We start from the raw sequence: 57,671 nt of genomic DNA on the forward strand, positions 1-57,671 counted from the left end.
CTATAAGTGAAGCTTTCAGCAAATATGTATACAGCAAAGAATTAGAATTTTATTTAGATGTTGTTGCAGAAGCAGAGGAAATGATAGTATAAAAAATTTTATTATAAATAATAAACTGAAAAAACCTATAATTAAGTGTAGTATTTAATTAATGTAAAAACTATACACTATAAAATAAAAAGGTAGGTAATGTTTTATCGGTTATTTACGGAGTATAAAGATATAAAAGACCACTTGATTTTATAAAAAAGCAAGCGGTCTTTTTTATTATATTATAAACAGAGTTCTTGGTTTCAGAAGGAGTTTTTACTCCCATTGAAGCTTATTAACAGAATTCTTAGGAGTTTTACTCCTTAGAAGTCGTTATCCTTTAGGGGAAATCGTTATCCAGGGACGTAACCGCTCTTTATTCCCACTTTGAAGAAGATGGGAGTATTAGAGCGGGTAGTCATCGGATAAAAGTTGTAATTTACTTAAAATCTTATATTTATTTCATTTTCTTCTTTTATAAGACCTTTTCTGTAAGCAACTAATAGCATTTCTAAATCATGTATCTGCTTTTTTATTTCATTACCACTATCTGTATCTAATACTCTTTTTCGAGAGGATACATGTTCTAATATTATAGTAGATGAAAGTATATCATTTCCTTCAACTATAGCTTTGTGTATAGAACTAAAAGGCTCATGAGAGGTTAGAAGTAATCCATAGGAATTATATATTAATGTATATCCTGCAATGCCTGTCTGTGGCTGATAAGCCTTACAAAAGCCACCATCTATAACTAATAGTTTACCATTAGCTTTTATAGGATTTTCACCTTCTTTAGTTTTTACAGGAATATGTCCATTTATTATATGCGAATTATCAGCATCTAGTTCAAATTCTTCAAATATCATTGTGCACATTTTTTCATCATTTCTATATTTGTAATAAGGATTTTTTTCTTCTTTATGTGTATTCTTATCATCTAAGAAATATCTTTCAAAGGTGGTCATCTTTTTCTTACCAAATAAAGGAGAATTAGGACCACACCATAAATACCACATCATGTCCATACCATATAGTTTTGATTCTGGATCTTTCTTAAAAAAATAAGCTTCTCTTGCTAAACGATCTAGTTTGTCTAGAAGGGATTTACCCTTTAAGGTTTCGTTGCATAGAGTTACTTCTTTTAAGGAGCCATCCTCATTTAAAGGTATACAACCATGATATAGTAAATTAGAGTTGTACTTTAAGTAAAGACTTCCATTACTATATAAAAATTTTATATGTCTTTGTAACTTTTCACTATTAATAAATGAATTTGTAAGTTTTTCTACTAAATCTTTTTCTCGTTCATTTAATTCATAAGGATTTTCTTTATCTAATGTAGGGAAGTTAGTATCAATTAATTTATAAATTTTCTCGTTTAGGTTCAAAGTGTCTTCTTTTATATTTATTTTATCTAATAATAATCTTTCTTCCATTTTAAATTCAGGTCTTCTTTTGATTATTTGACCTTCCAATTTAAATTGAATTATTGATATAGCCTTATGCATTTTTGATAAAAGTTTAATATCTGTTTCATTTAAATTTTTATCTATAGTTCTAGGTTTAAAATTTTCACAATTATCTTCTTTATAAAAATCCATAGCAAAAGTAGCTAATGGTAATAAATTTATACCATATCCATCCTCTAATGTGGATAAATTAGCATAACGAAGAGATATTCTTATTACATTGGCAATACAAGCTTCACATCCCGCAGCAGCACCCATCCATACAATGTCATGATTACCCCATTGTATGTCTATAGAATGATGCTTACTTAAAGCTTCAATTATAATTTCAGCTCCAGGACCTCTATCATAGATATCTCCTATTATATGAAGTTTATCTACTACTAATCTTTGAATAACATTTGATATAGCAATTATAAATTCAGAAGCTCTATCAATGTCTATAATTGTTTCAATTATACTGTTGTAATATTCTTGTTTATCTACTCTATCACCTTGTTCATTTAATAATTCTTCAATAATATAAGCAAAATCAGAAGGTAGAGATTTTCTAACTTTAGATCTAGTATATTTAGAAGAAACTATTTGGCATAGTCTTATTAATCTATATAAAGTTATTTTGTACCAATCTTCTAAGTTTTTTTCAGATTTTTTTATTAAATCTAATTTTTGTTCAGGATAGTATATTAGTGTAGCTAAATTTTTTTTGTCACATTCCCTTAAAGAAGTTCCAAAGACATCATCTATTTTTCTTTTAATAACTCCTGATGCATTTTTTAGCATATGAGTAAAAGATTCATACTCTCCGTGAACATCACTTATAAAATGTTCTGTTCCCTTAGGGAGGTTTAATATTGCTTGAAGATTTATAATTTCTGAACTAGCACTTGAAATACTAGGGTACTGTTTGGACAATAATTTTAAATATCTTAAATTATCTTTTATTATATGTAAGTTGTTCTCATCATATAAAGTCATAGTTCTTCTCCTTTTTTATTAATATATAATTAAATATAATATATTACTAATTATATAAATATGCTATATATACAATAATGTGTACATTAAATTGCTGAAAATGTATTAAATAGTATATACTTTATAATATAAGAAAACATATATTTATACAAGTCATGAAAATATTCAATATAAAGTTAAAATACAGTTTAATAATGAAAATCTTTTCATTATAATAATTATATATAGTTTTTAAACAAAAATCATCAAATTTTAATTAATAAATTATAAATAGGAGGTTTGTATGAATAAATTAAGTAATTTTATAAAGTCTACGGGAAATCTTTTAGGAAATAGTATTGAAGATATATGTGAAAATACAGGTGAAGTTTTATATAAAAATTTAAAAAAAAATAATCATAATAGTATGGCTAAAGGGGCAAAAGTCAGCGGAAGATTATTAGGAAAGGTAGGATCATTAACAACTAAGTCTATTTTAAATATAGCTGGAATAACCTTAGATGGCGGAGTGAAATTTAGTAAGTTTACTGGAAAGGTTATAAAGCAGAAGGCAGTGAAAAGAGAAGTGAGAATATATGGGGAATCAAAGGAATTTTACAAAGGTAAATTTGTAGAGGCAGATTATAAGGTTATAGATAAAAAATAAATTTATTTAGTATCTAAAACCTGAAAAATTTAAGGGAATGTGTTATAATTATTTATAAATAATGAATATTATGTAATAATAAAACAGCATTTAAAATACATATAATTAATATAAAGATTTATTTTTTAAAAGTAGTGTAATATTTATTTTTAACAATTAATATATAAATTTTAAATATAATATTAAAGAGGGGGATATTAATGTTTGAATGGAAAGAATGTTATAGTTGTAACATAAGTAAAATTGATAATCAGCATAAAAGATTATTTGAATTAGCAGATGAAATTTATACTATAGTTTCCGTAAATGATGGATATGATCATTTTGATGAAATTATGGAAACTATAAGGACCTTAAAAGAATATACAGTATATCATTTTTCTTATGAAGAAGATGTTATGAGAAAATATGAGTATAATGATTTAGAGAATCATAAAATAGAGCATGAAGCTTTTATAAAAAAAATTAGTTCTATAAATGAAGAAGAAATAGATGAAAAGCAAAAAAACTTCTTAATGGATTTACTGGCGTTTATTGTCAATTGGATAGAAAACCATATATTAAAGTCAGATTTAAAATATAAAGAATATTTAAATGGATTGGGAGTATATTAGCAAAAATTATATATTTTATATAAAGATTAATTAAAATAACATATATATTTTTAGGTATTTATAAATAAAGAAAACACTATCAAAGTTATAAGAATAAGTAAATTTGATAGTGTTTTCTTTATAAAATAATTTTTTAAATTATTTATTGGGAGTAACATAATATACAAGATATTTATACAGCTAGGCTATAGTAAAAATTATATTATATATTTATCTTTTTTTGTTTTTATTTTTTTTATAGTAATAATTATTATTTCCTCTATGAAAAAATAATAGATATATGGATAAAGCTATAAAAAAAGTATCAAAATCATTATGCTCTTTATATTCATTATTTTTTCTAGGAATTTCAGTACTGATTTTTTTATGTGCTTTTAAAGAATGAATACCAATATATTCCGCGAAACTTTCAACTTTTATGCATTTAATTATATTATTTTCTACATCTATGTTCAATTCAGAAAGGTTACTATAACCTTTTTCATCACACCAATTTTTTTTACCTTCAATAACTTTTAATATATTATTATTTGAATCTATTGCAGTTATTTTAACAGGAAAAAATGAGAAATATTTTAGAGAAAAAGAACAAATAGCATTTTCAAAAACAATGTACCTATAATTGTCTGAAAAATTCTTTTCTTTTATCCAAGTAGCTATACTATGTTCAGAATAAGATGGATCCAAATTTTTAGATTCATTTAAAGTGATCCAGCCTGGAAATTTTATTTTACCTAAATTAGTTTCAATATCTAAAATAGTATTAAAGTCTTTGCCGCCTTTAAAATTTATAATAGAACCTTCTAAGTTTTCTTTTTTTATATCTTTTGTATAAGATAAATTTTCTTTAGAACTTTTTTTATTTTTTACAGCATCTTTTAAAATTATTTTTTTATATATATCCATTATATTCCCCCAGAAATATTACTATATGTAGTTTATGAAATATAAAGAGATTTTGTGAATATATTTATTTTAATGTTATATTATTCATATTGATTCTACAGTTCAATACTAGTTTGAAAACTAAAAATAATTTGTCTAAATGCTACATAAAAGCATTTTAAAATTTTTATAGATTTATTATTTTTCAATTGCAGTAAACATGTATCAATTACTAATCAGTTAACATATTATATATTATTGGGAATATAAGGAGGTGAGTATATGTCTTGCTGTAGAGAAAAACAAACTCACGTTCATGAATTCTTAGGTAGTACCAAATTAGCTGAAATTAAAACCGAGCCTCATAACCATCGTTTTGCAGGAGTTACTGGTGAAGCTATAAGAAGAGGTAACAGTCATGTGCACAGAATAAATACAAATACAGATTTTTTCGATCACTTTCATATGATAAATGTTATTACTGGTCCTGCAATACCTGTAGGAAATGGTAGACACGTGCACTTTGTATTTGGTGTTACAACCTGTAATGATGGTCATAGGCATAGGTTTATTTTTACCACACTAATTGACTCTCCTATATTGGAGAAATAATTTTGTATAATATATGGCAGTTTTGTATATTTTCTATACAAAACTGCCTTTATAATATAAACTTATTTTCCACATTGTTAATTAAATCGTCGTAAATTTAAGATTACAAGGAATTTATACTTAAGAAACTCCCACTTATATAAGTGGGAGTAAGTTCACTCTTAGCAACAGCAGAAATGATGGCGTTGACAACTACAGATTATTGCTATTATTATAATAAATGCTAATATCCAGCATATCCAACCACAACACCACATAAAGATACCTCCTTTGTGTACAAAATTAGCCTGTCAATATATAATATTCAATTAGTAAAATTTTGTTTACCTTTAAAGCTATTTTTTTATTAAAATTAGAATATGGAAGCATTTTTATGTAAATGTATAAAAATCATGAAAAATAGTAATATTAAAAGTAAGCTAGTAACACTTTTTAATAAACAATAATATAATATATATGAAACAAAAGAAATAGAGAGTGGACAACCTTTAAAATTTACAGGGAAAGGTGATAAAAATATGAATGTATTTCATTTACTCCCTATAGATATATCGTATTTTGAAATTAGTGATATAGAAGAAAAACAGTTAGAAAAAGAATATAAAAAATTTATATCTAATATAAAAAGATTGGATTGCACAGATTTGAAGGAGGAAAATTTTATAGCTAAAATTGAATTAGATTTATTTTCTATAGGTTTTAGAGAAAATAAAGAGATTAGTGTATTTTTAAAGTATAAAAACTATACTTTAGAGAAAAAAGAAATGGATCCATATGATCCATTAAAAAAAATCTGTATAGATACAGGAAATGAAAAACTAAATTTAATATTAGAGTTAGTAAGTTTAAAACCATATAAAATAAAAATAAGTGGAGATTTGTATCACAAATGTGATAGAAAGTGGGAAGTAAAAAAATTTAATCAAATTATAGTCTTATAAGTTAAATAAATTGTTTTTATACTGCTGATAAAATCTTTTGTCAGCAGTTTTTTATATTATAATAAAGAAATAATTACTATAGGTTTAAATTTTATTAAAGTTTTAATAAACTTTAATAAAATATGTTTCTGTAATTCATATTTCCATAATTCATAGTGTTAGCTAAAATCATATTATGATTTAAAGAATTTATTAAAGTGCAGTATATACCTAATCTGTTATTTATTAAATTCCAGTTTATATTTTGAAGAAAAGCATTCATATATTTCTCTTTATCTGTTCCAAAATCCATAAAATAAGCATGCTCATACACATCCATTACGAGTAAAGGATAGGAAAGCCATAGGGCACCATTATCGTGAGAATCAGAGCCAAAAATGTGAAGTTTATTATCTAAAGGATCTATACCTAGTACAACCCATCCTCTCATAGACTTACCAGTTTCTTTAAAGAGTTCCGTGAAGTTTTCTACGGAATTAAAGTCTTCTAGAATCTTATCTAGTATAGGTCCATTTATAGAAATATATCCAGAAGTCATATTTTGAAAATATAGTTCATGTAATTTAACTCCATCTAAAGCATAACTCTCTCCTAATTTTATGCATCTTAATTTGCTAAAAGTGGAATTACTATCTTTAAAATCTTCAGAGTCGTTAGGCATACTCCAAATTTCATTTAGTTTATTTACATAACCATCATATAATTTATAATGTTCGTTCAGTTGTTTTAAACTTATTCCTTTTACATTATTAAAAGGATAATCTTTAGCAATAATCATTGAGATATCTCCTAAAAAATTTTATATCAATATTATTATATTTATATAAATAAATTTTGGTACTTATATAATGAAAAATGAATACTTTATTAAAAAATAATATAAATATATTTCAAAAATATAAATTTGTGGTAAAATTATAATATGTTTGTAATTAATTGACAATCATGACCTATTAGGGGGGAAAGGGATATGAGTATTAAGATAACTACTCTGATAGAAGATTCTAAAAATGAAGAAAGTGAATTGATAGAAGAGCACGGGCTTTCTATGTACATAAATACTCCTAGATGTAATATAATATTTGATACTGGTTCTTCTGGAAATTTTATAAAGAATGCTGAAAAATTAAATATTGATTTACATGAGACTAATTATATGATACTAAGTCATGCTCATTATGATCATTGTGGAGGAGTAAGAAGTTTTATAGAAAATATAAAATGTTATCCAGAATTATATGTAAGTGAAAATTTTTTTGAAAATAGCAATAAATTTAAAATAGGGAAAGAGATAGAAAATAAATATTTAGGTATAGATTTTGATGAGAAATATTTAACAGATAATGGTATACCTATAAATTATGTGGAAGAAGATATTTTAGAAATAGAACCTAATATATTTATAGTTACAAATTTTAAAGAGGATAATAGTTTTGAAGAGTTTACATCTAATATGGTAATAAAAAAAGGAGAAGGATATATATTAGATAATTTTAAAGAAGAAGTAGCATTGGTTATAGACACCTACGAAGGATTAATAGTTTTAGTTGGGTGTAGTCATGTGGGAATTATTAATATATTAAATAGTATAAGTAAAAGATTAAATAGAAGAATATATGCTGTATTAGGAGGAACTCACTTGATTAAATGTGATGAAAATAGAATAAATAAAACCATAGAAGCTTTTAATGAATTAGATATTAGCATTATAGGCCTTTCTCATTGTACAGGAGAATTTGCTACAATAAAATTGAAAGAATTAAAGAATAAATTTTTCTTAAACAATACAGGGAATATATTAGAAATATAAAGCTATAGGAATAGATATTAAGTTTTTAATTTATCTATTCCTATAGCTTATTTTTATACTTTAAAATTTAAAGTATAAAAGTATATTTAAATCATTATTAAACTTCTTTATAATCTACATCAACTACATTTTCTTCAGAAATATCAGGTATATCATTAGGGCCTAAATTATCGAATTTCTCAAAGGTTTTTTCTTTATTTTTTCTATTATTAAAGCCTTTTTTATTTATTTTCCATGATTTTATATAATTAACTAATTTATATATCCCGAACAATACTAAACCTGCTACTATAACCACAGGAAGTACAGAAAAAATTAAAAAATTAGCTAAAAATAGAATTAATATAAACAACAAAACTCCACTTATCTTCCAAGAATTATTGCTTGTAAATGGCATAAAAAACGATCTCCTTTTATATAAATTTAATTTATAATTTATTATATCATAATAGAAAAAACAAATAATATAATTTATCTTAAGTTTGTATTAACAAAGTATTAATATAAGGAAAGTGCGTCGCACTTTCCTTATATGTCTATGTTTCTGTCTATTAGTTGGGATAAGGAAATGAATGTATCCGTTCTTTGTATGCCTTCAACCCTTTGTATTTTATTCATTAATAAATCTTGTAAATGAGTTATGCTCTGACATATTACTTTTACAAATATAGAATATTGGCCTGTTGTGTAATGGAGTTCTGTTATTTCTTTAATTTCGTTTAATTCTTTTAATACGGAATTAAAGTAAGAAGCTTTATCTAAATAAATTCCTATGAAACAGCAAACATCATAGCCAAGTTTAGAATTATCTATTATAAGTTTTGTACCTTTTATTATGCCTATGTCATGCATTTTTTTCATCCTAACATGTATAGTGCCACCACTAACATGACATTTTCTAGCTATTTCTAAAAAAGGGGTTCTAGAATCTTTAATCAAAATTTCAAGAATTTGTAAATCTAGTTCGTCTAAACCATCTATATCTAAATCCATATGAGCACCTCCAAGTTATGGTTAGTTTAATTAATCACATATACTTTTATCTTATTACATTATAAATATTATACCAGAAAAAATTATGAATTTGTTAAAATTTGAAACTTTATCTTATTAATAATTTTATTAATTGAAAAATAAATGGAATTTTTAGTGTATATTATAGTGATAATAATAGTATAAAACTATTAAAATAACTAAGGTTTTAACAATAAAACAATTATAAAATAAAGGATAATTAGGAATAGAAGGGTTATTTAAAAGTAAAACTTTATCTTTAATAATATTTGAAATAATAGGATAAGAGTACATATTAAAAGAGATTGTAAATTTAGAGGGGGAATTATTTACAATCTCTTTTATGTTAAAGTTTTTATTCTTTAATATAATATGTTATTATATTTTATATTGTTACATATTTATAATATAAAATTAGTATAAACATTTTGAAGTAAAAGTATTTATATTAATATATTGATATATTATATGAAATATATAATAATAGTATAGTATCAAATTTTTAAGGAGGGAACGTTATGCCAGTTTGGTTAAAATTTGCATTACAAATACTTTTCTTTTCTATTATTGTTATAATTGGTTATACAGCTCTTAAAGTTTATGTTTTAGACAAAATCAATATTAACAAATGGTTGGTATTTGCATTATCTATATTTATATTAATTTTTCCTGCATTAATAAAATTCAATATTAATGGTACTATATGGCAGTATGTTCAATCTGCTATAGTAATAATTCTTACATTATGGTTTTTAGATTTAATGGGTATAGGAGCAGGGAGTAGGACAAAAAAGAAAAAGAATGATGTAGTTATTAGACCTAAAGCTAAGCCAAATCGAGCAAAAAATATTAAAAAGGAAAATAATAAAAAAGAGAATAATAAAAAAAAGTAAATATTGCTTAGTCTTATATAAAAACACACTAAAATCTAGTTTTAGAGGTTAGTGTGTTTTTTAGTTTTTATAAATATATTTAAGGTTGAATTGTATATAATTAATTCTTAAATTAATATTTATTATTAATACTTTTTAATATACTTATATTTTAAAGGTAATGTTTAATTGTAAATTATAGGTCTTGAACAATTATATAACAATAAAAGTAATTATTGTAGTACACAAAGCCTTATAATAATACATAATGGTGCATAATAATAAATTATGACAATAATAAATAAAATTTATAGCTGATTTTAAAAGTTGACCAAAGTTGATATCCAATTCAGTAAGAGACAGAAAGAATTATAAAAATAAATTAAGGAAAATAATAAAAAAGTAATGTAATTTTATTAAAAGGCTGTATTTTTATGAATTTACTAATTCAAATAAAAATATGGAGATTTTAAAAAAATATTTTTTATTTCAAAAAAATATATAAAAACTCAGTGTATAGATTTTATTGTTCACCTCCATTTTTTAATTAAATTAAAAGGATTGACAAAATTATAACCCAATATAAAATATAAAGTAACAAAGCTTCTTATTATGAAGTTGGAGGTTGGGGGGAACTTGAAAAATGGAGAATGAAGGTCATAGTCACAAGAAAATAGGTCTATTTGGAGCTACCTGTGTAGTTGCAGGAAATATGATTGGGTCTGGCGTATTTATGTTACCAGCTAGTTTAGCAGCAGTATCTAGTCCAGGAACTACTTTAATAGCTTGGTTAGTTACGGGTATGGGAGCTATATTTATGGCTTTATCCTGTGCTAGGCTAGGAAGTAGAATTCCTAAAACAGGGGGACCTTATGAGTTTGGTAAATTAGCCTTTGGGGATTTTATAGGATTCTTAAATGCTTGGCTTTACTGGAGTGCTACTTGGATATCTAATGCAGCAATTATAATAGCCATAGGAAGCTATGCATCCTATTTAATACCAGCTTTAAATAACGGGTTTAATGCACTTTTATTCAACAGCGCTATATTATGGATATTTACTTTTTTAAATATTAAGGGGGCAAAGGAAGCAGCAAGTTTTGAAACAGTTATTACAGTATTTAAATTTTTAGTGTTTATATTTTTTATAGTATTTGCAGCTACTCACTTTAATGTTGAAAATGTCACTCCAATGATGCCAAAAGGAAAAGGAATGAATACTTTACCTTTAGCAGCAGCTACTACATTATGGGCTTTTACAGGCTTTGAATCCTCTACAGTAGGTGCTGGAACAATTAAAGATCCAGAAAAAAATATAAGTAGAAGTACCATATTAGGTCTTGTCATAACAATTCTTTTTTATGTTGCAATAAGCTTTTTTGCCATGGGGGCTATACCACAGGAAGTTTTAGCTAAGAGTCCTTCACCAATGACAGATATATTAGCTCAATTTTTTGGTGGTGGAGTAGTAAAAGTATTTAATTTAGCTATAGTTATAACTATATTAGGAACTATTGCAGGCTGGATTATGATTGCAGGGCAGATGAGCTATGCAGTAGCTAAGGATGGATTATTTCCAGCAGTATTTGCAAAATTACATCCCAAATATAAAACGCCTTATAAGGGATTAATAATAAATGCTATATTAACTAATATATTATTAATATTAAATTCATCAAAGGGAATGGTATCTGCCTATAATTTTATGATACTTTTAGCCACCTTATCATATTTACCAGTTTATGCTACTACATCTGCATCAGATATATTATTATTATTTAAATGTAGGGGGGAATTAACTGTAGGCAAATTTATAAAGATAGCTATTATACCATTAATAGGATTTACCTATGCTTGTTGGGCAATATACGGTTCAGGAGCTGAAACAGTACTATACGGATTTATGTTAATGTTAGCAGGAGTTCCATTTTATATATATATGAAGTTGAAAAATAAAAAAGATATTTCTAAAGCTGATATAGATATAGATAATATTGTTCAATGCTCTAATGAGTAAGATGTAGATGAAAGACTATAGTTAGTTAATAATATAAAGAAAAATTTTAAAGATTAAATTTATTAAAGTACATTTATTAAAATAGATTTGAAATAAAATATTTTACATATTTACTTAAAATTTAATAATTAAGGAATAAAAAGCTATGAATTTTGAAATATAATATTTTGAATTTATAGCTTTTTACTTTAAAAACCAAATTTGTATTTTACAGGTTTTATATACAATATACAGGTTTTTTTATATTTATAGTTAATTGAACATATTAGATTAAAATTAAAAAAGATATTTTATAATATTCAATGCTTTTAAATAATACGTATTTAGATAATAAAGGAAAATATTTAAGTTTCTTAAAAATGTATTTATTTTAAAGTAATAATTTTTGCATAAGGAATAAATAATAGTATTAATACAATTTAAATAATTATATGAAAATTTTTTTATTATAGTATAGTTTATAGATTTTTACTAAAGATGAGGTGAAAGGAGTATTAATATGGAGGGACATGATAAATTAAAAAAAGAAATAGGACTTTTTGCTGCTACATTTATAGTGGCTGGTAATATAATTGGATCAGGAATATTTATGCTTCCAGCTACTTTAGCGGCGGTGTCAGGACCAGGCGCTACTATGGCAGCTTGGATTATAACTGGTATAGGTTCTATATTTTTAGCATTATCCTTTGCAAGATTAGGATCAAAAATTCCAAAAACAGGAGGTCCTTATCAATATGCTAAAATAGCATTTGGAGATTTTGTAGGCTTTACTAATGCATGGCTTTATTGGAGTGCTACATGTATATCCAATGCTGCTATAATAACGGCTATAGGAAGTTATTCTTCAAGTTTAGTTCCAGCTTTAAAAACTAATGGATTATACGCTTTTTTATATACCTCTGCTATATTGTGGGCATTTAATATATTAAACATTATAGGGGTAAAACAAGCCAGTACATTTGAAACAGTTATAACTATATTTAAACTAGGAGTATTTTTAATTTTTGTAATAATAGGCTTTGCTAATTTTAATCCACAATACATTACCCCTGCTTTTCCAAAGGGCAAAGGGTTTAGTACGGTGCCTTTAGCAGCAGCAACTACATTATGGGCATTCTCTGGATTTGAGTCCGCTAGTATAGCAGCAGGAGAAATAAAAAGTGCTGAAAAAAATGTTAAGTTGAGTACTATTTATGGGCTGCTAATAGCAGTGCTCGTATATTTAGTAATAAGCTTTGTAGCTATGGGTGGATTACCACAGGATATGTTAGCAAAAAGTAACTCTCCTATGAGTGATATATTAGCTTTACATTTAAGTAGTAGAGCTGTAAATCTGTTTTTATTAGCTATTGTTATAACCATTTTTGGAACTATAGCAGGATGGATAATGTTAACAGCTAGAATTTCCTATGCAGCAGCTGTAGATGGAATGTTTCCAGAAGCTTTCGCTAAGATTCATCCTAAATATAGAACTCCTCACGTAGGGATTATAATAAATGGAATATTAACTAACATTGTTCTTTTGATGAACTATACAGGTTCTATGACTTCTGCTTATAATTTTATGATTTTATTAGCTACATTAGCATATTTACCTGTATATGCTATAACTAATGCTGCAGATATATTACTTTTATCTAAAAGGGAAGAAAAATTTAATTTAGGAAATTTTATTACAAATTCCATTGTTCCATTAATAGGATTTATTTATGCTATTTGGGCGGTTTATGGAACAGGTGCTGAGTCTGCTTTATATGGGTTAATATTAGGTTTTATAGGTATACCATTTTATATTTATATGAAGATGAAAGACAAAAAACAGATAGAGAAATTAAGAAAAGAACAATAAATTTTGTAGTATAATAATATTTTTAATAAAAAAGTGTCATATACTTTATTGTAATGATATAATAATATTATAAAAAGCCCTGTGCAAGAGTACAGGGTTTTAAAATCTATAATTTTATTTTTAAATATAAATTTATTTAAAACATACTAATGAAATTACAAAATTCATGTATAAATTTATAAAGAAGGAGGTGAGTAACCTTAGTAAAACTTAGCTAATTATATTTATTTTTTATAGTTTAATGTTTTATTAATTTTATATTAGATATACATATTATAACAAATAATATAATTTTAAATAAGAAAAGGAATGTAAAAGAATTTACATAGTTTTACTTAAGGGTTAAGAATGATTTACGAATATAATGGGAAAAAACCTATAATAAAGAAAAATATTTTTTTAGCTAAAAGTGCAGATTTAATAGGAGATGTGGTATTAGAAGAAAATTGTACTGTATTGTTTGGGGCGGTATTAAGAGGAGATATAAATAGTATATATGTTGGTAATGGATCTAATATACAAGATAATTGCGTTTTGCATGTAGATGAAGGAGATTTAAATATACATATAGGAAACAATGTAACAGTAGGTCATGGAACTATATTACATGGATGTAAAATAAATGATAATTCTCTGATAGGTATGGGATCAATTATACTAAATGGAGCGGAAATAGGATCAAACACTATAATTGGAGCTGGAAGCTTAATAACATCCAATAAAAAAATACCATCAGGAGTTTTATGTATGGGATCACCTGCAAAAGTAATAAGAAAACTTAATGAGGAAGAAATAGCCAGTATAAAAGAGTCAGCAGAGGATTATATACCCTTAAATAAAAATTTTAATAGGGAATAAAATATAACTTACTACAAAAAATAAACACAATGAGGAGGTGTATTATGAAAATAAAAGCACCTAGAACTTTCTTAGTGTTTATTGTTGTAGTAAGTTTTTTTTCCATAAAAGCTTTTGCAAAGGATAGAAGTCCAGAGGTACATTTTATAGATACGGGTCAAAGTGATTGTATATTAATTAAAACAGGAAAAGAAAATTATTTAATAGATACTGGTTGGGAATATTATAGTGGGAAAATATTAAGCTACTTAAATTCCAACAATGTAGATAAAATAGATGGAGTTATATTAACCCATTATCATGATGATCATTATGGTGGGTTAGAGATGCTTTTAAAAACATCTAAAGTAAAAAAGATTTTTTTACCTAAACATGATAGTGATGATAAGAAAAAAGTAATTAATATGATAAAAAAACATAAGGTTAAGTATGAATGGATAGAAGATGGGTGGGAAGTTAAAGGGAGAAAATTAAATTTAAAGGCTATAGTGCCTATGAATATAGATAGTAAGAATGAAAACAATAACTCTATAGTATTATTTGGTAAAATAGATGGAATTAAATATTTATTTTTAGGGGATTGTGAAAAGAAGGAAGAAATAGATATGATATCTAATAAAAAAATTAAAAAATGTGATGTTTTAAAAGTTTCTCATCACGGATTTAAAACTAGTAATAGTAATGAACTTCTAGATATAGCAAAACCTAAAATTGCTATTGTTACTTGTGATGGAATCTATAGTCCGGATAAGATTATAATAGATAGATTGGAAAACAAAGGTATAGAAGTTTTTACAACAAGCAATAAAGGGAATTTAATAATTAGGGATCAAGAAATAATTTGGAATAGATATTCCTATTATATAAACAAGGGGAAGAATTTCATAGGAAATACTTATTTAAAATTCATATCTTAGAATTGGGGATTTATAAAAATAGATTGAATCTCAATAAACAAATATAAAAAATGTACTTCATAAACATATGAATTAGTTTATCCGATGACTACCCGCTCTAATACTCCCATCTTTTTAAAAGTGGGAGTAAAGAGCGGATACGTTCCTGGATAACCATTTCCTAAGCTTTAGTGGGAGTAAAGTCTCCTTCTAAAGCCAAGAATTCTGTTTATGAAGTATTTTTTTATCTAGGTAGTGCTAAATTTCAATCTATTTAAGTAATATTTACTTATTTATCTTTTAGTCTTTTGAAAAATTTAACTATTTCATTTATTATTAAAGGTATTATTGATAACGCACATACAAATATCCAGTCCTGTATTGTTAAATCAAAAACCTTAAAAATAGATGCTAAAAATGGAATTGTTATAACCATATCTTGTAGGAATATTCCAAATATCACAGAAGCAAACAAATATTTATTTGTAAACAATCCTAATTGAAATATAGACTTTTTAGGGTGTCTCATATTAAATGAATGGAACAATTGAGATACACTTAATACAACAAAGGCCATAGTCTGAGCATGTATTAATGAATCAGAGTATCTTATTCTTCCAACCTCAAAGGCTACTAATGTAAGTACACCTATTAATAAACCATTTAGTATAAGAGAAATACCTGCACCACCTGCAAATAAGCTTTCCTTAGGATCTCTTGGATCTTCATCCATAATATCAGGATCACCAGGATCTATACCTAAAGATAAAGCTGGCAAGCTATCTGTTATTAAGTTAACCCATAAAAGGTGTATAGGTCTTAATGGAGCAGGCCAACCAAGAAGTATACCTATAAATAGAGCCAAAATTTCTCCAAGATTACAGGATAAAAGAAACACAATAGATTTTTTTATATTATTATATATATTTCTTCCTTCTTTTATTGCAGATACTATAGTAGAGAAATTATCATCTGTCAATACCATATCAGAAGCACCTTTAGCAACGTCTGTACCTGTTATACCCATAGCAACGCCTATATCTGCAGCTTTTAGTGAAGGAGCATCATTAACACCATCACCAGTCATAGACACTATATTGCCCTTAGACTTTAAAGCTTTTACTATTTTAACTTTATGTTCTGGAGATACTCTAGCAAAAACTCTTAGATTTTCAATTTTAGAGCTTAATTCTGAATCTGGCATATCATCTAGCTCATATCCAAATATGGCTTGAGACTCATCTTCTGCTATACCTAATTCCTTTGCAATAGCAAAAGCAGTTACTTTATGGTCACCTGTAATCATTATAGTTTTTATACCAGAATTCTTACATTCAAAAATAGAACCTTTTACAGATTCACGAGGTGGATCTATCATACCTACTAGACCGATAAAAGTTAAATCCATTTCTAAATTTTCTTTATTGTAGTTAGTATCTTCTAATGTTTTGTAAGCAGCTCCTAAAACCCTAAGAGCATTTTTAGACATCTCATTAGATGCATCCATTATATTTTCTTTTATTTCATCTGTTAAAGGAACTATTTCTCCATTTATATAAGCATTAGTACTTATTTTTAATAAATTATCTATAGCACCTTTAGTCATTACATAATTTTTATCATCAAAATTATTTACAGTGGTCATTAATTTCCTATCAGAATCAAAAGGAATTTCATCTATTCTTTTATGTTCATTTTCTATATTGTTCTTAACAATATTATATTTAGCTCCTGCCTCCAATAAAGCTATTTCAGTAGGGTCACCAGTACTTGAATCCTTAGAGAAAGTGGCATCATTACATAAAACTAAATTTTCAAGGAGCATTTTATGAATATTATCTTCAATATTTAACTTATCTATATCTTGTATTTCGTTATTAGTATAAAATTTGATTACGGTCATTTTATTTTGGGTTAAAGTACCAGTTTTATCTGAGCATATAATATTAACAGCCCCTAAAGTTTCTACAGCAGGGAGTTTTCTAATTATAGCATTTTCCTTTATCATTCTTTGAACTCCCATGGCTAAGACTATAGTAACTATAGCAGGAAGTCCTTCAGGAATAGCAGCAACAGCAAGACTTATAGCAGTTAAGAACATTTCTAAAATATCTCTTTTTTGAAGTAAGCCCACAACAAACATCAAAGCACATATACCTAAAGCAGCAAAACCCAAGATTTTACCTAATTCAGCTAACTTTTTTTGCAGAGGAGTGAGTTCTTTATCTTCTCCCTCAAGCATCTTAGCTATTTTACCTATTTCAGTATTCATACCTGTGCCTACAGCAATACCAATACCTCTTCCATAGGTAGCTAGGGTAGACATAAAAGCCATATTTTTTTGATCACCTAAAGGTGTTTTAGGATCTTCAAGCTTTTCTTCAGCGTGTTTTTCAACAGGAACTGACTCACCTGTAAGAGCAGATTCCTCTATTTTAAGATTAGCAGTTTCTATAAGTCGTAAATCACAAGGAACATATCTACCGGCATCTAAAACTATTACATCTCCTGGAACTACGTCTTCTGATGGAATTTCTATGTTTTCTCCATTTCTTTTTACTAAGGCTTTTGGGGTGGAAAGCTGTTTCAACGCTTCTAAAGCTTTTTCAGCTTTCGATTCTTGTACAACCCCTATAACTGTGTTAATAATAACAACTATTCCTATTATTAGTGCATCACTAATTTCACCTAAAACTCCAGAAATTATAGCTGCAGCTAATAGTATATAAATTAGGATGTCATTTAGTTGTTCAAAGAACATTTTTAATAAAGATTTTTGTTTTTTAGAATTTAATTTATTCAGGCCATACTTTTCTTTTCTTTTTTCTACTTCCTCAGAACTTAAACCTTTGGAAGGATCTACAGCAAGTTCTTCTAATATTTCTTGAGAAGTTTTGTTAAACCACATAATATTCACCTCGCTATTATTGTTTGTAAAATTTTATATATTATAAAATAAATCTATAATATTTGAAATTAATAAAAAATATTTGAAATTCATTAAAAGTTTATCTACAAGAATATTATAAAGTTAAAATATAATTATAAAAATATTTATAATTATATTTTTATAAATAAAAAGACCTTTGTCCTATATTTATATAGGACAAAGGTCTTGCAATCTCTTAAAGAGCAAACTATCCGGGATTTTAATCCGTAATGACGAATAGTTTAAAGTACTTAACTTTTGCTACTCCCCTTTGTCTTCATGACATTTCAAATTATAGCATATTGTTCTATTAAGTACAATATTTATTAAAACATTTTAAAGTGGAATAAATCCATAAAAAATTATTCCCAAAAGTCCAGAGATTACTATGATTATAATAGGGTGTATTTTTTTAGAGAGCAAAAGTATAAAGGTTATTATCCCTATTATTATACTCTTTAAATCTATATAGGATTGAGAGGCTAAGTTTAAAAAAGCATATATTATAAGACCTATAAGAGCGGGTCTCATTCCCATTAGAGCAGATTTTAAAACATTTGATTCTTTAAACTTTATAATAAAATGGGTTGCTAATGTTACCAAAATAAAAGAGAAGGTTATAACCCCTAGAGTAGCCATTAAGCTTCCCTTGAATCCAGCTACATTATATCCTACAAAGGTGGCAGAGTTTATAGCTATAGGACCAGGTGTCATTTGAGATATGCCTATAATGTCTATAAAGGATTTATAATTTATCCAATGCTTATTGTGTACAATCTCTCTTTCTATAAGTGGAAGCATAGCATAACCACCACCAAAACTAAACATACCTATTTTAAAGAAAGAAAAAAATAATTCTAGTAATATTTTCATTACTGCACCTTCTTTCTAAGAAAAATATAACCATATACTCCAGAAAGAAGTATAATTATAACAGGGTGCATATTAAAGAATTTTAAAAGTACCACTGTTAATATAATTATGGTATAATTAATGTAATTTTTTTTAATAGATTTAGAAAGGCTTATTACCGCTACTAACACTAGTACAGGAACGGCTCCATTTATACCTTTGAATATTAAATCTACATAATAATTATTTCTAAATTGCATAAAAAATCTTGCAATACATAATATTATAAAGAAGGATGGTAATATGGTTCCTAAAAGAGCAAGTATAGCTCCAGGTAAATTTCCTATTTTATATCCGATAAAGGTAGAACAATTTACCGCTAAAGCACCAGGAAAAGATTGAGATATTACAAGTATATCTAAGAAATCTTCTTTAGATATCCAAGAGTTTTTATTTACAACCTCTTCCTCTATAAGTGGAATCATTGCATAGCCACCACCAAAGGTAAAAGCACCTATTTTAAAGAAACTCCAAAACATTTTTAAATATTTAAGCATTAATATCACCTCATAAAAAAATAAAAGACAAATTAATTATAACCTATGAATACTATATTTTCTAATAGAATAATATAAATAATGTAGGTAAATGATAGATAAATAGATTATTAATAAATTTTATTTCTCTTTCAAATTTTGGTATTATATAATTGTTATAGGGGGAAAGAGCAATGAAAAACTTAAATGATATGAACAGTGAAGAATTAGGAAAATACATAAAAGATACAGAAAGTCAAATACATAAGTTATTAGATGAATACATAAATAGGGTTAACAATAAAATAGATAAAAATAAGAATGCTAAAACTTTAAAAGAGAAATCATACGCATTAAGTAAATTATATAAATATGTAGAATGGGTAAATGATGGTATAGAAATGAATAATAATGTCAAGAATAGAATTAGGATAGTTCCTAAACGAGGTGAAGTTTGGACCTGTGAATTAGGTCAAAATATAGGATCAGAAGAAAATAAAATTAGACCAGTTATTATCATACAAAATGACACAGGGAACCAAAATGCACCTACAACCATAGTAGTACCCATTTCTAATAGGCCAAAGAAGATAGCTGTACATATTTCCATAAGAAATGGAGATTTTGAATTAGTTAAGGGAGAAAAAATGGAAATAACAGGAACAGTGTTAGCGGAACAAATAAGAATTGTGTCAAAAGCTAGACTTGGAAGACACGTAGCTACTTTATCAGACAAATTCATGCAACTTTTAGATTCTAAAATAAAAATTTCGCTAGATTTGTAGTTAAAACAAAAATTATAAAGAATTTAATAAAAAAATATTAAATTTTTATAAATTTATGTTGTATAATTTTTTGTTTAATGGTATAATAACAATTGTGTTCAAGAGAAACATACCTAGCAGAGGTTAGGAGATTATATCTCATATATCCTTTCTTTAAATTGAATAACATACTCGGCATAGGTCGAGAGATTATATAACATATCATGGGACTGATTCTAAATCAGTCTTTTTTGGTTTATAATGTTAAAATTATATAAAGTAATTTTTTTGTAAGTATTAAATTTATATTGCATATTTAATACTTTTTTTATATTTTATAAAAATAAAAAAGTATTAAATGAAAAATATAATTGTTTTACAAACAAAACATATTATATTTATCTATATTTTTAAAAGAAATTTAGCTATAATATATATATGATAAAAATATTTAATGGAGTGATTTTATTTGGAAATCAAAAGAGTAGGAACCAATTCACCGATACAAACAGAAAATAAAAGAACAATAGAAAATAAAAAAGGATTTTCACAAAATTTTAATTTTGCTCGTCAGCAGAAATCAGAGCAAGAATTAAAAAAAATGTTGGAGGATATAAACAAAAAAGGAAATAGGTTAGCTATAACTAAGTGTTATGCTGATGTCAAAGCATATAAAAGAATGATAAAAGAATATTTAAAATCAGTTTTAGAATATATGTATTCCGTAAAAAAGGATATAAGTTTTTGGCAAACTCAATACTTTATTACAGTAGAAACAGTAGATGAAAAACTTGAGGAATTAACAGAAATGTTATTAAGCGCCGAAAAAGAAAATTTAGATATAGCAAAAACTATAGATGATATAACAGGACTCATTGTAGATATATATAAATAATATAATTATTATTTATCATTTTATAAATAATAAGTGTTTTACTTAATAAGTAGACATAAAAATTATTAAATCATTGAATTTAATAATTTTTATGTCTATTTATTGTTATTTAGGCTAGTTATAAAAATAGATAGTGCCTCAAAATTAAATTTATTTTGAGACACGTTATTAAATTTCAAAAGTAAATATATTATGTTATTTTGTTTTTTATTTCCAAAGATTAAAACTTGCGTCTGATGGCATTCTCCAATCTCCTCTAGGGGATAAACTTATAGTTCCTACTTTAGGACCATCTGGTACCGCAGAACGTTTAAATTGTTGAGTAAAGAATCTTCTTATAAAATAAGAGAACCATTTGTCAATAGTTTCCTTGTCGTAGGAATCTTTAAAAGCTATTTTAGCTAATTGTTTTATTTTATCTGGAGTAGTTCCTTGACGAATAAAATAATAAAGGAAGAAATCATGTAACTCATAAGGGCCTACTATATCTTCAGTTTTTTGAGAAATGTTACCTTCCTTATCCTTTGGTAGTAGTTCAGGACTTACAGGTGTATCTAAAATATCTATAAGTATTTCTGATATTTCTTTTGCTACTTCATTTTCAGCTACATATCTTACCAAATATCTTACTAAGGTTTTAGGAATAGAACAATTTACGCTGTACATGGACATATGATCTCCATTATATGTACACCAACCTAAAGCTAATTCAGATAAATCACCGGTTCCTATAACTAAGCCACCTTCTTTATTGGCTATATCCATAAGTATTTGAGTTCTCTCTCTTGCTTGAACATTTTCATAGGTAACATCATGTATATCCTTGTCATGGCCTATATCTTTAAAATGTTGCAATGCTGCATCTACTATATTTATTTCTTTTAAGGTTGTATTTAAGTGTTTGCATAGACTTACAGCATTATTATAGGTTCTATCTGTAGTTCCAAAACCAGGCATTGTTATAGTTATTATGTTTTCTCTAGGAATATTTAATTTATCAAAGGTTTTAGCTATAACTAATAAAGCTAAGGTAGAATCCAATCCACCAGAGATACCTATAACTGCTTTTTTCATATTAGTATGATCAAGTCTTTTAGCTAGAGCTGAGGTTTGTATATTAAATATTTCTTTGCATCTTACTGCTCTTTCTTCTTCATTAGAAGGAACAAAAGGGTATTTATCTATAGGTCTATCAAAGACACCAACATCGTTAATTGTAAATTTAAATGTTATTTCTTCTAATTCCAAATTCATATTCATTGAGTTATCTGTAAAGCTTACATTTTTAAGCCTTTCACTATTAATTTTATCTATATCTATAATACTTGTAATAACTTCATTTTCTCTTTGGAATCTTTTATTTTCTTTTAATATAGAGCCATTTTCTCCAATTAATAAATGACCGCTAAATACTAAGTCTGTAGAAGATTCATATACACCTGATGAAGAATATACATAGGAGGCTAAGCATCTACCACTTTGAGATGCAACTAAATTTCGTCTATAATCTGATTTGCTAACTATTTCATTAGAGGCAGATAAATTTCCAATAATATTAGCTCCCATTAATGCAAGATAACTACTAGGTGGAATTGTAACCCAAAGATCTTCACATACTTCAAAAGCAAATTTGAAAAATTTATCAGAAAAAATAAGGTTAGTTCCAAAAGGAATATTTTTTTGGAAAGGTAAATTAATTCTTTCACTTTTTATTTTATACCCTTCTGTGAACCATCTTTTTTCATAGAACTCTGAATAATTAGGTAAATAACTTTTAGGGACAATACCTAGTATTTTTCCTCCAAATATTATAACAGCACAATTATAAAGACTATTTTTATATAATAAAGGTGCTCCTACAGCTATTAAAACATCTTTGTCTATAGAATATTTACATATATTATGTATTCCATCTAAGGCTTTGGATATTAATAGACTTTGTGAAAAAAGTTCTCCACAAGTATAAGAAGTTATAGAGAGTTCTGGAAAAACTATTAATTTTGATTTTTTTTCTATACACATATCTATACATTTTTTTATGTTTTCTATATTAAAATCTATATCTGCTACATTAGTTACAGGACAAGCAGTAGATACTCTTATGTAATATTGTGAATTATTCATATAAAATCCTCCATTAAAAATATTATTACCTTATGATTATATCAAATTAAAGGTAAATAATTAAACTTTAATATAAAATATTAATAAAAAATTATGCAAAGCACATTTTATTATAAAACTATATCATAATAATATAAATAGTTTATTAAGTTAAAAACTATTTATTTATATTATTTATAAGATTATAATGTATAATAATAGTAATAATTCAAGAGGGAGGGAGAGTATGTGGAGCAATTTTAGCATTATTCTTTGGATAATAATTGGGACTGCCGCTTTGCTGTTGGATCTTGCTACTAGTTCTTTTTTATTTGTTTGGTTCACTCTAGGGGCTATAGCTGCACTTATAGTTCAAATATTAGGATATTCTATGTCTACACAAATTATTGCTTTTGTATTAATTAGTATTTTATGTATGATATTAGGTTATCCAATGGTAAAGAAGATTATTAAAAAACAGGAGAATTCTATATTATCTATCGAAAGAAATTATGTTGGAGAAATTTTTATTGCAGATAAAGATATAAAAGATGAGGGGGTGCTAAAATTCCAAGGTGTATATTGGAGAGTCACGAATAGTGGGGATTATATAAAAAAAGGAGATAAGGTAAAAATAATCTCAGTAAAAGGTAACAAAATTTTTGTTGAAAAGGTAGAGGAGGAATAAGTATGGCGATACTTATAATTGTATTATTAGTTATTATATTAGTAACATTTTTACTGTCTATAAAAGTTGTAAATACAGGTTATGTTTCTATTGTGGAAAGATTCGGTAAATATCATAGAACTTTAGAGCCAGGTTGGCATATAATTATGCCTTTTGCGGATTTTGTAAGGAAAAAAATTTCTACAAAGCAGCAAATAATAGATATAGATCCACAGAGTGTTATTACACAAGATAATGTAAAAATATCCATAGATAACGTTATATTTTACAAAATAATGAACTCTAAAGATGCAGTTTATAATATTGAAGACTATAAAGCAGGTATAACATATTCTACTATAACAAATATGAGAAATATAGTAGGTAATATGACTTTAGACGAAGTTTTATCAGGAAGAGATAAAATAAATTCAAAATTACTTGAACAAATAGATGAAATTACAGATGCTTATGGTATTAAAATTTTATCTGTAGAAATAAAAAATATAGATCCACCAAGAGAAATACAAGAAGCCATGGAAAAACAAATGAGAGCAGAAAGAGATAAAAGAGCTGCTATACTTCAAGCAGAAGGGCAAAAACAAGCAGAAATAGCAAGAGCAGAAGGGGATAAACAAGCTAAAATCTTACAATCAGAAGCAGAGAAGGAAGCTAACATAAGAAGAGCAGAAGGACTAAGAGAATCTCAATTATTAGAAGCGGAAGGTAAAGCTAGAGCTATAGAGCAAATAGCTAATGCAGAATCAGAAGCTATAAGAAAGGTTAATGCTTCTATAATAGAATCAGGTACAAATGAAGTAGTTATTGCTTTAAAACAAGTAGATGCACTAAAAGAAATGGCTAAAAATCCAGCTAATAAATTAATATTACCAAATGAAACATTATCTTCATTAGGTAGTATTGCTGCCATAGGTGATTTGCTAAATAAAGATAATAAATAAAGAACATCCATAGATTTGATTTACACAAATCTATGGATGTTTTTTAGAGAAATGTAGGTGATTATTTGGATAAAAATGAAGTAACTGAGAGTAATTTCGAACTGTCTGTGCTAGGTGCTTTGGCAATAGCAATGTTTATTGTTGCAGCATTTTATTTTTTCCCTATTCCTTTTAATAGGATGTTAGAAACTACTTATGTTAATTCGAATAAAGTTTTAGAATTAGCTTTAAATGTGTTAAGAGATTTAATTTCAAAGGGGTTAATTATAATATTTATCTTAAAGATAATAAGAGCAGATATTGAACCTAGTTTTAAGATAAGATATATTGAAAAATTTAATTTTAAAATATTATTATGCACAGCTTTTTTTATATTAGGATTTTTTATGTGGTTTCAAAATTCAATTGGCATAATGATAATAAAAGGCCTATTATCTAAAGAGGTTATAGAGGCAGCTGCAAAAGATACACAAAATCTATATCAAATATTTATTTTAGAGGTAATAATAGCACCTATTTTTGAAGAAATAGTTTTCAGAGGAATTATTTTGGAAGGACTTTTAAATAAGTATAAACCAATAACTAGTATAATTGTTTCATCAGTTGTATTTGCATTATGCCATATATACATTCCTCAAATTATTAATGCCATAATTTTCGGAATACTTCTTGGGATAATATATTATAAAACAAAATCTGTAGTATTATGTATGGTTTCCCATATGTTAACTAATGGATTCAATTTTATATATATTAATTCTAATATTAGAACTTTTTCTATAGGGGCAGTAATTTTTATAATATCAGGAATTTTGCTTGAAAAATATATTAGAGAGTTGAAATATGATGGTACTAATATAAGTAGTGCAGGTTAAGAAAATTATAATGTGTATAAGTAGAAATCTAAAAAATGAATAAATCAAAAACTATAGGGATATAGCGGTTAAGTATACAATAATCAATTTAAAATGTGTAGTCTATAATATATAAGATTGAAATAAATTACATTTTATGGTATTAGTATAATTATACTCAATTTTTATTCAACTTTAATGAGATATTTAAATAAATTAATTAGGGGGATTTTTGTGAATAAAGAATTTTTTATGAGAAACAGAAAAAACTTAGGGGAGAGTATAGAAGAAGGAATAATTGTTATATTTGCAGGCAAGGCACCTTATAAGTCAGCAGATGAAACCTATCCATTTACACCTAACAGAAACTTTTATTATTTAACTGGAATAGAAGAGGAACAGATAATATTAGTCATAACTAAGAAAAATAAAAAAATAACAGAACATTTATATATACAAAGGCCAGATCCAGTAATGGCAAGATGGGTAGGGGCAACCATTAGCGAAGAAGAAGCTGAAGAGGTAAGTGGGATAGAAAATATAGGGTATGTAGATAAATTTTTTGATGATTTTCCGATCTTTATAAATAGAAGTGGATTTAATAAAGTATACTTAGATTTAGAGAGGAGAGAATGGGAAGAAAATTTTACACCAGCTCAAATTTTTGCTAAAGAATTAAAAGAAAAATATCCTTATGCAAAAATAGAAAACATCTATAAAGGTATAAGTGATTTAAGAACAATAAAAAGTGAAGAGGAAGTAGAATTAATCAAAAAAGCTATAGACATAACTAAAGAAGGCATATACAATATGATGAAAAATATAAAGCCGAATATGATGGAATACGAAGTGGAAGCATATTTTGACTTTTCCTTAAAGAAAAATGGGGTTACAGATTATGCTTTTGAAACTATAGCAGCGGCTGGAAAAAATGCTACAGTACTACATTATAGTGAAAATAATTGTAAAATAGAGAATAACTCTTTAATCCTTTGTGATTTAGGAGCTCAATATAAATATTATAATGGTGATATAACAAGAACTTTTCCTGCTAATGGAAAGTTTACAGAGAGACAAAAGGAAGTGTATAAAGTAGTTTTAGAAGCTAATAAAGCTATAATTGAAAATGCAAAACCAGGAGTTACCTTTAAAGAAATAGAAGAAATAACTAAAAAAACATTAATAGAAGGATGTAAAAAATTAGGAATATTGCAAGATGAAAAAGAATTAAGAAAATATTATTTCCATAGTTTTGGACATTACTTAGGTTTAGATACCCACGATGTAGGAAGTTATGAAATAGAATTAAAACCAGGCATGGTTATAACTAATGAACCAGGTCTTTATATACAAGAAGAAAGTATTGGAATAAGAATAGAAGATGATTTATTAATAACAGAGAACGGGTGTGAGGTTTTAAGTAAGGATATAATTAAAAGCATAGAAGAAATAGAAAACTTTATGAAATAAGGAAATTACGACTTAAAAGGAAGTTTACCTACAGCCTATTTAAAAGGGATATGTGTCTAGAATGGCGTCTCAATTCGCTAAGAGATTTTAATTTGTTTTTTCATAAAATATATTGAAAAAAATGAAACTCGCTGACCGCTCAAACAATCATTTTTTTTCTAATATATTTTCAAAAAACAAATAAGAATATCTAAGCTTTTTCGAATGCCTTTTACGCCACATATCCCTCTTTTTAATAGGCTGAAGCTAGCATAACTCTTTAAAGATAATTTCCTGTAAGAAAGGAGAACTTCAATAAGTAAATTAAAAATTTAAAATTATTTATATTCTTTTCAGTAAGGGCTTCAAAAAAATTTTCGGTAGAAAATTGATGCGTAGCATGTCAAAATACTGTAGCTTTTATAATCTTTATATAAATTTAAATTATACTCAAAACTATTTGCGTTAGCAAACAAATTTAATAAAATAAAGCCAATGACTTTCACTAGTTTTATTTTATAGAAAATAAATATAAACTATTTATTAGTAATACAAATTATTGGATTATATAAAATCTTAATTAGCAATAAGAGTATATTCATTATTAGTAAGTGTAAAGTTACCTTTTAAACCATCAGTGATATATATTTTTTTATCCTTGGTTATAAATACAGCATCAATATTTCTAACTTTTCTTACAAGGTCCATGCCACCTTTTAATCCAAATTGAAATACACAATTAGACATACCATCTGCATTAGATGATTTATCAGCTATTATTGTTACAGAAAGAAGCTCGTTTTCCACAGGATAGCCTGTCTTACTATCTATTATATGATGGTATCTTTTACCTTTGTATTCAAAAAATCTTTCATATGTTCCAGATGTAACGACAGATTTATTTGAATTATTTTTTATTTTTACGCTTCCTAAAATACTTCCTCGAGTAGCATATGGATCTTGAATATGTATATTCCAGTGGTTGCTACTAGGATTACTTCCCATAGTTAGGATATTTCCACCTAAATTAATAAGAGCATTTTTAACATCATTATTAGCTAATACAATAGCAACCTCATCTGCAATATAACCTTTTGCTAGGCCACCTAAATCTATTTTTGTTCCTTCTTTTTTTAGCATAGCTGTATTACTGGATTCATCAATTTGTAAGATTCTATAATCTACATGTTTTATAGCATTTTGCAAATCCATTTGATTGGGGATAGCTTCTTTATTAGTGCCTATATTCCATAATTTAGAAATACCTCCAATTGTAATATCAAATTTTCCTTGAGAAAGTTGAGAGTAATAGATACCCTTCTTTAATATTTTTAAAGTATCCTTACTTAGTTTTACAGCATGCTTACCAGCAGCATTATTTAGTTCAATAATTTCACTAGTATCAGCATTGTTGACTGTTATTTTACTCTCAATTTCGCCAATTTTGTCATAAGCCCTATCTAATACTTTTTCATTAACTTTATCATATACACTAATTTTGCAAAGTGTTCCTAAACAAAATTCATCTTTTGATATTGGCGCATTGTAAGCACGTTTAGAAAATATGTCTAAAGTAACAATGATTATTAAAATAACAACCATTATTATTGTTAAAATTAATCTTTTATGATGTTTCATTTTAACATCTCCCCTACCAAAATAATTTATTTTATTGCTGAATTGTAGAGTTTTTATACATTAAATAGAGTTAAACATCTTCCGTATATATGGCTTCAATAAACTTCTTCTTAAAAATGTATCATATTCTACTAGAATCATATCATTTAATGGCAATAATTCAATCATCAGTTAACAAATAACCTTCCCTACATCCCATAATTTAGAAGCATTTTACAAAAAGAAGATTTAATTTTTTATTTGGAAAGTTAATAACTATATGTAATTAGCTATATACATTATTTTTCTAGATATCTATTTTCAATAAAACTTATTTATTGTATTATTTGTAAGGTTAACTTGACATTGAAATAATTTGTTGATATATTTGCAATGTAAGGTTAACATTACAGGAGTGATTATTAATGAAAAATAGAATAAAAGAATTTCGTGAGGTTTTTGGATTAACACAAGAACAATTAGGAAAACTTGTAGGTGTGTCAAGACAAGCAATTAATGCTATTGAAACAGAAAAGTTTGAACCATCTATATGGTTGGCTTATGATATTTGCAAAATATTTCATCGCTCTATAGAAGAGGTTTTTCTCTTTGAGGAAAGTGAAAGAAAATCCAGAGGGCGGCAAAGTAGAGGTGTATTTTAAATGGCATTAAGACAAATTAGGATATTTGATGATGAAATATTAAGAAAAAAGAGCAAAGTAGTTGAAGTAGTAGATGATAAAATAAGACAAATATTAAATGATATGGCAGATACTATGTATAATACAGAAAATGGTGGAGGGCTAGCTGCACCACAAGTTGGTATATTAAAACGATTGGTTGTAATTGATATGGGCCAAGGGCTTATAAAATTAGTTAATCCAAAGATAATTAACAAGGAAGGAACTCAAGAAGTTATAGAGGGTTGTTTAAGTATTCCTAATACATGGGGAAAACTAAAAAGACCTAAAAAGGTAACCATACAAGCATTAAATGAATATGGTAAGAAGATTATACTAACAGGTACAGGAGATTTAGCGAAATGTTTCTGTCATGAAATAGATCATTTAGAAGGTATTCTTTTTACCGATTTAGTTACTGAATATATAAAATAGCATTACTTGTACTTTTTATTTTAATTTTTGGGGAGTTATATAGCCTTCTCTTTTTTTAGCAAAGGTAGTATAACTCCTTTTTAAGTGCTGATTCCTTATATTATTAAATATCATAAGAGGTTAAGTAAGTTAATTAAATATCTTCATTTTCTTCAGTTGTATATAAAACCAGTAGTTTATTAAGTAGGGTAGCAAGTAACTAATAAAAGTAAGACCTAAATTCCAACCATTTGAATATAGTACTTTCCCACTTAATATGCCAAGCCATTCAAGAAATGTTGTAAAAATTGTTACAATCATTATAAGTAGGTAAGGATTAAATTTTGCTTTATTAATATAATGTATTAAATAAACTGAAAGTATTGGGTATATGCCTAAATCATAGGGCATACTAGCGAACTTACCATATTCATGAGGATATATACTCCAAAATTTATAGAAAAATCCAAATGAGTTTACTGTAAATGCTACAACACTTTGAAAAGGTGCTATAGTAAAAAGAACTTTTCTATCTGTAAAATAAAATACTATACCGGATATCCAAGGGATTATAAAAGCAACTATTATATTAAAAATCATTAAATCACCTAATTATTATTTTTGTATTATTTTATCCATTATTTTAATAAATATATATATAAGTTGCTTTGCAATATTTTTTATTACGTATATCATATATAATTAGTTGATTTTAATATTTCTAGGATTAGTTTATTTTAAACTATAGAAGTATAATTTCGATTATAAAGTTTTACTTATCATAATCAAAATTAATCTTCAAATTTAAATAATTCTTCAACGGTAGCATTAGACCTAATTTTTTATATAATGCTCTTGCAACTTTTCCTTTAGCATCATTTTCTCCATATGTAGTTACTGTAATTTCTGTGCCTTTGGGAAATTGATTACACGGCCAGTAGCTATACCTTTTTTATCTTTAACCACACCTTTCATAATAATTTTTGCTATATTTCCCAAATGTATACTAAATTATATTTTAAGTTTATACATTATAAATGTTAATTTTAATATATTATATATGCTAGCATAAAAATATTTTAAATAAATTTTGATATACAAAAATTTTTTGTATATTAGTGTGTATATGCTAATTGTTCAGAAGTAAATAGATAATTTCAGACATATTTTATAAAAAAGAATAGATAAAATTTATATAAACACTGTATTCTGTTCATTATAATATAGAGTGTCAATAAGTGATGGATGTCATGCTTGTATTATTATGTACTGGATTTTAATATAAAAATAGTTTATAATATTTATTATTAATAAATAATAAATATTATGTAGGGATAGGAGATAATAATGGATAATAACGTAAATGAACAAATAATGGATAAATTGAAGAAAGTATGTATATGTAAAAATATAAATAGATTAACTATAAAAAATGCGATAAAATCAGGAGCTAGAACAGTGGAAGAAGTTAGAAAAGCTACTGGAGCAGGCACTGGAGCTTGCAGGGGCAACAGATGTACTTATACTATAGAAAAATTATTAGAAGAGTACTCAAAATAAAGTATATTTAACTATAAGGTTTAAAATTAAATATGAGCATTATCGGAATTGTTTATTTTAGTAAATTCTGATAATGCTTTTATTATTTTACAGATAGGAAAAGTTAATTCACCCAAACTATTACAATTATTAAACTAATAATATATATTAAATAATTTAAATGAGATATAATATTAAAAGTATTATGTATTTGATATTTTGGTTTATATGGAATAAAATGTGGGTATATTAAAAATAGCAATTATTAGTTTTGTAGTTAGGGGGATAATATGAAAGTAATATTATTGATTTTATTAATATTATTATTGGTTATAGTTTTTGTTGTATCTTGGAGATTAATAGATGCAGTTATTTATCCAATAGTAAGAAAGGCAGAATTTACTTATCAAAAGGAAATAGAACAGGGTGGATTTGTAGAAGAAGAATTTAATAAATTAGAAAGACAAGAAATTACTATAAAATCCCCCTTTGGATATGATTTAAAGGGAATGTATTTCCCAGGAAAAAATTCGAAGAAAACTGTAATAATATGCCATGGGATTAAGTGTAATTTGTATAATTCCGTGAAATATATGAAAATATTCATGGATAAAGGTTTTAATGGAGTAATATATGATCATAGAAATCATGGAAGTAGTGGTGGAGAAAATACTACTTTTGGTTATTATGAAAAACAAGATTTAAAAGCTGTTGCGGATTGGGTGTTTGAAAGAAACGGCCAAGATTCTATAGTTGGCATTCATGGAGAATCTATGGGAGCAGGTACTATACTTCAAAATGCAGCTATTGATGATAGAATAGCATTTTATGTTGCAGATTGCCCATACTCCAGTATGAAAGATATATTACAGTTGAGGCTAAAAGAAGATTATAAATTGCCTAGCTTTCCATTTACAACCGTAGCAAGTTTTATAAGCAAATTAAGGATTGGATTATTTTTTTCACAAGTATCACCTATAAAAGATATAGAAAAAGTAGAAACACCTATACTTTTTATACATGGTATGGAAGATAAATATATACCAAAGGAAATGAGCATAGATATGTACAAAAATAAAAAAATAGGAGTAAAAGATATATATTTAGCTCCCAATGCAGATCATGCAGAGTCTTATATGAAAAATAAAGAAGAGTATAAAGAACGTATATATAAATTTTTAGAAAAAATAAATTTATAATAATAGATTTGATTTTAATCTAGAAAAAATACATTTTATAAACCTATTAATGAGCTTTATTAGTTTTTAAGCAGTAGGGGGATTTAACTCAATTATTTATAGTGTGAAAAGCTATAAGTAATTATAGTGTTTTCATCTGGAAGAAAATTTTTAATAAAGCTATATTTAGAACTTTTTAGAGAAATAAAGTGGTTTATGAAGTGTATTTTTTATTTTAGAAGTGTTAAAATTAAATCTATTTTATTTTTATAATGGCACCCTTTTGTTAAAATTTACATAAAATATTAATATTCCCAGATAATTTTTAATATTGAAAAATATACAGACAAATTTTAACATAAATAAAGATATATGAAGTTTGATTAGTATTTATCAAAGTGTTATGCTTTATTTAAAGTAGGGGGTAGGCAATTTATGGATGGAGAATTATATATTAGTAAGTTAGAAAATTCATACAGATCCCATTTTAAAATAAAGAAAGATACTTATTTTTTAGAAAATCATTTAGATATTTTAGCTCATTGTAAATTAATTAATGTTAGAACAATGATTACAGAAAAAGATATTATTGATAGCTTTGAAACAAATGAATTTTGTTTTGTAAAACGTTTAGATAACATTTCAAAAGAAACATTAGATAACCATATAGATATGCTCATAGAAGCAGAGAAACTATGTGTAACACCTCATAAAGATCATAAAAGTTCCTATTTAACAGGCATATTAATAAGTGAAAATTCCATTGATTATAATATAAAACAATATGTTAAAAAGTTTAAATTTGCAAAGGCTTATAAATTTTATTGGTTTGGATGGTGCGATATAAGATTAATTTTGATAGATTTAAAAAATAAAGAAGTTATAACTAATAAAGCTGGTAAATTTGTTAAAAAGGTGTATCAAAAACACTTTAATAAAAATTAGGAGGGGTTTTTATGAACTCAGTAGTGTTACTTTTAACTGGTATCATTTTATTCTTGATTGCTTATTTAACCTACGGTAGATGGCTTGCTAAACACTGGGGCATAGATATAAGTAAGCAAACACCAGCTCATACTAAATTTGATAATGTGGATTATTGTCCAGCAGATGCTAAAATTTTATTAGGTCACCATTTCTCATCTATAGCAGGGGCAGGGCCTATAGCAGGGCCTATACAAGCAGCTATATTTGGATGGGTTCCTGTAATGTTATGGATTGTTATAGGAAGTATCTTTATAGGTGGTGTTCATGATTTTGGTTCTTTATTTGCATCTATAAGACATGGAGGAAACTCTATAGGAGAGATAATTCGTGTTAATATAGGTGAAAAGGGTAAAAAATTATTTAATGTTTTTGCTTGGGTTACATTAGTTCTAGTTGTAGCAGCCTTTACAGATATTTGTGCTTCTACTTTTGCATATAATCCACAAACACCAGAACTTTTAACAGGAGCACGTTCTGGGACAGCATCAATTCTCTTTATATTTTTAGCTATGGGTTTTGGATTTTTTGTATATAGAAGAAATGCTCCAGTAGGGTTGTCTACAGTAGTGGGCGTTGCTTTATTATTTTTCTGCATATATATAGGATATAGATTTCCAGTATTAAAATTAAGTAAGTTTCAATGGCAAATAATACTTTTAATATATATTACTGCAGCATCTACTATGCCAGTTTGGTTACTTCTTCAACCAAGAGATTATCTTTGCTCATTTTTGTTGTATGCTATGCTTATAGGAGCTTTTATAGGTATATTAGTTCTTCATCCAACTATGCAATTGGCACCAACCACATCATTTACGGTAAAAGGTCAAACTTTATTCCCATTCTTATTTGTAACAGTAGCTTGTGGAGCAGTTTCAGGATTTCACTCTTTAGTAAGTTCAGGAACATCTTCAAAACAATTAAATAGTGAAAAGGATACTCAACTTATAGGATATGGTTCCATGTTAATTGAAGGAGTTGTAGCTATTATAGCTTTAATTGCTGTAGGATATGTTGCTAAAGCTAAAGGTACACCAGCAGAAATTTTTGCTAACAGTTGTGCAGCCTTTATGAATTCCTTTGGAATACCATTAGCTATAGGTAAAGTATTCGTAACATTATCCTTCTCTGCCTTTGCTTTAACAAGTTTGGATACAGCTACAAGAATAGGAAGATATATATTCCAAGAGTTTTTTCAAGGCTCTAATGAAAAAGAGGGGGAAAAGAAATCAGTATTTACTAATATGTATGTGTCAACATTAATAACAGTATTTTGTGCATTAGGACTAATATTATATGGATATGAAAAAATATGGCCAATATTTGGTTCAGCAAATCAATTATTAGCTGCATTAGCATTATTGTCATTAACAGCATGGCTTTCAAGAAGAGGAAAGAAGACAATAATGATAATAATACCAATGATTTTCATGTTTGCAGTAACACTATCTGCACTATTCTTAATAATAAAATCCTATTTATTTGGAGCAAAACCCAATTATATATTAGGAGTAATGGCAGTAATATTACTTGTATTAGCTGTAGTACTTGCAGTAGAGGCTTACAATACTTTAAATAAAAATAAAAAGGCTAACACAAATTTAGGAGCCTAGTAAATATATAACTTCAATAAAATAATAATTAAATTATCCCTATAAAAAATATAAGACTTCAGTAAAATATTAGGTCAAAATTATGACAATTTACCTAAGTTTTGCTGAAGTTTTGTTTTTTATTATATATAAAGTTATAACTTTATTATAAAGCTATGCTAATTAAAACTTAGATAGTAAAGATATTATTTAAAAGTAATACAGACTTAATAAATTTTAGTACTCTTAAAATTTAAAAGCACTTAATGAGGTGAACTACTATTTTTGTTAATATATAATTTTCCTTTACGATATAATAAATAATTACTTTTGTCATAGTGAAAAATTACCTTAGATACTAACATATAATTCATTTTTCTTATATAATAAGATTAATAATAATTAACTGCTTTATTATATTAATATGAGATTGAGGATTTAGTAAATAAAAAAATAATTTTATAAATGGAGGGATAAAAAGTGAAGGGTAAAAGTAGTTTAGGTATTATATTTCTTGTTATAGGCTTAGGAATATTTTTAGAAGCATTAAATTTATGGGATTTTGGAAATATTATAAGTAATTATTGGCCAATTATATTAATAGTTATTGGTGTCAAAAAACTTCTAGAAAAATCAGTTTCATATGTAAATGGAATTGTATTAATATTGTTAGGAGTAATGTTTCAATTAAGGAATTTAAATATATTATATAATGTATCTAAATTCTTTTGGGCAGGAATTTTTCTTTTAATAGGTTTTTATTTATTATCTTATAAGGAAAGCTTTAGAGCGAAAGATAGAACTTTTTTCGGAGGACAAAGTTCAGAGGATTTTGTAAAAACAGGAGCAATATTTTCAGGAGCTAGAACTAAGAATAATTCAAAAGCTTTTAAGGGTGGAAGTATAACAACTATATTTGCAGGAGTAGATTTAGATTTATTAGATGCCCAGTTGGGTTTTGACGGCGCTTATATAGATGTATTCGTAGCTTTTGGAGGAGTAGATATAGTAGTTCCTGAAAATTGGAATGTGGTTATAACTGGTATACCAATATTTGGTGGATGGAGTAATAAAACTAGAAATAGAAATATGAATAATGGAGGACCAACTCTAAAAGTTAATTGTATAGCAGCTTTTGGTGGATTAGATGTAAAACATTATTTTGATTAAAATTTTAAATTATAATATACTATGTTTAATTTTAATATAGTAGAGATAAAAAAATGCACGTAATAAACATATGAATAAGCTCTAGTAGTTCTTAATGAATCCAGATTTAGAACTTATGAGAGAAATTAACTAGTTTATTAAGTGTATTTTTTATATTGGTGGTTTTAAAATTAAATTTATTTTGAGACCTCCTTTTTTTATTGCTTAAAATTTAATTGTGTATAATTACTAATTATTAAAATAAATAATTATAAAGATTACGGGACAAAATATAGAAGAAGGGAATTAATAATTATAGTAAAGTGTTCTTATACTATAGGGATATTAAAAAATTTTTTTAATATTAGAATTTAAATGATTTAATTTTATAATAAAAATATTATTTTAATATCTTTATAAACGGATATCTTTTTAAAGCTATATTAAGTTTTATAGAATACAGCTAAATTAAATTAATAGTTTTAGCATATAGCTTTAAAAAGTTAGATGAAGTTTTGTATATTGAGCTTTAGTGTATTATTAATATCCCTTTTAATTTTATATTTGTGAAAAATTAAAAAAGTTTACATTACTAAAAAATCTCTTTTTATTTTTCTTTTCTTATAAGCTATTCATTAAAGCTGCATGAATTCCTAAAAATCTCTATATTTAATTAATATTTTACCCTTAATAGCTTTTAGTTTTTTATAGATTTTATTATAATTAACTTATAATAGGGTTTATTGAAATGCATTACAATATAGTTTAATTAAGGTATACTACAAATAAATTAACAATAGTATTAAAAATTATATTTAACTGTTAATACTTGTAGTATAATATAATATAAATTATCAGAATTTTTTATAAAACGGGGGGGCATTTTATGAAAAACAAAAGTATAAAACGTATAATTTCGACTTTACTTATATTTGTAGCTTTAATTCCTATATTGATTGTTGGTATATATACTAATTATTCACAAACTAAAAGTCTAAAAAGTAATTTTGAATCAACAACAAAGAATTCTGTGCTTAGTTTCCAAGCTATGATAGCACAAAAAAATAAAAATAATATGGAATCAATTAATACTTTGGCTAATGATGGTAATGCTAAAAATTTACTCAAAAATAAGGATAATGCTAATTGGCTTTTCTATGCATTAGAGGCCTTTAGAAGTTCTCATTCTGAAATTACAAATGTTTATCTAGGAACAGTTAAAGGAAATACTATATTTTCACCTAAAACTGATGTAGTTAATAGCATTGATCCAAGAACAAGGCCTTGGTATAAGAAGGCAGTTGAAATGAAAGGAGACCCTATTATTACAGAACCATACAAAGATACAGCAGGTACCAATAGTTTAATGGTAACTATAGCTAAAGCTGTTATGGATGAGAAGGATTCTTTAGTTGGAGTAATCGGTATGGACATAAAATTAGATGATTTATCAGCCATTGCTAAAAATACTAAGATTGGCAAAGAAGGCTTTGTGGTATTAGTTGATAAAAATGGTTCAATTATAGGGCATAAAGATAAAGAAAAATTAAATAAAAATATAAAAGATTTGAATTGGCCTAAGGAAATAGTAAATAAGGGAATTATAGATAAAGTAAAAATTAATGGAAAAGAGTATAAAGTCATAACAGAAAAAGATGGAGCAACATCCTGGAGCATTGTAGGATTTTTACCTTATAGTGAGATACAATCTGAACTTAATAAATATTATAGAATGATAGTTACAATATCCCTTTTATCTTTAGCAGGAGCGTTAGCAATAGGAGCAGTATTTTCTAAAAAAATAATAAATCCTATAAGAAAAATAGAGGATGCATTGGCCTGTATGAAGAATGGAGATTTTACCCAGAGCATAGATAAGGGTGAAACTTCAATTTATGAGATGGAATTAATAATGGATGGAATTAATATAGTAAGAGAAGAAACAGTAAAAATTTTAGATAGCCTTAAGAGTGTTTCTTCTGATGTAAAAGAATCTTCAGATATTTTAAAAGATATAACAGAGCAATCAGAAATGGCAGGAAATGAAATAGTACAAGTAGTACAAAACATAGCAGATGCAACTTCAGATCAAGCTCAGTCCATGGAAGGAAGTTTAAATTCTATAAGTGATTTATCAGATAAAGTAGAAAATTCTATGGAAAATTCTAAGGAAATGGTCAAAGAGTCTGATATAGTTAGAAATATTATAAAAGATAGTGGACAGGCTGTAAAAGGGTTAAAAAATAAATTTGAATTGAATTCTAAATCAAACCAGGAATTAGCTAATAAAATTGATACATTAGCAGAAAGTTCAAATCAAATAAGTATGATAACAGAGACAATACAATCTATAACAGAACAAACTTCTTTATTAGCACTTAATGCTAGTATAGAATCTGCAAGGGCAGGAGAAGCAGGAAAAGGATTTGCAGTGGTTGCAGAAGAGGTAAGGAAGCTTGCAGAACAATCTTCAACTTCAGCTTCAGAAATAGAAAGGGTTATTTCTAACATAAATAAAGAAGTAAAAGATATACTAGATAAAATGTATGAAACTATAGAACTTGAAAAGGATACTAAGGACAAAATTAATATTACAGATAATGCCTTTAATACTATAAGAGAATCTATAGATAAATTAGAAGAAAGCATAAGAAATGTTAATGAATCACAAAAAATTATATATAATAATAAAAATGATATATTAAATAAAATAAATGAGGCATCCTCTGTTTCTGAAGAAATAGCAGCAACTACTGAAGAAATAACTGCATCAGCACAGGAACAGGCAGCGGGACTTAAAGAGGTAGTAGGATCTGCAGAAAAATTAAATTCTTATTCAGATACATTAAATTCATTAGTAAAACAATTTAAGATATAAACAGAGTTCTAAGCTTTAGAGGGAGTTTTTACTTCATCTAAAGCTTAGAAATCGTTATCCAGGGACGTAACCGCTCTTTATTCCAACTTTGAAGAAGATGGAAGTATTAGAGCAGGCAGTCATCGGATAGATAGAAAAGGGGTTGTCCCAAAATAAAAATAGATTTAATTTTAATATAGAAAATAGAAAAAAATATATGTAATAAACATATGAATAAGCTTTAGTAGTTCTTAATTTGGCGGAATTAAAAATTTGCGTAATTCCTCACAGGACGTGAGGAGCCGGTAGTGAAGCCAAGGATGGCGCCTCTACCGGGTAGAAAATTTTTAATGCAGCCAAATTTAGAACTACTTAGCACAATGAATGATTTATGAATATATTTTTTCTATTTGCGGAATTAAAATTAAATCTATTTTAATATGCACTCTTTTTTATAATAGGAATTTAGTTGTTTTTTTATAATTTAATTTGGTTACTTTTTTAATAATTTAATGTCATTTAATAATTTAATATATTTCTCATTTAAATTCTCTTTAACTATCAAATCTTTCTCCAAAGATATTTCTGAAATTATTTTTGAAAGTCTATTTTCTAAGATTAATAATTTTTCCTTCTTTTCACGCTCAATATGGTTTTCATGCTTTTTAGTTTCATAGTTTACCTTTTCTTCAGTGAAATCAGTATAAGTACCTGAAAAACAATTTAGCTTAGTATCTTTTATTTCAATTATATAATCACATATACTAGAAATAAAAGCTCTATCATGAGATATCATTACAATTGTTTTGTCTGTATTAATAAGTGCCTTTTCTAAAGCTTCAATAGATTTTATATCTAAATAATTGGTAGGTTCATCTAAAATCAAGGTATTAGTATCACTTAAAATTATTTTGCAAAGTGCAACTTTAACCCTTTCTCCTCCACTTAATATAGAAACATTTTTGTATATAGTGTCTCCTTTAAACCCAAATCCAGCTAATTGTATTCTAATAAAGCTTTCATCATAAGAACTAGTTGATTTTATATTATCTAATATTGTTTTGTCTTTATCTAAAATGTCTTGATTTTGATCAAAATATCCTATAGAAATATACTTTGATAATCTAATGTTTTCTGTATCTCTTTTTAATATTTTTTTTATTAAAGTTGTTTTACCACAGCCATTTTCACCAATAATAGCTGCTTTTTTACCGTTTTTTATTTTAAAATTTCCATCTTTTATAAGAAGTTTATTACCTATATATAAATCTAAATCTTTTACTTCTATTACTGTTTTGGAAGGTATTTTATTACCTTCAGTAATTTTTATTTTAATATCTTTGCTAGAAATAGGTTTTTCTTTCACTTCAAGATGATTAATTCTACTTTTTAAAGATTTTATATTTCCATCTAAGTGTTTTTTTGATTTCTGATCTCCCATTTTAAAAAGTCTTGCTTCCGAATTTCCCATTCTTTTAGGTGCTTTTCTAATAGAATCTCGTTGATTTTCTTTTGCCATCATAGCTTTTTCAAGTCGCTTTTTTTCAGTTATATATTCTTCATATTCTCTTTTTTCAACTTCTCTTTCTTCAGCTTTTAGTTTAAGATATTTTGAATAACAACACTTATATAATTTAACTTTTCCATTTTCTATTTCTAATATATTATCACAAAGATTATTTAAAAAATCTCTATCATGAGAAACTAATAAAAGTCCTCCTTTATATTCACTTATAAGTTTTTCAATGCTTTTTATAGTATTAGTGTCAAGATTAGCTGTTGGCTCATCTGCTATAAGAAAGTTGCTATTAGAACTAAGAGCTTGATTAATACTAATTTTCACCTTTTCTCCACCGGATAAAAATTCATTATAATTATCTGGTGCACCTAATATACTCTTGATTCTGCTATCATCGCAGGAGCCAGCATAATTTTCACTTTGGCTTATATATGAATAATTAGCATGAAAAAATACTTTTCCCTCATCAATATCTAGTTCACCTAAAATAACTTTAATAAGAGTTGTTTTACCAGCTCCATTTTCTCCAACAATTCCTATTCTGCTATTTTCTTTTATTTCTAAATTGTCTATATCTAAAATTAATTTATCTTCATAATATTTTTTTACTTTATCTAATTTTATTGATACCATAAAAAAAATCCCTCCTTAAATTTAGGAGAGAGTATATAATAATTCCGTAAAAAGGTATAAGTATCCCCTAGAATAATTTACTCTCTCAAGTTTTAAGTACAACAAAAAAGCCTAATTTCATAGAATCTTTTAAAATTAATTTGATTTGTCATACTTAATAAAATAAAAGTGTAAATTACATTCTCATTGGTGAAACTACCTCGTTCTTTCTTTAGGCACATTTAAATAAATAACAAGTCAGTATGACAGTCTATTTTGAGCTATACTGCGTTAGCAGAACCCGCCGATAGCACTACTAGCGACGGAACCTGCTTCCTTGTCTAACACAAAATATACTGCCATCTTTGATTTGTTATTTATTTTCATGTGCCTTAATTTATTTTATTATAGCATATAATTTCATTTTTGAAAATAAATTCATGTTGTTACTAACATAATAAGTCACATATAGTTAGAAAATTTGCTAAACAAAATAAAATAACTAATTATCTAAAGATAAGGAGCAAACAATGATTTTGAATTTAATGATATAAGTAACAATGCATGAATATTTTACTAGAATAAAATTCTTGAAAATAAATCATCTTTATTATAATATACATAATAGTTTATAGTTAAATATGGAGGTTTTAATTTTGAAAAATATAATTGAAGAATTTAAAGACTTTGCAGTAAAAGGAAATGCTGTGGAATTAGCAGTAGGTGTGGTTATAGGTGGAGCTTTTGGTAAAATAGTAACTTCTTTAGTAGAGGATATTATAATGCCTTTAGTAGGATTGTTAATAGGTGGTATAGATTTTACTAATTTAAAATTTACAATGAGTTTTTCAGAAAAAACAGTAGTTCCTATAAAATACGGTAATTTTATACAGGCAGCAGTAAACTTTTTAATAATTTCCTTTTCTATTTTTTTGTTTATTAAATTAATAAATAAGTTCAAGAAAAAGGAAGAGGAAGTAAAAGAAGAAACTAAAATAAGTAATGAAGAAATATTATTAACAGAAATAAGGGATTTGTTAAAGGAAAATAAATCCTAATAATTTATTTATGATGTGAAGGTTTTCTTTGTTGACACTTATAATTATTAGTAATAAAATTATTATGTAAATAAAATTAAGTGCTAGGGGTGCCAAAAGTTATGGCTGAGAAATGATAAATTCATTAACCCTCTAACCTGATCTGGTTAATACCAGCGTAGGAAAGCTTGAGTGTTAATAAAATTAAACATTTTTAAACTCAAACTTCCTTATAGCACAATATAGGAGGTTTTTTTATGCAATCATTAGAATGGGGAAAAAGATTTTTTGAAACTTTTTCTGGATTTTCTGGCAAAATGGCAGAAATATTAAAAAGTCCATTATCAATTTTAGCAATAATAGCTTTTTTAGTTATATTTATTGCTGTATTTAAACTGAAAAAAATTAAATTAAACCCAAGAACAATAACTCAAATTGGAATTGCTCTTGCTCTCTCTACTATTCTCAATATTTTTAGAATATATAGGTTCCCACAAGGTGGCAGTGTGACTTTAGGCTCTATGGTTCCTATTTTGTTACTTACATTTGCTTATGGGAAAGAAATTGGATTTTTAACAGGATTTTTATATGGATTGATTTCTCTTATAACAGATCCTTTTATATTACATCCAATCCAAATGTTGTTCGATTATCCATTACCATATTTGGCCATAGGTCTTGCAGGATATTTTAGAAATAATAGAACTTTAAGTATATCATTTGCTTTTTTTGTTAAATTCTTATGTCACTTTATATCTGGAGTAGTATTTTTTGGTTCCTTTGCCCCAGAGGGAATGGGACCTATTATATACTCATTATCAGTGAATATACCTATAATAGGAGCTGAAGCTATAATTTGTATAGTAATATTTAAATTAATTCCAGTTCATAGGCTATTAAAAAGTATAAATCCTAAATATTTATTAGCAGCTCAAGAGTAAAAATTAAAAAATGGGGTATTTCAAGTTTATCTTGAAATACCCCTTCTTATATTTTTATAACTTTTGACAGGCTATATAATCTATTTAGTTTATTTTAGCGGTTGCAGAACAGACCTAATAATACTAAAAGTATTAAAGGATTACTGCAACCACCACCAAAGCTGTTACCGCAACAACCTCCAAATAAATTGCTGAAGCCATTGCATCCACAACCACAGTTGTTATTGCAACAACCATCGAATAAATTGTTGCATCCGCAGCTAGGTCCATAGCATTCGTACTTTTCGTAACCACAACATTTGTGTTTATGATGTTTGTGTCCCATGTTATCACCTCTACTTATAACGTTAGAGTTGTGTACCAATATATTATCTTTAGTTATAATAGTAATATATGAAAAACATAAAAAAATGTTACTTTATATTATTATGACAGCTTATGATGAGTATTGAAAAAAAGTTATTATTTATATACAATTAAGATTGTGTCATTATAATTTTAAAATGGGGTATTTCAAAATCACTTTGAAATACCCCTTTTTTATATTTTTAAAAGTCTTTTATAGGCTATATAGTCTATTTAGTTCATCTTAGCGGTTGCAGAATAGAAATAATAATATTAAAATTATTAAAATATTATTATCGCCACAACCAAAGCCATTGTATCCTTCGTAGCATTCATCGTTATGATGTGTGTGTCCCATGTTATCATCACCTCTACTTATAACGTTAGAGTTTGTATATCAAGATATTATCTTTAGTTATAATAGTAGTATATGAAAAATATAAAAAAATGTTACTTTATATTACTATGACAGCCTATGATGAGTATTGAAAAAAAGTTATTATTTATATACAATTAAGATTGTGTCATTATACAAAATAAAATATACAGAATAGGAGAATGGTTGTGAGTTGTAATAACATACCGGAATTAAATGAAAAAAACAATTTAGAAACATTATTAAATAATTTAACTAAAAGTGATTTAACAGATATAAGAAAATCCTTAGATGTAAAAGGAGCAAGTAAATTAAATAAAAAGGAACTAGTTCATGTTTTAGAAAGTGAATTACAAAATAATTTAAATGAAGTAATAAGTAATATTGGTTTCTATGAATATATTTTTTTAGATAGATATTTTGATGAGATAGAATATATAAATAAAAATACAAATAAATTTGATAATGCAATTAATGATTTAAAGAAAAAAGGCATAATATTTCAAATAGATGAGGACAAAAATAAAGTTGTTATACCAGAAGAATTAAAAGATAATATAAGAGAAAACTTTATAGAAGAGGAAGAATTTAACTTAGGATTTTATATATCAAAGGATATACTTAAAGTAGTTCAAGTTTTGCTTCATTATTATGGAGCCCTAAGTTTAGAAGAATTATATGAAATTATACATAGTATGTCTTCTAACTTAAATTATGGAAAAGATAGAAATATAGAAATAGAATTCGATAGAAGCTACTTAACTAATCTATTAAGTGATAATAATAGAAGTTATTATGGAATAAAGAAACAAGATAATACTTATTATGTGGAAGATGTGATTAATTTATCTTATGTGCTACAAGGACATAAAGCAATACAATATTTAGATTACAAAGAGTTAAGTATTAATTATATAAGAAAATTTAATAAAGAAGAATTTTATATAAAGCCACTAGAAAAACTAAATAAATATATGAAAGAAAATCTAAATATCAAGGAAGAAAAGTTAAATGAATTAATGTATTCTACAAGTTGCCTTATGAAAAATGCTTTTTCTGTAGATTATATATTTGAAGATATAAAAGGAAGAATATATTTGAAGAATGAGGAAATAGAAAGAGACATAAAAGATATTATAACTGAAATAAATAATAATATTGAAAAATGGTGTTTAAGAGGTCACAGTATAACTGAAATAAAATTAAAAGAAGATAAAATATATGAAAAAGTAGAAAAAGTTAATCATAAGGGTAAAATAGGTAGAAATGATCCATGTCCTTGTGGTAGTGGTAAAAAGTACAAAAAATGTTGTTTAAATAAGTAGTAAAATTAAAATAAAGAGTACCATTAGAATTTTTAATAAAGTGTACTGTAGAGTAGATAAATAAGAAAAGATTATATGCTCCCATTAAGGTAGATAGATTAAAAAATAAAGATCTGTATACCGTAAGGGGAGCATTTTTATGTACAATAAAATATTAATTTATATAGAATTAGAAATAAATATTTTTTATATAAGTACTCGCCATAAAACTTTAAACAATATAAAAAGAGAAAAAAATGATTATTTTTAAAATAAATTTTATAATTATATTGACAATACTATAACACTAGTGTACTATTTAGATAGTACAGTAGAACTTTGGAGGTGAAGTTTTGAAAATTAAATTCGATGATAAAATAGCAATATATATTCAGATAATGAATTATGTAAAACAAAATATAGTTAATGGTAGCTTTCATTTGGGAGATAAACTTCCATCTGTTAGAGAATTTTCTAAGGAGCTTACTGTTAATCCAAATACATTACAAAGAGCTTATCAGGAACTAGAACGAGAAGGTATAATTTTTACTCAACGGGGAATGGGATCCTTTATTAGTAAAGATAAAAAAATAATAGAAAGGCTAAAAGAGGAAATGAGTAGAGAAATAGTACAAAATTTTTTAGAAGGTATGAAAAAAATAGGTTTTAAAAAAGAAGAAATATTAAATTTAGTGAGAAAGGAATTAGAAAAGGAGGATATAAATAATGGATAAGATATTGACTTGTTCTAATTTAAAGAAAGGTTATTTTAATAAAAATGCATTAAATGGACTTGCGATGGAAGTAAAGAAGGGAAAAATAGTAGGATTATTAGGACCTAACGGCAGTGGAAAAACCACATTTTTAAAAATAGCAGCAGGAATATTAAGATATAGTTCAGGAGAAATATTAATAGATGGAGAGGCTCCAGGGGTAAGCACAAAGGCTAAAGTTGCATATTTACCAGATAAAAACTTTTTGTATAAATGGATGAAAATAAAAGATGCTGTAGGGTTTTATAAAGATTTTTACAAAGATTTTGATGAGAAAAAATGTAACGAACTTTTAGAATTTATGAATTTAGATAAAGAAAGTAAGGTTACTTCATTATCTAAAGGTATGCTTGAAAAATTACTTCTTACATTAACCTTATCTAGAAAAGCAAAATTATATTTATTAGATGAACCTTTAGGTGGAGTGGATCCAGTAAGCAGAGATAAAATATTAGATGCTATAGTAAATAATTATAGTGAAGATAGCACTATTATAGTTACTACTCATTTAGTTAATGATATAGAAAGAATTTTTGATGAGGTTTTCTTTATATCTGAGGGAGAGATAGCATTAAGCGGTATAGCAGAAGAACTTAGAATGGAAAAAGGAATGTCTATAGATGAATTATATAAGGAGGTATTTCAATAATGGGTAAGCTTATAAAATATAATTTGAAATGTTATTATAAAGAAATTTTGATATTATTAAGTTTAGTAGTTTTATCTAATTTAGGTCTTTTTTATAAAATAAATAAATGGCCAAGAGAAATAATATTTCTATTATCAATAATGATATTTTCTTTTGCCTGTTTGGTAGTTTTAATATGGAATATAAATATGTTTAGTAAGGATCTTTATTCAGATACTTCTTATTTAATATTTACACTACCAGTGAAGGGAAAAAGTATACTGGGGGCTAAATTAATAACATCAGTTATTCAAATTATATTAGTAAATATAGTAGCAGGAATATTTATATATATGAATTTTATGAATAGTTCTTTAATACATCAACATATTGTATCATATTTAACTTTTAAAAATATTTCCCTTGTAACCATTGTAGGAATATTTGAGTATGTAAGTTTATTATTAACTATATATGTATCCATAGCATTATCTAGAGTTGCTATTAGAAAGAAGAAACTTGGGAAATTAGGATCATTCGGTATATTTGTTGGTATATGTATAATTGTAGGTAAGTTATCCATATGGTTAGCAAAAATTTTTCCTCAAACTATACAATTAGCTATAAGACCTAGTATAGTTATATCAAATACAGTTAATAGTGCGAAGGCTTCTTTAGATTTTGTAAATGTTAATATAGCTTCTACAATATTTGATATAGTGTTTGCAGTGATATTATTTATTGTAGTATCATATTTGTTACAAGAGAAAGTTGAATTTTGATGAAATAAAAACTTCATTTTAAATTTAAAAGGCTATGAATTTGGAATATTATACTTCTAAATTCATAGCCTTTATATATTTAATTTTGTATATGTGAAAAACTTTAAAGAACTAATTCCATATATTAATGAACTTAAAAAAAATATGTATAAAAATATAAAATAAAAAACAATAAAATATAAGAATCATAACATTAATAAAATTAATAAAATAAAGGAAATATATCAATAAATGTCGAATTAATTAAATTGTTTAACATATGTAAGGAATATTTAATAGAGATAATATTATTCTAAGAGAAATTTACAGAATCTAAAATATATTAAAAAAATTAAGAAAATAATTTTTGTAGAGGTGATAAAATGAAAATTTCAAAATTTTTAAAAATCATGGGTGCAATATTTACTGTTATAATTTTAGCTAATATTTTTAGTGTATATTCTCTAAGGAAAAGTTTTAAGAATGAAAGACTAACTATTGAAAGGCAAAAGGAATTTAAACAATTAGGAATAGATCTTAGAAATGCATCAGACTATTTAACAAATCAAGCGAGAAGATATGTACAATTTGGAGAACAAAAGTTTTATGATAATTATTGGAAAGAGGTAAAAGAGACAAAAACAAGGGATCACGTGGTAGAACGATTGAAGGAATTAGGGTCACCACAAGAAGAATTAAATTTAATTGAAGAGTCAAAAAATAATTCGGATGAGTTAGTAAAGATAGAAGATGAAGCCATGAAATCTGTTGAGAAAAAGGATTTTAATAAGGCAAGGCAGCTAATGTTTGATTCGAATTATGATAATAATAAAGCAAAAATAGAGGAACCAATTCTAGAATTTCAAAAAAAAATGAATTCTAGAAATGAATCTGATGTACAAGCAGAAAGAAAAAAATCTAATATGCTATTTAATATTACAATAGGGTTAATTATTATACTTATAGGATTAATTATATTTACTTTTATAGTATTAGTAAAAAAAATATCTAACCTAGCTGAAATATCAGATAAATTAAAAGAACTTTCTAATAATGAGGGGGATTTAACTTCTAGGATACAAAGCAACAGTAAGGACGAAGTAGGGGAAATAGCTTCTTCATTCAATAATCTTCTAGAAAGTTTACAAAATTTAATAATTCAAATAATAAATACAACTTTAGATATCAAGAAACAAAGTGATGAATTTATTAGAATTTCCCAAGGAATAAAAGAAGGAAGCGAGCAAATAACAGTTACAATGGAGGAAATGTCAGAAGGTGTAGAAGAACAAGCGGTATCCGCTAGTGAAGTTGCTAGTTCCTCACAAAATTTAAACAATATCATTGAAGAGGCAAATGAAAGTGAGAAATCTCTTAAAATATCATCAAAGGAAGTGCTACGTATAACTAAAGAGGGAAAAAATGAAATGGAGAGTTCTGTTAGCCAAATTATTTCCATAAATGATATTGTTAAAGAATCAGTACAAAAAGTAAATAGATTAGACTTTCAATCTCAAGAGATATCTAAATTGGTTCAGGTTATCAAAAGTATATCTGAGCAGACTAATCTGTTAGCTTTAAATGCTGCAATTGAAGCTGCAAGAGCAGGGGAATCAGGAAAGGGATTTGCTGTAGTAGCAGATGAAATTAGAAAATTAGCTGAAGAAGTTGGTCATTCAGTTAATGAAATAACCGAATTAGTTATATCTATTCAAAATGAATCTAAAACTGTAGCAAGCTCTTTAGAAAAAGGTTATGAAGAAGTAGAAAAAGGAACAAATCAAATTAAAGGGACAGGAGAAACCTTTAGAATTATAGATGTGAATATTTCAGAAATAGTAGACAAAATTGATTATGTATCTAGTAAGTTCGATAATATACAGCAAAATAGTAAAAAGATAGAAGAAGAAATTCAAAAAGTAGCATCAGTATCGGAAGAGACCTCAGCAGGTATTGAGGAAACTACAGCTTCTGTTCAGGAAGAAAGTAATTCTATAGAAATTGTATTTCAAAATGCACTTAAGGTATCAGAGTTATCCGATAATTTAAGTAATATGGTTAAAAAGTTTAAAGTAAAATAATATTATAAAAAACTGTGTAAATTTTTAAATTGCACAGTTTTTCTTTAATATAGCTCATTATTGTCATAATAGACAGGTTAAGCATAGTATTAATTACTATAAAGGAATTTTTCTCATAATTATTTCAATTTATATGAAATAAATTGTAGAATTTTCTCTATAGCTTTGCTATAATCTAATCTGATAGATTTAAAAAATAATTCATAAATTTATGAATTTAACTTTGTAAATAATAAAAAAATTGTTAAGAGGGATGTTATGATTACGGACAAGTTGCTAAGTAGGAATTTTATATTAGCAAAAAATAAAGAAAAAACAGGGGCGGATGGATAAAAAAATACTTCAGTTTTCATGTATATATGAAAAACTGTATTAAGGAATTATTTATGACTTTTTTAGGACTTAAATTAACTCCAAATCCATATAAAAAGATTGTTTACTTATGCTATAAATTATTATTGCAAAATCTTTACCCCTGTGATTTTTACACAGGGGTTATTTATTTATAAATTTCTATTTGATCAACTTAATTTTATAAAAGTAGTAATAAATTTTACATAATTTGTATTTATAGAATTGAATGTAGCTAAAATAAAGCAATGAATTTAGAAAATAATTAACTTAAATCTATATAAATAAATATTATAAGGTAGAGGTGATTTTCTTGATTGAGGTAATGGTTCAATTAAAAAATGTTAGTAAAAAATTCTTGGAGAATAATTCTTTAGCTGTTGATAAAGTTTCTCTAGATATAAACAAAGGAGAATTTTTAACTATTTTAGGTCCAAGTGGATGTGGTAAAACAACAACATTAAGAATGATAGCAGGTTTTGAAGACCAAAGTGATGGATTAATTTTCATAGATGGTGAAGAAGTTTCAAAGATGCCTGCATATAAGAGATGTGTTAACACTGTATTTCAAAGTTATGCATTATTTCCACATATGAATATTTTTGAAAATGTAGCTTTTGGGTTAAAGGTTAAAAATGTACCAGAAAGTCAAATCAAAGAAAGAGTAACAGAAATGTTAAAGATGGTGCAACTTGAAGGGTATGAGAATAGAATGCCAAGTGAACTTTCCGGTGGGCAAAAGCAAAGAGTGGCTATAGCAAGGGCTGTTATAAATAATCCTAAGGTGCTTTTATTAGATGAGCCTTTAGGAGCATTAGACTTAAAACTTAGAAAACAAATGCAACTAGAGCTAAAACAACTTCAAAGAAAGTTAGGGATAACTTTTATTTATGTAACCCATGATCAAGAGGAGGCATTAACTATGTCAGATAGGATTGTGGTTATGAATAAAGGTGTTATAGAACATGTTGGAACCCCAGCGGATATATATGAAAGACCAAAAACTAAGTTTGTTGCAAACTTTATTGGAGAAACTAACTTATTTGAAGGGAAAATTTTGGAAAAGAATAATAATAAATATCTATTAGATGAAGATGACGGAGAAGAAATTTTAATAACTGGATCTCCTACATCTATGACACAAGAAGTGTGCCTTGCTATTAGACCAGAGAGAATCAAACTTTCCAATAATGTGGATAATGGAATGGTAGGAATAAGAGTAAGTGTTAAAGAAAGAATTTATAATGGATCTGTGATTAAAACCGTTGTTGTTACCCAAAATGGAAGAGAGTTTGTGGTATCAGAGCCTATAAGTGATGTGTATTCTCTAGATAACCACAATGAAAACTATGTATTTGCCACATGGAATCCTAAATATGCTGTGGTGATGCACTAATGTGGGGGAAATTTAGCAATGCTTTTTCAAATATTTTTAAAAAGCAATTGCATAACAAAAATACGGATATTATTTTAGAAAACAAAGAAGGAATAAAAGGTAAAGTAAAAAAATCTACCCCTATATTTAAAACAGTGGGGCCCGTTGCCCTATGGCTCATTACATTTTTTGTTGTTCCCTTACTTCTTGTATTAGTGGTTAGTTCTTTATCAAGAGGTGAATATGGAGACGTAAGATTACCTTTCACACTAAAGAATTATAAAAGGCTTATGGATCCTATGTACGGACAAATTTTAATTAAAACCTTAATAATTTCTATTAGTACTACTTTAGGGTGTTTGCTTATAGGTTATCCCTTTGCATATTTTATTGGAAGAGCAAATAAAAAACATAGAGGACTATTATTATTATTAGTTATATTACCTTTTTGGACTAATTCTTTAGTACGTACTTATGCATGGATAATACTTTTAAAGACAGAGGGAGTAATTAATACATATCTTATGAGATTTGGATTAATTGATGCTCCAATGCAAATGCTTTATACAGATGGTGCTGTATTTATAGGAATGCTTTATATAATGCTACCTTTTATGGTGCTACCTATTTATACTTCCATAGAAAAATTAGATATGAGTTATATAGAAGCTGCCAATGATCTTGGAGCATCGCCTTACAAAACCTTTAAAGAAATAACATTACCTTTAACTCTACCGGGTATTATAGCGGGATGTATGCTTGTATTTATACCAACCTTAGGTTATTTCTTTATATCTGATTTAATGGGTGGAAGTAAAACTATGTTAATTTCAAACCTAATTAAAAATCAATTTTTAACCTCTAGAGACTGGCCCTTTGGTTCAGCTATAGCAGTAATATTAATTATTTTAATGCTTATAGCTATAGGTTTTTATTTTAAAGGAAATAAACCAAAGAAGGGAACAAAGGAGGTTAGCTAATGATGAAAAACAATAAAGGGTTACTAAGTAAAATATATGCAACTTTAGTTTATATTTTTTTATATTTGCCAATCTTTGTTCTAGTAGTATTTTCTTTTAATAAGTCTAAACTAAATGCTACCTTTACAGGCTTTACATTAGATTGGTATAAAAATTTAATAAATAATACTCAGATATTAGAAGCACTAAAAAACAGCTTAATAATAGCTTTTATAAGTACTTTTTTCGCAGTAATTATAGGAACTTTAGCTGCTATAGGTATGTATAGATATAAATTTAAGGGGAAAAGGGCTATGGAGGGACTACTTTATATTCCAGTAGTTATTCCTGAAATAGTTATGGGCATATCTATGCTTGCTTTTTTCTCTTCCCTTAATTTGCCTGCAGGACTTATAACTTTAATACTTGCTCATATAACCTTTTGTATTTCCTACGTTATTATAGTAGTTAGAGCTAGGTTAGATGGATTTGATTCTGCACTAGAAGAGGCAGCTCAAGATTTAGGTGCTACACCTTGGCAAACTTTAACTAAGGTTACACTACCTGTAATATCACCAGGAATTATATCAGGAGCACTGCTTGCCTTTACACTATCTTTAGACGATGTTATTATAAGTTTTTTTGCGGCAGGACCAGATAGTAATACTTTACCACTTAAAATATTTTCTATGGTTAAGTTTGGTGTAACCCCTGAAATAAATGCACTATCTACTGTGATGATGGTATTTACTTTAAGTATGGTAGTTATAGCTGAAGGTATAAGAAGAAATATGCTTAAAAATAAAAAAGTAAAAAAGGCGCTATCCTTTATAGTAATATTATTAATGGTTACTGGTATGGGCTTTACTATTTTCAGTAATACAGCTAAAACAGAAAAGCAAGTGCTAAATATATTTAACTGGTCAGAATTTTTACCGCAGTCTGTTGTTGAACAGTTTGAAAAAGAATACAATGTAAAGGTAAATTATTCGACTTTTTCATCTAATGAAGAAATGCTTGCAAAGTTAATGGGAGGTAATGTGCCTTATGACTTGGTAGTTACCAGTGATTATGCTATTGAAATAATGACTAAACAAAAATTAGTTCAACCAATAGACAAAAATAATATTTCAAACCTAGCTAATATAGATGAAAATGTACTTGATTTAGCCTTTGATCCTAAAAATACTTATAGCTTACCTTATATGTGGGGAGGCAACAATATAGTAATAGATAAGACTAAAATAACTAAAAAAATTACTTCTTTTGATGATCTATGGGATAGTCAGTTTAAAAATTCTATGGTAATTTTAGATGATCCAAGGGTTATGATAGGGCTAGCTCTACAAAAGAATGGATACTCTATAAATTCAAAAAATCCAAAGGAACTTCAAAAGGCTAAAGAGGATTTAATAAAATTAATGCCAAATGTAAAAGCCTTTGATAGTGAATCACCAAAGACTTTACTTATAAATGGGGAGGCTTCTATAGGATATGTATGGGGAACAGAAGCATATCTTGCTAAACTTGAAAATCCTAATTTAGAAGTAGTTTTAACAAAAGAGGGTGTAATTCCTCAATATGATAACTTTGTAATACCTAAAAAGGCTAAAAATAAAAAGTTAGCAGAGGAATTTATAAATTTCATATATAAACCAGAAATAAGTGCCCAAGTGTCTGAAGAATTTCCTTATGCAAATCCAAATAAGGCAGCATATCCTTTAATGGATAAAGATAAATTAAATGATATAGCCGTTTATCCACCAAGAGAAGCGGTAGAAGGAAATGAGCTTATTAAGGATGTAGGAGAAACTACAAAATTATATGATGACATATGGACTGAAATTAAAAATAGTAAAAAATAAAAACAGTTAAATTTTAGGTATAATTTTAAGAAATTTGTTTAAAATAAAATAGATTTAATTTAAAAGCCGTAAATATAAAAGCACTAAAAAGTGGATAGTTAAGAGTTAAGGAAGAATTTTTTAAATTTTGATTAAACAAAGTTTAAGTAAAACTTCTATAACTAAAAACTATTCACTTTTAATTTTGAGTTTCAGAGATGCCTTATAATGTTTTATAAAAAATCAGGTTAATTTTTAATTACTCCAGATGAAAAACTATTAAAACTTATTCATATTTTTATCTTATCTTACTGCTAATATGGTGAAATTTTAAATTCTAATAGTTCTTAAAGTTCTTGTAATAATCCTTAGGAGAGATTCCGTAGGCTTTTTTAAATGCCCGTATAAAACTTGAATAGTCTCCGAATCCACACTTTATATATAATTCTGTAATCTTGTGTCCTTTTATTATAAGAGACTTAGAAAAAGCTAAACGTTTTTGCTGTATATATTTATGAAGAGTATAACCAGTTTGAGATTTAAATTTGTGCATAAGATAATATTTATTTATAAAAAATTTAGAGGATAGAGCATCTATACATAAATCCTCTTGAAGATTTTCTTTTATATAATTTATAATTTCTTCTATTTGCTTATCATATTCTATATCATTTTTTTCTATGTGGTTTGTATTGTACATAAATAATCTATTTAGGTATACTATTAATTGAATGAATAAAGAATTTTTTAATACAATATTCCCAAATTCCTTGTCTTTTGTAGCAGATTCAAGAGAAAATAAAGTATGTTTTATTAAGGAAATATTATGTTCTTCCATACGGAAGAGATTAATTTTAAGTTTAGAAGATAATTGAAAGCAAGTAAGCAAGTTGCTGTTATTTTTATTATGCATTTCTAAAAATTTTGAATTAACCCATATTATTATCCTTTCATAGGGTTCATCATTATTTATTATAACTTTATGTAGATCATTACTGCTTACAAAAAGTATATCCCAGGGTTTCAGTTTATAAGCCTTTCCTTCTATAAGATAACTAACATTACCAGATATAAAAACGATTATTTTGTTAAAGTCATGATAATGAAGTTCAAATTCCATATCTTTTTTATCTTTTAAATGAAAAAATCTAAAATCTTCTTTTAAATATCCTCTCTTTATATTTGATGAGGAGTTTTCTATATCCATTATTATCCCATCCTTAAAATTTATCCGATGACTACCCGCTCTAATACTCCCATCTTCTTGAAAGTGGGAGTAAAGAGCGGGTACGTCTCTGGATAACGATTTCTAAGCTTTAATGGGAGTAAAAACTCCCTCTAAAGCCAAGAATTCTGTTTATATATACATTATAGCAGTTTTTGCAATATTAATAGCAGTTTTAACAATAAAAATAGTAAAAATTATATATATAATATATTATAGATTTTGTTTGTTTAATAGTTTTAAATAATCTATTTTATCTGTTAACTATAATATAGCTAATATTCTTACTTTTAAAGTTGGAGATATTATAATTTTTGAACTTTAGATATTTAGAATTCTTATACTATGTATAAGGTACAATACTTTTCTATATAAGCAATTTATAACCTTAAGTTGAAGTTAAAATTTAACATGAATCTAAGAATTTGTTTATATGACTTAGAATATGAAAGTAAAAATAGATTTTATAAAGTTACTTATAAATTTGGAGGAGATAAAATGAAACTATGGGAAAATTATAAATGGTCTATAATATTACTGATTTCTGTAATTATAGGAGGGATAGTTGGATTAATTATAGGACCAAGAGCTGAAGTAGTGGAACCTTTAGGTAATTTATTTTTAAATTTAATGTTTACTGCAATTGTACCCTTAGTATTTTTTAGTGTGGCTTCGGCCATTGCTAATATGGCTAATATGAAAAGATTAGGAAAGATTTTATTAAGTGTATTTATAGTATTTACTTTTACCGCATTAATTGCAGCTGTAATTGGTGTTATAGGAGCTTTAATAATAAATCCTACAAAGGGAGTAGATCCTTCTACTATGCAAAAGATAATGGCAAATACAGTTAACGAAGTTCAAAATAAAGAAAAGGTAACTATGTTACAACAGATTGTAAATACAGTTACAGTATCAGATTTTGCATTATTATTTTCTAGAAAAAATATGTTACAGATTATTATATTTTCAATAATCTTTGGTATTTCTACAGCTATGGTGGGAGAAAAGGGTAAACCCGTTGCAAAGTTTTTAGAAGCTGGTTCGACTGTAATGATAAAAATGATAGATATAATAATGTATACAGCACCAATAGGGCTTGGTTGTTATTTTGCTTCAGTAATAGGACAGCTTGGACCACAAATAATTGAAGGATATGTGAGAGTATTTATACTATATTTGGTGCTTACTTTGGTATATTATTTTATTATGTTCACTATATATGCATATATGGCAGCAGGAAAAACAGGAGTACAAGTATTTTGGAAAAATGCATTAGCACCTTCAATAACATCTCTTGCTACTTGTTCTAGTGCAGCATCTATTCCTGTTAATTTAGAAAGTACAAAAAATATGGGGGTGCCAAAGGATATTAGAGAGACAGTTATACCCCTAGGAGCAAACACTCATAAAGATGGATCTGTTATAGGTGGAGTTTTAAAAATAACCTTCTTACTTGGATTATTTGGTCATGATATGACTAGTTTTAAGGCAATAATTACAATAATAGTAGTGTCTTATTTAATAGGAGCTGTTATGGGAGCTATCCCTGGTGGGGGACTTATAGGTGCTATGCTTATCATAAGTATATATGGCTTTGCCCCTGAAGTTTTAGGAATAGTGGCAGTTATAAGCACTATAATAGATGCTCCAGCAACTTTGTTAAATTCCACAGGAAATACAGTATGTGCTATGATGATAACAAGACTTGTAGAAGGAAAAGATTGGGTTAAGAAAACTACAGCTTAAAAAGTCTTTAAAGGTTGATAATTAAAACAATAAATACTTTTAGTCAATAGATAGCTATAAAAATAAAGAATACTAATATTTGTTCCTTAATATTTAAGCTAACGCTCTAATGCCACGTCCTGTGGCAGCAGAGCTAAGTAAACGTTCTGTTTACTTATTAATCCACAAATAAAGTATTCTTATTATTTTTATAGATATCTATACTCTCTAAAAGTATTTCTTGTTTTAATACCTTTAAAAGCTTTTGTGGTAATTTTAAATAGGGAGAAGGAA

The 57,671-nt window shown here is 26.4% G+C and carries 50 protein-coding genes and 1 riboswitch (1 of these 51 cut by a window edge); of the genes, 36 read left to right on the forward strand and 14 right to left on the reverse strand.

Going from position 1 to position 57,671, the window contains the following annotated elements:
• Window positions 1-92, forward strand: the final stretch of a protein-coding gene (locus tag ACYUDJ_RS07655; protein WP_003488438.1) for a N(5)-(carboxyethyl)ornithine synthase. Its footprint begins 862 nt before the window's first position; the window shows 92 of its 954 coding nt (coding positions 863-954); its start codon lies off the left edge, out of view; the stop codon is at window positions 90-92.
• 381 nt (window positions 93-473) lie between these two features.
• On the opposite strand, the gene ACYUDJ_RS07660 is transcribed toward ACYUDJ_RS07655, so the two are convergent.
• Complete coding sequence (locus ACYUDJ_RS07660) at window positions 474-2,480, reverse strand: fructose-bisphosphatase class III (protein ID WP_043031309.1); 2,007 nt, start codon at window positions 2,478-2,480, stop codon at window positions 474-476.
• 283 nt (window positions 2,481-2,763) lie between these two features.
• On the opposite strand from ACYUDJ_RS07660, the gene ACYUDJ_RS07665 reads away from it, so the two are divergent.
• Window positions 2,764-3,126, forward strand: a complete 363-nt coding sequence (locus tag ACYUDJ_RS07665) for a hypothetical protein (RefSeq protein ID WP_003488441.1) — start codon at window positions 2,764-2,766, stop codon at window positions 3,124-3,126.
• A gap of 200 nt (window positions 3,127-3,326) precedes the next feature.
• On the forward strand, window positions 3,327-3,740 hold the full coding sequence (locus ACYUDJ_RS07670) for a bacteriohemerythrin (protein WP_003488443.1): 414 nt from the start codon (window positions 3,327-3,329) through the stop codon (window positions 3,738-3,740).
• A gap of 210 nt (window positions 3,741-3,950) precedes the next feature.
• On the opposite strand, the gene ACYUDJ_RS07675 is transcribed toward ACYUDJ_RS07670, so the two are convergent.
• Window positions 3,951-4,646, reverse strand: a complete 696-nt coding sequence (locus tag ACYUDJ_RS07675) for a hypothetical protein (protein WP_043031311.1) — start codon at window positions 4,644-4,646, stop codon at window positions 3,951-3,953.
• A 261-nt stretch (window positions 4,647-4,907) separates the two neighbouring features.
• On the opposite strand from ACYUDJ_RS07675, the gene ACYUDJ_RS07680 reads away from it, so the two are divergent.
• The gene (locus ACYUDJ_RS07680) at window positions 4,908-5,237 is read left to right on the forward strand and encodes a YmaF family protein (protein ID WP_003488447.1); all 330 of its coding nucleotides are present in this window, start codon (window positions 4,908-4,910) and stop codon (window positions 5,235-5,237) included.
• A 518-nt stretch (window positions 5,238-5,755) separates the two neighbouring features.
• On the forward strand, window positions 5,756-6,178 hold the full coding sequence (locus ACYUDJ_RS07685; RefSeq protein ID WP_043031313.1) for a hypothetical protein: 423 nt from the start codon (window positions 5,756-5,758) through the stop codon (window positions 6,176-6,178).
• Between the two features lie 112 nt (window positions 6,179-6,290).
• On the opposite strand, the gene ACYUDJ_RS07690 is transcribed toward ACYUDJ_RS07685, so the two are convergent.
• A complete protein-coding gene (locus ACYUDJ_RS07690; RefSeq protein ID WP_043031315.1) occupies window positions 6,291-6,956 on the reverse strand; it encodes a superoxide dismutase in 666 nt (221 codons plus the stop codon).
• Between the two features lie 192 nt (window positions 6,957-7,148).
• Here ACYUDJ_RS07690 and ACYUDJ_RS07695 point away from each other — a divergent pair, with 192 nt between their 5' ends.
• A complete protein-coding gene (locus tag ACYUDJ_RS07695) occupies window positions 7,149-7,988 on the forward strand; it encodes an MBL fold metallo-hydrolase (RefSeq protein ID WP_003488451.1) in 840 nt (279 codons plus the stop codon).
• A gap of 97 nt (window positions 7,989-8,085) precedes the next feature.
• On the opposite strand, the gene ACYUDJ_RS07700 is transcribed toward ACYUDJ_RS07695, so the two are convergent.
• Window positions 8,086-8,385 (reverse strand): hypothetical protein, encoded by a 300-nt coding sequence (locus ACYUDJ_RS07700; RefSeq protein ID WP_003488453.1) that lies wholly within the window; start codon window positions 8,383-8,385, stop codon window positions 8,086-8,088.
• Between the two features lie 131 nt (window positions 8,386-8,516).
• Window positions 8,517-8,981 carry an Lrp/AsnC ligand binding domain-containing protein gene (locus tag ACYUDJ_RS07705; RefSeq protein WP_003488456.1) on the reverse strand — a complete coding sequence of 155 codons (465 nt, stop codon included), beginning with the start codon at window positions 8,979-8,981 and terminating at the stop codon, window positions 8,517-8,519.
• A 539-nt stretch (window positions 8,982-9,520) separates the two neighbouring features.
• Between ACYUDJ_RS07705 and ACYUDJ_RS07710 the strand changes: the two genes are divergently transcribed.
• The 5 genes from ACYUDJ_RS07710 (at window position 9,521) to ACYUDJ_RS07730 (ending at window position 15,515) form a co-directional block, all read left to right on the forward strand.
• Window positions 9,521-9,895, forward strand: a complete 375-nt coding sequence (locus ACYUDJ_RS07710) for a hypothetical protein (protein WP_003488458.1) — start codon at window positions 9,521-9,523, stop codon at window positions 9,893-9,895.
• A gap of 622 nt (window positions 9,896-10,517) precedes the next feature.
• Entirely contained in the window at window positions 10,518-11,891 is a 1,374-nt protein-coding gene (locus ACYUDJ_RS07715) for an APC family permease (RefSeq protein ID WP_003488461.1), read from the forward strand.
• Between the two features lie 499 nt (window positions 11,892-12,390).
• Window positions 12,391-13,740: an APC family permease gene (locus ACYUDJ_RS07720; protein ID WP_043031318.1), complete on the forward strand. Its 1,350-nt coding sequence runs from the start codon at window positions 12,391-12,393 to the stop codon at window positions 13,738-13,740.
• Between the two features lie 348 nt (window positions 13,741-14,088).
• Window positions 14,089-14,598 (forward strand): gamma carbonic anhydrase family protein, encoded by a 510-nt coding sequence (locus ACYUDJ_RS07725; protein ID WP_043031320.1) that lies wholly within the window; start codon window positions 14,089-14,091, stop codon window positions 14,596-14,598.
• Between the two features lie 44 nt (window positions 14,599-14,642).
• Window positions 14,643-15,515, forward strand: coding sequence for a ComEC/Rec2 family competence protein (locus tag ACYUDJ_RS07730; RefSeq protein ID WP_043031323.1), 873 nt, complete (start codon window positions 14,643-14,645; stop codon window positions 15,513-15,515).
• Window positions 15,516-15,783: 268 nt separating this feature from the next.
• Here ACYUDJ_RS07730 and ACYUDJ_RS07735 read toward each other — a convergent pair whose 3' ends face one another.
• From ACYUDJ_RS07735 to ACYUDJ_RS07745, 3 genes are all read right to left on the reverse strand, one after another.
• Window positions 15,784-18,402, reverse strand: coding sequence for a calcium-transporting P-type ATPase, PMR1-type (locus tag ACYUDJ_RS07735; protein ID WP_043031325.1), 2,619 nt, complete (start codon window positions 18,400-18,402; stop codon window positions 15,784-15,786).
• A gap of 357 nt (window positions 18,403-18,759) precedes the next feature.
• Window positions 18,760-19,296: a chromate transporter gene (locus ACYUDJ_RS07740; RefSeq protein WP_003488471.1), complete on the reverse strand. Its 537-nt coding sequence runs from the start codon at window positions 19,294-19,296 to the stop codon at window positions 18,760-18,762.
• Window positions 19,296-19,832 carry a chromate transporter gene (locus ACYUDJ_RS07745; protein ID WP_003488473.1) on the reverse strand — a complete coding sequence of 179 codons (537 nt, stop codon included), beginning with the start codon at window positions 19,830-19,832 and terminating at the stop codon, window positions 19,296-19,298. Before ACYUDJ_RS07745 ends, ACYUDJ_RS07740 begins: the two co-directional genes overlap by 1 nt.
• 173 nt (window positions 19,833-20,005) lie before the next feature.
• Between ACYUDJ_RS07745 and ACYUDJ_RS07750 the strand changes: the two genes are divergently transcribed.
• Together ACYUDJ_RS07750 and ACYUDJ_RS07755 are read left to right on the forward strand one after the other, a co-directional pair.
• On the forward strand, window positions 20,006-20,596 hold the full coding sequence (locus tag ACYUDJ_RS07750; protein ID WP_003488475.1) for a type II toxin-antitoxin system PemK/MazF family toxin: 591 nt from the start codon (window positions 20,006-20,008) through the stop codon (window positions 20,594-20,596).
• Between the two features lie 448 nt (window positions 20,597-21,044).
• The gene (locus ACYUDJ_RS07755; RefSeq protein WP_003488477.1) at window positions 21,045-21,470 is read left to right on the forward strand and encodes a YaaR family protein; all 426 of its coding nucleotides are present in this window, start codon (window positions 21,045-21,047) and stop codon (window positions 21,468-21,470) included.
• Between the two features lie 207 nt (window positions 21,471-21,677).
• Here the strand turns inward: ACYUDJ_RS07755 and ACYUDJ_RS07760 are convergent, their stop codons facing one another.
• Window positions 21,678-23,594, reverse strand: coding sequence for an NAD(+) synthase (locus ACYUDJ_RS07760; RefSeq protein WP_003488479.1), 1,917 nt, complete (start codon window positions 23,592-23,594; stop codon window positions 21,678-21,680).
• Between the two features lie 226 nt (window positions 23,595-23,820).
• On the opposite strand from ACYUDJ_RS07760, the gene ACYUDJ_RS07765 reads away from it, so the two are divergent.
• From ACYUDJ_RS07765 to ACYUDJ_RS07780, 4 genes are all read left to right on the forward strand, one after another.
• Window positions 23,821-24,261, forward strand: coding sequence for an NfeD family protein (locus ACYUDJ_RS07765; protein WP_043031328.1), 441 nt, complete (start codon window positions 23,821-23,823; stop codon window positions 24,259-24,261).
• A gap of 2 nt (window positions 24,262-24,263) precedes the next feature.
• Window positions 24,264-25,202: an SPFH domain-containing protein gene (locus ACYUDJ_RS07770; protein WP_012344496.1), complete on the forward strand. Its 939-nt coding sequence runs from the start codon at window positions 24,264-24,266 to the stop codon at window positions 25,200-25,202.
• A gap of 65 nt (window positions 25,203-25,267) precedes the next feature.
• Window positions 25,268-26,077 carry a CPBP family intramembrane glutamic endopeptidase gene (locus ACYUDJ_RS07775; RefSeq protein WP_043031332.1) on the forward strand — a complete coding sequence of 270 codons (810 nt, stop codon included), beginning with the start codon at window positions 25,268-25,270 and terminating at the stop codon, window positions 26,075-26,077.
• A gap of 213 nt (window positions 26,078-26,290) precedes the next feature.
• Window positions 26,291-27,526, forward strand: coding sequence for an aminopeptidase P family protein (locus ACYUDJ_RS07780; protein ID WP_043031333.1), 1,236 nt, complete (start codon window positions 26,291-26,293; stop codon window positions 27,524-27,526).
• 555 nt (window positions 27,527-28,081) lie between these two features.
• Here the strand turns inward: ACYUDJ_RS07780 and ACYUDJ_RS07785 are convergent.
• Window positions 28,082-29,143: an FAD:protein FMN transferase gene (locus ACYUDJ_RS07785; RefSeq protein ID WP_043031335.1), complete on the reverse strand. Its 1,062-nt coding sequence runs from the start codon at window positions 29,141-29,143 to the stop codon at window positions 28,082-28,084.
• 404 nt (window positions 29,144-29,547) lie between these two features.
• Between ACYUDJ_RS07785 and ACYUDJ_RS07790 the strand changes: the two genes are divergently transcribed.
• Together ACYUDJ_RS07790 and def are read left to right on the forward strand one after the other, a co-directional pair.
• A complete protein-coding gene (locus ACYUDJ_RS07790; RefSeq protein ID WP_003488490.1) occupies window positions 29,548-29,784 on the forward strand; it encodes a helix-turn-helix transcriptional regulator in 237 nt (78 codons plus the stop codon).
• Window positions 29,785-30,237, forward strand: a complete 453-nt coding sequence (gene def / locus ACYUDJ_RS07795; protein ID WP_003488493.1) for a peptide deformylase — start codon at window positions 29,785-29,787, stop codon at window positions 30,235-30,237.
• Between the two features lie 129 nt (window positions 30,238-30,366).
• On the opposite strand, the gene ACYUDJ_RS07800 is transcribed toward def, so the two are convergent.
• Window positions 30,367-30,816 (reverse strand): CBO0543 family protein, encoded by a 450-nt coding sequence (locus ACYUDJ_RS07800; RefSeq protein WP_043031337.1) that lies wholly within the window; start codon window positions 30,814-30,816, stop codon window positions 30,367-30,369.
• Window positions 30,817-31,563: 747 nt separating this feature from the next.
• Here ACYUDJ_RS07800 and ACYUDJ_RS07805 point away from each other — a divergent pair.
• The 6 genes from ACYUDJ_RS07805 to ACYUDJ_RS07830 all read left to right on the forward strand — a co-directional run bounded on the left by ACYUDJ_RS07805 (window position 31,564) and on the right by ACYUDJ_RS07830 (window position 39,539).
• Window positions 31,564-31,776 carry a (2Fe-2S)-binding protein gene (locus ACYUDJ_RS07805; RefSeq protein ID WP_003488497.1) on the forward strand — a complete coding sequence of 71 codons (213 nt, stop codon included), beginning with the start codon at window positions 31,564-31,566 and terminating at the stop codon, window positions 31,774-31,776.
• 269 nt (window positions 31,777-32,045) lie between these two features.
• On the forward strand, window positions 32,046-32,954 hold the full coding sequence (locus ACYUDJ_RS07810) for an alpha/beta hydrolase (protein ID WP_043031339.1): 909 nt from the start codon (window positions 32,046-32,048) through the stop codon (window positions 32,952-32,954).
• A 414-nt stretch (window positions 32,955-33,368) separates the two neighbouring features.
• On the forward strand, window positions 33,369-33,878 hold the full coding sequence (locus ACYUDJ_RS07815; protein WP_003488501.1) for a hypothetical protein: 510 nt from the start codon (window positions 33,369-33,371) through the stop codon (window positions 33,876-33,878).
• Between the two features lie 11 nt (window positions 33,879-33,889).
• Entirely contained in the window at window positions 33,890-35,533 is a 1,644-nt protein-coding gene (locus ACYUDJ_RS07820; RefSeq protein ID WP_003488503.1) for a carbon starvation CstA family protein, read from the forward strand.
• A 459-nt stretch (window positions 35,534-35,992) separates the two neighbouring features.
• Window positions 35,993-36,682, forward strand: coding sequence for a LiaF transmembrane domain-containing protein (locus tag ACYUDJ_RS07825; RefSeq protein WP_003488505.1), 690 nt, complete (start codon window positions 35,993-35,995; stop codon window positions 36,680-36,682).
• An 865-nt stretch (window positions 36,683-37,547) separates the two neighbouring features.
• Complete coding sequence (locus ACYUDJ_RS07830) at window positions 37,548-39,539, forward strand: methyl-accepting chemotaxis protein (RefSeq protein ID WP_003488507.1); 1,992 nt, start codon at window positions 37,548-37,550, stop codon at window positions 39,537-39,539.
• 472 nt (window positions 39,540-40,011) lie between these two features.
• Here ACYUDJ_RS07830 and cplR read toward each other — a convergent pair whose 3' ends face one another.
• Window positions 40,012-41,670: an ABC-F type ribosomal protection protein CplR gene (gene cplR, locus ACYUDJ_RS07835; protein ID WP_043031341.1), complete on the reverse strand. Its 1,659-nt coding sequence runs from the start codon at window positions 41,668-41,670 to the stop codon at window positions 40,012-40,014.
• A gap of 635 nt (window positions 41,671-42,305) precedes the next feature.
• Here cplR and mscL point away from each other — a divergent pair.
• Together mscL and thiT are read left to right on the forward strand one after the other, a co-directional pair.
• A complete protein-coding gene (gene mscL / locus ACYUDJ_RS07840; protein WP_043031344.1) occupies window positions 42,306-42,707 on the forward strand; it encodes a large-conductance mechanosensitive channel protein MscL in 402 nt (133 codons plus the stop codon).
• A 75-nt stretch (window positions 42,708-42,782) separates the two neighbouring features.
• Window positions 42,783-42,888, forward strand: a riboswitch (TPP riboswitch).
• Between the two features lie 55 nt (window positions 42,889-42,943).
• Complete coding sequence (gene thiT, locus ACYUDJ_RS07845) at window positions 42,944-43,627, forward strand: energy-coupled thiamine transporter ThiT (RefSeq protein ID WP_003488514.1); 684 nt, start codon at window positions 42,944-42,946, stop codon at window positions 43,625-43,627.
• 94 nt (window positions 43,628-43,721) lie between these two features.
• Here the strand turns inward: thiT and ACYUDJ_RS07850 are convergent, their stop codons facing one another.
• Window positions 43,722-43,952, reverse strand: coding sequence for a ground-like protein (locus ACYUDJ_RS07850; protein WP_162024651.1), 231 nt, complete (start codon window positions 43,950-43,952; stop codon window positions 43,722-43,724).
• Between the two features lie 584 nt (window positions 43,953-44,536).
• Here ACYUDJ_RS07850 and ACYUDJ_RS07855 point away from each other — a divergent pair.
• The 8 genes from ACYUDJ_RS07855 to ACYUDJ_RS07890 all read left to right on the forward strand — a co-directional run bounded on the left by ACYUDJ_RS07855 (window position 44,537) and on the right by ACYUDJ_RS07890 (window position 54,445).
• Window positions 44,537-45,673, forward strand: coding sequence for an SEC-C metal-binding domain-containing protein (locus ACYUDJ_RS07855; protein WP_042386141.1), 1,137 nt, complete (start codon window positions 44,537-44,539; stop codon window positions 45,671-45,673).
• A gap of 332 nt (window positions 45,674-46,005) precedes the next feature.
• On the forward strand, window positions 46,006-46,386 hold the full coding sequence (locus ACYUDJ_RS07860) for a GntR family transcriptional regulator (RefSeq protein WP_043031348.1): 381 nt from the start codon (window positions 46,006-46,008) through the stop codon (window positions 46,384-46,386).
• Complete coding sequence (locus ACYUDJ_RS07865) at window positions 46,379-47,074, forward strand: ABC transporter ATP-binding protein (RefSeq protein WP_003488522.1); 696 nt, start codon at window positions 46,379-46,381, stop codon at window positions 47,072-47,074. Before ACYUDJ_RS07860 ends, ACYUDJ_RS07865 begins: the two co-directional genes overlap by 8 nt.
• Entirely contained in the window at window positions 47,074-47,835 is a 762-nt protein-coding gene (locus ACYUDJ_RS07870; RefSeq protein ID WP_003488523.1) for a hypothetical protein, read from the forward strand. The genes ACYUDJ_RS07865 and ACYUDJ_RS07870 overlap by 1 nt, the downstream gene beginning before the upstream one ends.
• A gap of 362 nt (window positions 47,836-48,197) precedes the next feature.
• A complete protein-coding gene (locus ACYUDJ_RS07875; protein WP_003488524.1) occupies window positions 48,198-49,895 on the forward strand; it encodes a methyl-accepting chemotaxis protein in 1,698 nt (565 codons plus the stop codon).
• 664 nt (window positions 49,896-50,559) lie between these two features.
• Window positions 50,560-51,642 carry an ABC transporter ATP-binding protein gene (locus ACYUDJ_RS07880; protein WP_043031350.1) on the forward strand — a complete coding sequence of 361 codons (1,083 nt, stop codon included), beginning with the start codon at window positions 50,560-50,562 and terminating at the stop codon, window positions 51,640-51,642.
• On the forward strand, window positions 51,642-52,601 hold the full coding sequence (locus ACYUDJ_RS07885) for an ABC transporter permease (RefSeq protein WP_043031352.1): 960 nt from the start codon (window positions 51,642-51,644) through the stop codon (window positions 52,599-52,601). The genes ACYUDJ_RS07880 and ACYUDJ_RS07885 overlap by 1 nt, the downstream gene beginning before the upstream one ends.
• Complete coding sequence (locus ACYUDJ_RS07890) at window positions 52,601-54,445, forward strand: extracellular solute-binding protein (protein ID WP_003488528.1); 1,845 nt, start codon at window positions 52,601-52,603, stop codon at window positions 54,443-54,445. The genes ACYUDJ_RS07885 and ACYUDJ_RS07890 overlap by 1 nt, the downstream gene beginning before the upstream one ends.
• A 316-nt stretch (window positions 54,446-54,761) precedes the next feature.
• On the opposite strand, the gene ACYUDJ_RS07895 is transcribed toward ACYUDJ_RS07890, so the two are convergent.
• Window positions 54,762-55,631 carry an AraC family transcriptional regulator gene (locus tag ACYUDJ_RS07895; RefSeq protein ID WP_043031354.1) on the reverse strand — a complete coding sequence of 290 codons (870 nt, stop codon included), beginning with the start codon at window positions 55,629-55,631 and terminating at the stop codon, window positions 54,762-54,764.
• Between the two features lie 516 nt (window positions 55,632-56,147).
• On the opposite strand from ACYUDJ_RS07895, the gene ACYUDJ_RS07900 reads away from it, so the two are divergent.
• Entirely contained in the window at window positions 56,148-57,398 is a 1,251-nt protein-coding gene (locus ACYUDJ_RS07900; protein ID WP_043031357.1) for a dicarboxylate/amino acid:cation symporter, read from the forward strand.
• Window positions 57,399-57,671: the final 273 nt, after the last annotated feature.

The organism is Clostridium sp. CTA-6 (genome assembly GCF_054768115.1).

Excerpts from the sequence above, each read along its gene's own strand:
- ACYUDJ_RS07740 (WP_003488471.1), bottom strand. The coding sequence starts at position 19,296 with ATGAAAATATTACTAGAATTATTTTTTTCTTTCTTTAAAATAGGTATG.
- ACYUDJ_RS07715 (WP_003488461.1), top strand. The coding sequence starts at position 10,518 with ATGGAGAATGAAGGTCATAGTCACAAGAAAATAGGTCTATTTGGAGCT.
- ACYUDJ_RS07695 (WP_003488451.1), top strand. The coding sequence starts at position 7,149 with ATGAGTATTAAGATAACTACTCTGATAGAAGATTCTAAAAATGAAGAA.
- def (WP_003488493.1), top strand. The coding sequence starts at position 29,785 with ATGGCATTAAGACAAATTAGGATATTTGATGATGAAATATTAAGAAAA.
- ACYUDJ_RS07830 (WP_003488507.1), top strand. The coding sequence starts at position 37,548 with ATGAAAAACAAAAGTATAAAACGTATAATTTCGACTTTACTTATATTT.
- ACYUDJ_RS07865 (WP_003488522.1), top strand. The coding sequence starts at position 46,379 with ATGGATAAGATATTGACTTGTTCTAATTTAAAGAAAGGTTATTTTAAT.
- ACYUDJ_RS07745 (WP_003488473.1), bottom strand. The coding sequence starts at position 19,832 with ATGCTTAAATATTTAAAAATGTTTTGGAGTTTCTTTAAAATAGGTGCT.
- ACYUDJ_RS07850 (WP_162024651.1), bottom strand. The coding sequence starts at position 43,952 with ATGGGACACAAACATCATAAACACAAATGTTGTGGTTACGAAAAGTAC.
- ACYUDJ_RS07750 (WP_003488475.1), top strand. The coding sequence starts at position 20,006 with ATGAAAAACTTAAATGATATGAACAGTGAAGAATTAGGAAAATACATA.
- ACYUDJ_RS07895 (WP_043031354.1), bottom strand. The coding sequence starts at position 55,631 with ATGGATATAGAAAACTCCTCATCAAATATAAAGAGAGGATATTTAAAA.
- ACYUDJ_RS07690 (WP_043031315.1), bottom strand. The coding sequence starts at position 6,956 with ATGATTATTGCTAAAGATTATCCTTTTAATAATGTAAAAGGAATAAGT.
- ACYUDJ_RS07710 (WP_003488458.1), top strand. The coding sequence starts at position 9,521 with ATGCCAGTTTGGTTAAAATTTGCATTACAAATACTTTTCTTTTCTATT.
- ACYUDJ_RS07680 (WP_003488447.1), top strand. The coding sequence starts at position 4,908 with ATGTCTTGCTGTAGAGAAAAACAAACTCACGTTCATGAATTCTTAGGT.
- ACYUDJ_RS07760 (WP_003488479.1), bottom strand. The coding sequence starts at position 23,594 with ATGAATAATTCACAATATTACATAAGAGTATCTACTGCTTGTCCTGTA.
- ACYUDJ_RS07800 (WP_043031337.1), bottom strand. The coding sequence starts at position 30,816 with ATGATTTTTAATATAATAGTTGCTTTTATAATCCCTTGGATATCCGGT.
- ACYUDJ_RS07900 (WP_043031357.1), top strand. The coding sequence starts at position 56,148 with ATGAAACTATGGGAAAATTATAAATGGTCTATAATATTACTGATTTCT.
- ACYUDJ_RS07790 (WP_003488490.1), top strand. The coding sequence starts at position 29,548 with ATGAAAAATAGAATAAAAGAATTTCGTGAGGTTTTTGGATTAACACAA.
- ACYUDJ_RS07885 (WP_043031352.1), top strand. The coding sequence starts at position 51,642 with ATGTGGGGGAAATTTAGCAATGCTTTTTCAAATATTTTTAAAAAGCAA.
- ACYUDJ_RS07720 (WP_043031318.1), top strand. The coding sequence starts at position 12,391 with ATGGAGGGACATGATAAATTAAAAAAAGAAATAGGACTTTTTGCTGCT.
- ACYUDJ_RS07810 (WP_043031339.1), top strand. The coding sequence starts at position 32,046 with ATGAAAGTAATATTATTGATTTTATTAATATTATTATTGGTTATAGTT.
- ACYUDJ_RS07700 (WP_003488453.1), bottom strand. The coding sequence starts at position 8,385 with ATGCCATTTACAAGCAATAATTCTTGGAAGATAAGTGGAGTTTTGTTG.
- ACYUDJ_RS07870 (WP_003488523.1), top strand. The coding sequence starts at position 47,074 with ATGGGTAAGCTTATAAAATATAATTTGAAATGTTATTATAAAGAAATT.
- ACYUDJ_RS07765 (WP_043031328.1), top strand. The coding sequence starts at position 23,821 with ATGTGGAGCAATTTTAGCATTATTCTTTGGATAATAATTGGGACTGCC.
- ACYUDJ_RS07665 (WP_003488441.1), top strand. The coding sequence starts at position 2,764 with ATGAATAAATTAAGTAATTTTATAAAGTCTACGGGAAATCTTTTAGGA.
- ACYUDJ_RS07875 (WP_003488524.1), top strand. The coding sequence starts at position 48,198 with ATGAAAATTTCAAAATTTTTAAAAATCATGGGTGCAATATTTACTGTT.
- ACYUDJ_RS07805 (WP_003488497.1), top strand. The coding sequence starts at position 31,564 with ATGGATAATAACGTAAATGAACAAATAATGGATAAATTGAAGAAAGTA.
- ACYUDJ_RS07890 (WP_003488528.1), top strand. The coding sequence starts at position 52,601 with ATGATGAAAAACAATAAAGGGTTACTAAGTAAAATATATGCAACTTTA.
- ACYUDJ_RS07785 (WP_043031335.1), bottom strand. The coding sequence starts at position 29,143 with ATGAAACATCATAAAAGATTAATTTTAACAATAATAATGGTTGTTATT.
- ACYUDJ_RS07705 (WP_003488456.1), bottom strand. The coding sequence starts at position 8,981 with ATGGATTTAGATATAGATGGTTTAGACGAACTAGATTTACAAATTCTT.
- ACYUDJ_RS07675 (WP_043031311.1), bottom strand. The coding sequence starts at position 4,646 with ATGGATATATATAAAAAAATAATTTTAAAAGATGCTGTAAAAAATAAA.
- ACYUDJ_RS07770 (WP_012344496.1), top strand. The coding sequence starts at position 24,264 with ATGGCGATACTTATAATTGTATTATTAGTTATTATATTAGTAACATTT.
- ACYUDJ_RS07735 (WP_043031325.1), bottom strand. The coding sequence starts at position 18,402 with ATGTGGTTTAACAAAACTTCTCAAGAAATATTAGAAGAACTTGCTGTA.
- ACYUDJ_RS07670 (WP_003488443.1), top strand. The coding sequence starts at position 3,327 with ATGTTTGAATGGAAAGAATGTTATAGTTGTAACATAAGTAAAATTGAT.
- cplR (WP_043031341.1), bottom strand. The coding sequence starts at position 41,670 with ATGGTATCAATAAAATTAGATAAAGTAAAAAAATATTATGAAGATAAA.
- ACYUDJ_RS07730 (WP_043031323.1), top strand. The coding sequence starts at position 14,643 with ATGAAAATAAAAGCACCTAGAACTTTCTTAGTGTTTATTGTTGTAGTA.
- ACYUDJ_RS07815 (WP_003488501.1), top strand. The coding sequence starts at position 33,369 with ATGGATGGAGAATTATATATTAGTAAGTTAGAAAATTCATACAGATCC.
- ACYUDJ_RS07660 (WP_043031309.1), bottom strand. The coding sequence starts at position 2,480 with ATGACTTTATATGATGAGAACAACTTACATATAATAAAAGATAATTTA.
- thiT (WP_003488514.1), top strand. The coding sequence starts at position 42,944 with ATGCAATCATTAGAATGGGGAAAAAGATTTTTTGAAACTTTTTCTGGA.
- ACYUDJ_RS07820 (WP_003488503.1), top strand. The coding sequence starts at position 33,890 with ATGAACTCAGTAGTGTTACTTTTAACTGGTATCATTTTATTCTTGATT.
- ACYUDJ_RS07725 (WP_043031320.1), top strand. The coding sequence starts at position 14,089 with ATGATTTACGAATATAATGGGAAAAAACCTATAATAAAGAAAAATATT.
- ACYUDJ_RS07685 (WP_043031313.1), top strand. The coding sequence starts at position 5,756 with ATGAATGTATTTCATTTACTCCCTATAGATATATCGTATTTTGAAATT.